At 65.8% G+C, this 51,962-nt stretch carries 50 protein-coding genes (1 of these 50 only partly in view); 22 read left to right on the top strand and 28 right to left on the bottom strand.

Annotated elements, in window-relative coordinates; all coding sequences use genetic code 11:
- Positions 1 to 98 precede the first annotated feature (98 nt).
- From ACFWCF_RS15960 to ACFWCF_RS15945, 4 genes are all read right to left on the bottom strand, one after another.
- Complete coding sequence (locus ACFWCF_RS15960; RefSeq protein ID WP_378492431.1) at positions 99 to 1,931, bottom strand: phosphoenolpyruvate carboxykinase (GTP); 1,833 nt, start codon at positions 1,929 to 1,931, stop codon at positions 99 to 101.
- Positions 1,932 to 2,209: 278 nt separating this feature from the next.
- A complete protein-coding gene (locus ACFWCF_RS15955; protein ID WP_378492430.1) occupies positions 2,210 to 2,557 on the bottom strand; it encodes a DUF6802 family protein in 348 nt (115 codons plus the stop codon).
- Between the two features lie 50 nt (positions 2,558 to 2,607).
- The gene (locus tag ACFWCF_RS15950; RefSeq protein ID WP_378563046.1) at positions 2,608 to 3,984 is read right to left on the bottom strand and encodes a hypothetical protein; all 1,377 of its coding nucleotides are present in this window, start codon (positions 3,982 to 3,984) and stop codon (positions 2,608 to 2,610) included.
- Positions 3,981 to 4,589 carry a hypothetical protein gene (locus ACFWCF_RS15945; RefSeq protein ID WP_378563043.1) on the bottom strand — a complete coding sequence of 203 codons (609 nt, stop codon included), beginning with the start codon at positions 4,587 to 4,589 and terminating at the stop codon, positions 3,981 to 3,983. Before ACFWCF_RS15945 ends, ACFWCF_RS15950 begins: the two co-directional genes overlap by 4 nt.
- A 108-nt stretch (positions 4,590 to 4,697) precedes the next feature.
- Between ACFWCF_RS15945 and trmB the strand changes: the two genes are divergently transcribed.
- From trmB to ACFWCF_RS15930, 3 genes are read left to right on the top strand one after another with little or no spacing between them, the layout of a single operon-like run.
- The gene (trmB, locus tag ACFWCF_RS15940; RefSeq protein WP_378492434.1) at positions 4,698 to 5,480 is read left to right on the top strand and encodes a tRNA (guanosine(46)-N7)-methyltransferase TrmB; all 783 of its coding nucleotides are present in this window, start codon (positions 4,698 to 4,700) and stop codon (positions 5,478 to 5,480) included.
- Entirely contained in the window at positions 5,477 to 6,169 is a 693-nt protein-coding gene (locus ACFWCF_RS15935) for an NYN domain-containing protein (protein ID WP_378492427.1), read from the top strand. The genes trmB and ACFWCF_RS15935 overlap by 4 nt, the downstream gene beginning before the upstream one ends.
- Before the next feature lie 9 nt (positions 6,170 to 6,178).
- Positions 6,179 to 9,427 carry an MMPL family transporter gene (locus ACFWCF_RS15930; RefSeq protein WP_378563040.1) on the top strand — a complete coding sequence of 1,083 codons (3,249 nt, stop codon included), beginning with the start codon at positions 6,179 to 6,181 and terminating at the stop codon, positions 9,425 to 9,427.
- Positions 9,428 to 9,460: 33 nt separating this feature from the next.
- Here the strand turns inward: ACFWCF_RS15930 and ACFWCF_RS15925 are convergent, their stop codons facing one another.
- From ACFWCF_RS15925 to macS, 3 genes are all read right to left on the bottom strand, one after another.
- Positions 9,461 to 10,114 (bottom strand): DUF1707 domain-containing protein, encoded by a 654-nt coding sequence (locus ACFWCF_RS15925; RefSeq protein ID WP_378492425.1) that lies wholly within the window; start codon positions 10,112 to 10,114, stop codon positions 9,461 to 9,463.
- A 67-nt stretch (positions 10,115 to 10,181) separates the two neighbouring features.
- Entirely contained in the window at positions 10,182 to 10,823 is a 642-nt protein-coding gene (locus tag ACFWCF_RS15920) for a LuxR C-terminal-related transcriptional regulator (RefSeq protein WP_378492424.1), read from the bottom strand.
- Positions 10,816 to 11,982, bottom strand: a complete 1,167-nt coding sequence (gene macS / locus ACFWCF_RS15915; RefSeq protein ID WP_378563037.1) for a MacS family sensor histidine kinase — start codon at positions 11,980 to 11,982, stop codon at positions 10,816 to 10,818. Before macS ends, ACFWCF_RS15920 begins: the two co-directional genes overlap by 8 nt.
- A 172-nt stretch (positions 11,983 to 12,154) precedes the next feature.
- Between macS and ACFWCF_RS15910 the strand changes: the two genes are divergently transcribed.
- The 5 genes from ACFWCF_RS15910 (at position 12,155) to ACFWCF_RS15890 (ending at position 17,408) form a co-directional block, all read left to right on the top strand.
- Entirely contained in the window at positions 12,155 to 13,630 is a 1,476-nt protein-coding gene (locus ACFWCF_RS15910; protein ID WP_378563090.1) for an adenylate/guanylate cyclase domain-containing protein, read from the top strand.
- 59 nt (positions 13,631 to 13,689) lie between these two features.
- Positions 13,690 to 14,769, top strand: a complete 1,080-nt coding sequence (locus ACFWCF_RS15905) for a YbhN family protein (RefSeq protein ID WP_378563034.1) — start codon at positions 13,690 to 13,692, stop codon at positions 14,767 to 14,769.
- Positions 14,770 to 14,875: 106 nt separating this feature from the next.
- The gene (locus ACFWCF_RS15900) at positions 14,876 to 15,430 is read left to right on the top strand and encodes a YceI family protein (protein ID WP_378492421.1); all 555 of its coding nucleotides are present in this window, start codon (positions 14,876 to 14,878) and stop codon (positions 15,428 to 15,430) included.
- Between the two features lie 43 nt (positions 15,431 to 15,473).
- Positions 15,474 to 15,854, top strand: coding sequence for a DUF3054 domain-containing protein (locus ACFWCF_RS15895; protein WP_378563031.1), 381 nt, complete (start codon positions 15,474 to 15,476; stop codon positions 15,852 to 15,854).
- 87 nt (positions 15,855 to 15,941) lie between these two features.
- Positions 15,942 to 17,408 (top strand): peptide MFS transporter, encoded by a 1,467-nt coding sequence (locus tag ACFWCF_RS15890; protein WP_378563028.1) that lies wholly within the window; start codon positions 15,942 to 15,944, stop codon positions 17,406 to 17,408.
- Here the strand turns inward: ACFWCF_RS15890 and ACFWCF_RS15885 are convergent.
- The 3 genes from ACFWCF_RS15885 to ACFWCF_RS15875 form a co-directional block, all read right to left on the bottom strand.
- Positions 17,389 to 18,147: a sulfite exporter TauE/SafE family protein gene (locus tag ACFWCF_RS15885; protein WP_378563025.1), complete on the bottom strand. Its 759-nt coding sequence runs from the start codon at positions 18,145 to 18,147 to the stop codon at positions 17,389 to 17,391. The two genes, ACFWCF_RS15890 and ACFWCF_RS15885, sit on opposite strands and share 20 nt — an antisense overlap.
- Positions 18,148 to 18,208: 61 nt before the next feature.
- Positions 18,209 to 19,882, bottom strand: coding sequence for an NTF2-like N-terminal transpeptidase domain-containing protein (locus ACFWCF_RS15880; RefSeq protein ID WP_378563022.1), 1,674 nt, complete (start codon positions 19,880 to 19,882; stop codon positions 18,209 to 18,211).
- Positions 19,883 to 19,966: 84 nt separating this feature from the next.
- Entirely contained in the window at positions 19,967 to 21,778 is a 1,812-nt protein-coding gene (locus tag ACFWCF_RS15875; protein WP_378563019.1) for a penicillin-binding transpeptidase domain-containing protein, read from the bottom strand.
- A 250-nt stretch (positions 21,779 to 22,028) separates the two neighbouring features.
- Between ACFWCF_RS15875 and ACFWCF_RS15870 the strand changes: the two genes are divergently transcribed.
- Positions 22,029 to 23,648, top strand: a complete 1,620-nt coding sequence (locus ACFWCF_RS15870; RefSeq protein ID WP_378563017.1) for an ATP-binding cassette domain-containing protein — start codon at positions 22,029 to 22,031, stop codon at positions 23,646 to 23,648.
- On the opposite strand, the gene ACFWCF_RS15865 is transcribed toward ACFWCF_RS15870, so the two are convergent.
- Complete coding sequence (locus ACFWCF_RS15865) at positions 23,637 to 24,320, bottom strand: TetR/AcrR family transcriptional regulator (protein WP_378563014.1); 684 nt, start codon at positions 24,318 to 24,320, stop codon at positions 23,637 to 23,639. The genes ACFWCF_RS15870 and ACFWCF_RS15865 overlap by 12 nt on opposite strands.
- A 200-nt stretch (positions 24,321 to 24,520) precedes the next feature.
- Positions 24,521 to 25,747, bottom strand: coding sequence for an acyl-CoA dehydrogenase family protein (locus tag ACFWCF_RS15860; protein ID WP_378563012.1), 1,227 nt, complete (start codon positions 25,745 to 25,747; stop codon positions 24,521 to 24,523).
- Between the two features lie 168 nt (positions 25,748 to 25,915).
- On the opposite strand from ACFWCF_RS15860, the gene ACFWCF_RS15855 reads away from it, so the two are divergent.
- Positions 25,916 to 26,920 carry an energy-coupling factor ABC transporter permease gene (locus tag ACFWCF_RS15855; protein ID WP_378563009.1) on the top strand — a complete coding sequence of 335 codons (1,005 nt, stop codon included), beginning with the start codon at positions 25,916 to 25,918 and terminating at the stop codon, positions 26,918 to 26,920.
- Here the strand turns inward: ACFWCF_RS15855 and ACFWCF_RS15850 are convergent.
- Positions 26,874 to 27,473, bottom strand: a complete 600-nt coding sequence (locus ACFWCF_RS15850) for a TetR/AcrR family transcriptional regulator (protein ID WP_378563007.1) — start codon at positions 27,471 to 27,473, stop codon at positions 26,874 to 26,876. The genes ACFWCF_RS15855 and ACFWCF_RS15850 overlap by 47 nt on opposite strands.
- Between ACFWCF_RS15850 and ACFWCF_RS15845 the strand changes: the two genes are divergently transcribed.
- From ACFWCF_RS15845 to ACFWCF_RS15820, 6 genes are all read left to right on the top strand, one after another.
- A complete protein-coding gene (locus ACFWCF_RS15845) occupies positions 27,415 to 27,621 on the top strand; it encodes a putative leader peptide (protein WP_378563005.1) in 207 nt (68 codons plus the stop codon). The genes ACFWCF_RS15850 and ACFWCF_RS15845 overlap by 59 nt on opposite strands.
- Positions 27,622 to 27,719: 98 nt before the next feature.
- Positions 27,720 to 28,235, top strand: a complete 516-nt coding sequence (locus ACFWCF_RS15840; protein WP_378563003.1) for a DUF4242 domain-containing protein — start codon at positions 27,720 to 27,722, stop codon at positions 28,233 to 28,235.
- A gap of 8 nt (positions 28,236 to 28,243) precedes the next feature.
- Positions 28,244 to 29,290 (top strand): acyl-CoA dehydrogenase, encoded by a 1,047-nt coding sequence (locus ACFWCF_RS15835; protein ID WP_378492408.1) that lies wholly within the window; start codon positions 28,244 to 28,246, stop codon positions 29,288 to 29,290.
- On the top strand, positions 29,266 to 30,006 hold the full coding sequence (locus ACFWCF_RS15830) for an ABC transporter ATP-binding protein (RefSeq protein WP_378563000.1): 741 nt from the start codon (positions 29,266 to 29,268) through the stop codon (positions 30,004 to 30,006). The genes ACFWCF_RS15835 and ACFWCF_RS15830 overlap by 25 nt, the downstream gene beginning before the upstream one ends.
- 10 nt (positions 30,007 to 30,016) lie before the next feature.
- Positions 30,017 to 31,183: an ABC transporter substrate-binding protein gene (locus ACFWCF_RS15825; protein WP_378562998.1), complete on the top strand. Its 1,167-nt coding sequence runs from the start codon at positions 30,017 to 30,019 to the stop codon at positions 31,181 to 31,183.
- A complete protein-coding gene (locus tag ACFWCF_RS15820) occupies positions 31,180 to 31,986 on the top strand; it encodes an ABC transporter permease (RefSeq protein ID WP_378562996.1) in 807 nt (268 codons plus the stop codon). The genes ACFWCF_RS15825 and ACFWCF_RS15820 overlap by 4 nt, the downstream gene beginning before the upstream one ends.
- 4 nt (positions 31,987 to 31,990) lie before the next feature.
- Here the strand turns inward: ACFWCF_RS15820 and ACFWCF_RS15815 are convergent, their stop codons facing one another.
- The 4 genes from ACFWCF_RS15815 to ACFWCF_RS15800 are packed head-to-tail and all read right to left on the bottom strand — an operon-like array spanning position 31,991 to position 35,810.
- On the bottom strand, positions 31,991 to 32,440 hold the full coding sequence (locus ACFWCF_RS15815; protein WP_378562993.1) for a nitroreductase family deazaflavin-dependent oxidoreductase: 450 nt from the start codon (positions 32,438 to 32,440) through the stop codon (positions 31,991 to 31,993).
- 22 nt (positions 32,441 to 32,462) lie between these two features.
- A complete protein-coding gene (locus tag ACFWCF_RS15810; RefSeq protein WP_378562991.1) occupies positions 32,463 to 33,338 on the bottom strand; it encodes an alpha/beta fold hydrolase in 876 nt (291 codons plus the stop codon).
- Positions 33,328 to 33,972: a TetR/AcrR family transcriptional regulator gene (locus ACFWCF_RS15805; protein ID WP_378563088.1), complete on the bottom strand. Its 645-nt coding sequence runs from the start codon at positions 33,970 to 33,972 to the stop codon at positions 33,328 to 33,330. Before ACFWCF_RS15805 ends, ACFWCF_RS15810 begins: the two co-directional genes overlap by 11 nt.
- Positions 33,973 to 33,974: 2 nt before the next feature.
- Positions 33,975 to 35,810: an amidohydrolase family protein gene (locus ACFWCF_RS15800; protein ID WP_378562989.1), complete on the bottom strand. Its 1,836-nt coding sequence runs from the start codon at positions 35,808 to 35,810 to the stop codon at positions 33,975 to 33,977.
- A gap of 101 nt (positions 35,811 to 35,911) precedes the next feature.
- Here ACFWCF_RS15800 and ACFWCF_RS15795 point away from each other — a divergent pair, with 101 nt between their 5' ends.
- Positions 35,912 to 37,396, top strand: coding sequence for a DUF222 domain-containing protein (locus ACFWCF_RS15795; protein WP_378562986.1), 1,485 nt, complete (start codon positions 35,912 to 35,914; stop codon positions 37,394 to 37,396).
- Positions 37,397 to 37,420: 24 nt separating this feature from the next.
- Here ACFWCF_RS15795 and ACFWCF_RS15790 read toward each other — a convergent pair whose 3' ends face one another.
- The gene (locus tag ACFWCF_RS15790; protein ID WP_378488364.1) at positions 37,421 to 37,999 is read right to left on the bottom strand and encodes a TetR/AcrR family transcriptional regulator; all 579 of its coding nucleotides are present in this window, start codon (positions 37,997 to 37,999) and stop codon (positions 37,421 to 37,423) included.
- 71 nt (positions 38,000 to 38,070) lie between these two features.
- On the opposite strand from ACFWCF_RS15790, the gene ACFWCF_RS15785 reads away from it, so the two are divergent.
- From ACFWCF_RS15785 to ACFWCF_RS15775, 3 genes are read left to right on the top strand one after another with little or no spacing between them, the layout of a single operon-like run.
- On the top strand, positions 38,071 to 38,634 hold the full coding sequence (locus ACFWCF_RS15785) for a dihydrofolate reductase family protein (protein ID WP_378562983.1): 564 nt from the start codon (positions 38,071 to 38,073) through the stop codon (positions 38,632 to 38,634).
- Positions 38,635 to 38,659: 25 nt separating this feature from the next.
- On the top strand, positions 38,660 to 39,742 hold the full coding sequence (locus ACFWCF_RS15780) for an alanine racemase (protein ID WP_378562980.1): 1,083 nt from the start codon (positions 38,660 to 38,662) through the stop codon (positions 39,740 to 39,742).
- Entirely contained in the window at positions 39,730 to 40,905 is a 1,176-nt protein-coding gene (locus ACFWCF_RS15775) for a PQQ-dependent sugar dehydrogenase (RefSeq protein WP_378562978.1), read from the top strand. The genes ACFWCF_RS15780 and ACFWCF_RS15775 overlap by 13 nt, the downstream gene beginning before the upstream one ends.
- Positions 40,906 to 40,909: 4 nt before the next feature.
- Here the strand turns inward: ACFWCF_RS15775 and ACFWCF_RS15770 are convergent, their stop codons facing one another.
- The 3 genes from ACFWCF_RS15770 to ACFWCF_RS15760 are packed head-to-tail and all read right to left on the bottom strand — an operon-like array spanning position 40,910 to position 43,347.
- Positions 40,910 to 41,362, bottom strand: coding sequence for a MaoC family dehydratase (locus ACFWCF_RS15770; protein WP_378562975.1), 453 nt, complete (start codon positions 41,360 to 41,362; stop codon positions 40,910 to 40,912).
- A gap of 28 nt (positions 41,363 to 41,390) precedes the next feature.
- Positions 41,391 to 42,137 (bottom strand): GntR family transcriptional regulator, encoded by a 747-nt coding sequence (locus ACFWCF_RS15765; protein ID WP_378562973.1) that lies wholly within the window; start codon positions 42,135 to 42,137, stop codon positions 41,391 to 41,393.
- Between the two features lie 58 nt (positions 42,138 to 42,195).
- Entirely contained in the window at positions 42,196 to 43,347 is a 1,152-nt protein-coding gene (locus ACFWCF_RS15760) for an acyl-CoA dehydrogenase family protein (RefSeq protein ID WP_378562970.1), read from the bottom strand.
- A 231-nt stretch (positions 43,348 to 43,578) separates the two neighbouring features.
- On the opposite strand from ACFWCF_RS15760, the gene ACFWCF_RS15755 reads away from it, so the two are divergent.
- Both ACFWCF_RS15755 and ACFWCF_RS15750 read left to right on the top strand, forming a co-directional pair.
- The gene (locus ACFWCF_RS15755; RefSeq protein WP_378562967.1) at positions 43,579 to 44,430 is read left to right on the top strand and encodes an HpcH/HpaI aldolase/citrate lyase family protein; all 852 of its coding nucleotides are present in this window, start codon (positions 43,579 to 43,581) and stop codon (positions 44,428 to 44,430) included.
- A gap of 2 nt (positions 44,431 to 44,432) precedes the next feature.
- The gene (locus ACFWCF_RS15750) at positions 44,433 to 45,434 is read left to right on the top strand and encodes a MaoC family dehydratase (RefSeq protein ID WP_378562964.1); all 1,002 of its coding nucleotides are present in this window, start codon (positions 44,433 to 44,435) and stop codon (positions 45,432 to 45,434) included.
- A gap of 2 nt (positions 45,435 to 45,436) precedes the next feature.
- Here the strand turns inward: ACFWCF_RS15750 and ACFWCF_RS15745 are convergent, their stop codons facing one another.
- The 7 genes from ACFWCF_RS15745 to ACFWCF_RS15715 all read right to left on the bottom strand — a co-directional run.
- Positions 45,437 to 46,228 carry an SDR family NAD(P)-dependent oxidoreductase gene (locus ACFWCF_RS15745; RefSeq protein ID WP_378562961.1) on the bottom strand — a complete coding sequence of 264 codons (792 nt, stop codon included), beginning with the start codon at positions 46,226 to 46,228 and terminating at the stop codon, positions 45,437 to 45,439.
- 91 nt (positions 46,229 to 46,319) lie between these two features.
- Positions 46,320 to 47,081 carry an SDR family NAD(P)-dependent oxidoreductase gene (locus ACFWCF_RS15740; protein ID WP_378562958.1) on the bottom strand — a complete coding sequence of 254 codons (762 nt, stop codon included), beginning with the start codon at positions 47,079 to 47,081 and terminating at the stop codon, positions 46,320 to 46,322.
- 11 nt (positions 47,082 to 47,092) lie between these two features.
- Entirely contained in the window at positions 47,093 to 47,932 is an 840-nt protein-coding gene (locus tag ACFWCF_RS15735) for a mycofactocin-coupled SDR family oxidoreductase (protein WP_378488375.1), read from the bottom strand.
- Between the two features lie 44 nt (positions 47,933 to 47,976).
- The gene (locus ACFWCF_RS15730) at positions 47,977 to 48,867 is read right to left on the bottom strand and encodes a DUF6282 family protein (protein ID WP_378562955.1); all 891 of its coding nucleotides are present in this window, start codon (positions 48,865 to 48,867) and stop codon (positions 47,977 to 47,979) included.
- 78 nt (positions 48,868 to 48,945) lie between these two features.
- A complete protein-coding gene (locus ACFWCF_RS15725; RefSeq protein ID WP_378562952.1) occupies positions 48,946 to 50,235 on the bottom strand; it encodes a C4-dicarboxylate ABC transporter substrate-binding protein in 1,290 nt (429 codons plus the stop codon).
- A gap of 132 nt (positions 50,236 to 50,367) precedes the next feature.
- Positions 50,368 to 51,153 (bottom strand): SDR family NAD(P)-dependent oxidoreductase, encoded by a 786-nt coding sequence (locus ACFWCF_RS15720; protein ID WP_378562949.1) that lies wholly within the window; start codon positions 51,151 to 51,153, stop codon positions 50,368 to 50,370.
- A 12-nt stretch (positions 51,154 to 51,165) separates the two neighbouring features.
- Positions 51,166 to 51,962 carry the 3' portion of an acyl-CoA dehydrogenase family protein gene (locus tag ACFWCF_RS15715; RefSeq protein WP_378562946.1) on the bottom strand. The gene runs 307 nt beyond the window's last position, so 797 of the gene's 1,104 nt are visible here — the last part of the coding sequence; the start codon falls outside the window, past its right edge; it ends in the stop codon at positions 51,166 to 51,168.

The following is a 51,962-nucleotide window of genomic DNA, read 5'->3' as shown; positions in this document are numbered from 1 at the left end:
CGCTCGTGGACGCTGTCACCGCCACCTCCGCGCCCTCGCACACGGTCGCCGCGGTGGTGCTCCCAGGCGGCCGGCGGGGGTGCAGGGGTGAAACAGACTCAGCCGAGTCGCTGCTTCAGAGCCTCGAACTCGTCGCGGATGCCCGAAGGCACCTTCTCTCCGAGGAACTCGAACCACTCGGCGATGCCGTCGATCTCGGCCTTCCACTCGTCGACGTCGACCTTCAGAGCCTCGTCGACATCAGCGGCGTCGACATCGAGGCCTTCGAGCGACAGATCGGCTGCGGTCGGCACGTAACCGATGGCCGTGGACTGCGCGTCGGCCTTGTGCTCGATGCGGTCGACAATCCACTTCAGCACGCGAGAGTTCTCGCCGAAACCGGGCCACAGGAAGCGTCCGTCGTCGCCGCGACGGAACCAGTTCACGTAGAAGATCTTCGGGAGCTTGGTTTCGTCGGCGTTCTTGCCGAGGTTGATCCAGTGGTTCAGGTAGTCGCCGGCGTTGTAGCCGAGGAACGGCAGCATCGCCATCGGGTCGCGGCGGACGCTACCGACCTTGCCCTCTGCGGCAGCAGTCTGCTCGGACGACAGGGTCGCGCCGAGGAAGGTGCCGTGCTGCCAGTCGAAGGACTCGCTGACCAGCGGAACCGTCGTCTTGCGGCGGCCACCGAACAGGATCGCCGAGATCGGCACACCCTGCGGGTCGTCCCACTCGGGGGCGAGGATCGGGCACTGCGACATCGGCGTGCAGTAGCGCGAGTTCGGGTGCGCGGCCTTCGTGTCGGACTCGGGGGTCCAGTCGTTGCCGAGCCAGTCGGTCAGGTGAGCAGGCTTGTCGCCGCCGATGCCCTCCCACCAGACGTCGCCGTCGTCGGTCTTCGCGACGTTGGTGTAGATGGTGTTTCCGGCCTCGATGGTGTGCATCGCGTTCGGGTTGGAATCGGCGCTGGTGCCGGGCGCGACACCGAAGAAACCGAACTCCGGGTTGACGGCGTAGAGGCGGCCGTCCTCACCGAAACGCATCCAGGCGATGTCGTCGCCGAGGGTCTCGGCGCGCCAGCCCGGGATGGTCGGCTGGATCATCGCGAGGTTGGTCTTGCCGCACGCCGACGGGAATGCCGCCGCGATGTAGTACGGCTTGTTCTCGGGCGAGATCAGCTTGAGGATCAGCATGTGCTCGGCGAGCCAGCCCTCGTCGTGGGCCATCGCCGATGCGATACGCAGCGAGTAGCACTTCTTGCCGAGCAGTGCGTTGCCGCCGTAGCCGGAGCCGTAGCTCCAGATCTCGCGGGTCTCGGGGAAGTGGGTGATGTACTTCGTGTCGTTGCACGGCCACGCCACATCCTGCTGGCCGGCATCGAGCGGTGCACCCACCGAGTGCAGCGCCTTGACGAACGGGCGGTCGGTGCCCATCTTCTCGAGCGCAGCGGCACCCATGCGGGTCATGATGCGCATGGAGACGACGACGTACTCCGAGTCGGTGAGCTCGACACCCAGCTTCGGATCGTCGGCACCCAGGGGACCCATGCAGAACGGCACCACGAAGAGGGTGCGGCCGCGCATACTGCCGCGGTACAACTCGGTCATCGTGGCACGCATCTCGTCGGGCGCCATCCAATTGTTGGTGGGGCCCGCGTCGATCTCGTTCTCGCTGCAGATGTATGTGCGGGACTCGACACGTGCGACGTCCGACGGGTCGGAGTTCGCGAGGAACGAATTCGGCTTCTTCTCGTCGTTCAGACGGGTGAAGGTGCCGGCGTCGACGAGCTGAGCGGTCAGCCGATCCCATTCCTCATCGGATCCGTCGGCCCACACGACGCGATCGGGCTGGGTGAGCTCGGCAACCTCCTGGACCCACGCAAGCAGCTCGGCATGCTGGGTCGGAAGCTTGTCGTCGGTACCGTTCAAACCGGGAATGGTTGCTGAGGTCATCAAACTCTCCTGGGGTGTGCCCGGAACCGGATCCCTCCCCCGACCTGCATCTGTAGTGCAGTGACAGCGGCGAACCCGGGCTCTCCCCTCTCGGCAGGGGTACCACCCGCTTCGTCCGTGGCCGAACGGAGGACGCGGGCGCCGGATGTCCTATTCATAGAGGTTAACGCTGGACGTCCGGCCGGGAACACTCGGGGCCGGTCGGAAATGTCACAGAAACGATTCAGAGGCGTGCAGAATACATCCCTCTTTCATGCTCGTACAGGCGATAGGCCTCACTAGTTCTCGGATTTGTGATTCTCGTCTATACCGATCGTACCTTCGTCGATCCGGTCCCACCTCGGTGTTCCGTCGGGCTCGCGATGGAACTCCCAGACGCCGAACTCTCCGTCGTCGGCGACGGCGGTGAGCCGATCGGTGACACCGTCGAGATCGGTGTCGGTGGCCACGACCAGCGCACCGTGCCCGTTGTCGAATGCGACGGTGTCCCTGATCCCGTCTCCGTCGAGGTCACTGGTGGCATCCACGGTGTCCGCCCATGCCGCGGTGCTTGCTGGGTCGAACACGTCGAAGCCACCGAGGTGCTGGTCGCCGGGCCCGTCGGCCCCGAGGAATGCGTCCGCCATATCTGCTCCTGCGATCCGGTGTGCGTCGTTCTTACTTCGAGGCAGTTCCCTCACCCGATTGGACGCACCGGATCCCCGGCCGGTTCCACGTGCCTCAAAATCGCAAGGTCCCGTTCGCACGCGGCGATGCGCGCACGCTGCTCCCCGGTGCGTCGACGGATCCGATCATCGATCGTGGCGACCCGCTCGCGCAGTTCGGTGGCGCGTGCGCGCTCCCGCACGGCAGCGTCGTGGCCGAGATTCGCTTCGGCATCGAACGCCATCGTGCGGATCCACGCCTCGAGGTCCGCGCGCAGCGCGGTCAATTCGTCGACGACCCACCGCCGCATCAGCTCACGGTGCGCCAACTGCCTGCGCAGACGAAGGAGCCACCATGCGGCCGCCGCCCCGCACACGATCGTCACCAGCACGGACACCGCCACCGGAATCGTTCCGAGCATGGTGGCCGCCATACGCCCGAGGCCCGCACCGACAGATGCTCCCAACACGAGCGCGAGGCGATCATCGAGGCGACGGCCCGGCATCTGAGGGACGGGTGCCGGTTCCACGATCGGCGCCTGCGTCACAATTCCGAGTCTGTGCTCGACGGCGACAGCCACCTCCTCGCGCAGGCGCTGCGCGTGCGCGGCCAGCAGAATCTCCACGTCACCCGGATCGGCGGAGCCGTCATCGAGCATGCCGCGTAACTCCACCGATGCCTCTCTCGCACGCACAGCGAGCTCCTGCATCGATTCCACCCGGGCGCGATGAAAGTCGCGGCGATGCTCGGAACCGACCGGTCGCGCCGCGAGGCGTGCCCGCTCGGCACGGAGATCGGCGGTGCCGTCCGAGGCGGAGAGCTCAGCGATCTGCGCGACGATCATGCTGCGAGTCCGGGCGACGACCGCCGTGCGCGTCGCCCGGCCCTGCGCGGATGTGGCCACCGCGGCGAGAATCGCCTCGTGCACGCCGACGATTCCCGACTCGAGTGCGAGAACCGGCCCGGCATCGCCACCGATCTCCCGCGCCCGAGCCGCAGCGACCGCCGATACCGGGATCACCACGACGCGTGCGAGCCACGATGCGTGCCGGTGGAGCAGTTCGATGTCACGGTCGCGGATGGACCGCCATCCCGGGTAGCGGTCGATGCCGGTAATCGCAAACACCACGTCGGCTGCCTCACGCGCGGCCGCGTCGAGTTCGGTCAGTTCGGTGCGGCCGAGGACCGACGAGGCGTCGAGCACCATCAGCACCACCGGAGCGTCCCCCTCCGGGACGTATTCGACGCCGCCGAGTTCGGAGAGCTCGGCGGCGAGTGTGGTGCGGCCCGACCCCGCCACCCCCGCGACCCGCACCACCGCCACACCGGAGTTCGGGATCGACGATCGGTGCAGTCGCGCCCAGCCGCGCGGGTTCCAGCGGCGTAGAACATCGTCGGCGTCGCTCATCCGATCGAAACTCCAGCATCCTCGAGTGCCGCTTCGATCACGTCCCGTGCCTGCGGCGACGCCGCGATCCCCGCGACCGTGCACACGAAATCCTCGAGACGCAGGAGATGCGCACCGTCGACGCGGCCGGCGATCGTCGCACCCAAGTACGGATCGTCCTGCACGAACACGGGCGCCGTCAGGCCGGAGACCGGCGTGTCCCCCGCGACCACCACGACGACGCGACGGGGATCGAGTGTGTCGAGAGTCCGCCGGTCGGCGGGATGCATCGACGTCGGACCGAGCCGGGTGGGCAGCACGTAGACGACGATGTCGGCGTCGAGGACGGGATCGGGCACACCCGGAACATCGACGAGAGCGGACTCCCACGCACCGGATTCCCACGCAGCGGACTCCCACGCACCGGGCAGCACTGACAGCGCGCGCTGCACGTTTCCGCGTCCGACACCCGCACGTCCCGCGACTTGGATCCGCAAGGGCGCGGTGTACCCGGCGAGTGCGCCGTGCAGCATGCGCCCCGCGTCCGGGTCCAGTCGATCCACCTCGTCTGCGAGCCGGCGCCACAACCCCGTATCCGAATACGGCGCACTCGAATCCCCCACCATGCCCCCGATCGTTGCGACAAAGTGTGACAGAGACCACCTCCTGAGGCGTCCCGGCCGCGTTATCCGGGCTGTCATCCTGAGAAAACCCTGTGGTCACACCGGTCACTCCTGCCACGCACTCTGCCGATACGTGACAATGGTCGGGTGAACCACGCCGATCAGGACACGACCGACATGCTCGACGAGCAGCAGTCCAGGGGGAACCGCCTGTATCCGCGGGTGACGAGTTTCCGCTCCCGCCGCGGAGCACTCACCGACCCTCAGCAGGACACATGGGACCGCCGCTGGCCCGAACTCGGTCGCGATGTCGGCGACGACCTGCTCGATACCGACGCGTGGTTCGGCCGCTCGGCTCCCCTGGTCCTGGAGATCGGCTCCGGCACCGGCACCGCTGCCGTCGCGATGGCGCAGGCCGAGCCCGGCATCGATCTGATCGCCGTCGAGGTCTACCGCCCCGGCATCGCGCAGACCCTGCAGCGGATCGAGCGCACCGAAGGCACCGATGCGCCCGTCTCCAATCTGCGGATCCTGCGCGGCGATGCCGTCGAGGTCCTCGAGCACATGGTCGCGCCGGAGTCCCTGACCGGTGTCCGGGTCTTCTTCCCTGACCCGTGGCCGAAGGCGCGGCACCACAAGCGCCGGCTGCTGCAGCCCAAGACCTTCGCCCTCATCGCGAGTCGGCTGAAGCCGGGCGGCGTGTTGCACGTGGCGACCGACCACGCCGAGTACGCGGAGTGGATCCTGGAGGCCGGTAACGCCGAGCCCCAGCTCACAGATGTGACGTGGGAGTCCCCCATCAGCCACGAGCGTCCGGTCACGAAGTTCGAGGACAAGGCTCACCAGGTGGGTAGCGACATCGCCGAGATGATCTGGGGGAAGATCGGAGCATGAGCGTCCATGAAGAAGTGCCCGGTGTGACCGACACCGCCGTGATCGACAGCACCGAACGACCCGGGCGCGTGCTGCTCGTCTGGGATGCACCGAACCTCGACATGGGCCTCGGCGCGATCCTCGGCGGTCGCCCCACTGCTGCATACCGGCCGCGGTTCGATGCGCTGGGCCGCTGGCTCCTGAGCCGCACGGCCGACCTGTCGCGTCACCGCACGTCGCCCCTCGAAGCCGAGGCGACGGTCTTCACGAACATCGCGCCGGGCAGCGCCGACGTCGTGCGCCCCTGGGTGGAAGCTCTGCGTAACGTGGGCTTCGCGGTCTTCGCCAAACCCAAGATCGACGAGGACAGCGACGTCGATTCCGATATGCTCGAGCACATCGAGCTGCGGCGCAGCGAAGGTCTCGCCGGTGTGATGGTGGCATCCGCCGACGGGCAGGCGTTCCGAGAACCTCTCGAGGAACTCGCCGCAGCCGGCGTCGCAGTGCAGGTGCTCGGTTTCCGTGAACACGCCAGTTGGGCGGTGACCTCGGACATCCTCGACTTCGTCGATCTCGAGGACATCCCCGGTGTGTTCCGTGAGCCGCTGCCGCGGGTCAGCCTGGAATCGCTGCCAGACGAGGGTGCGTGGCTGCAGCCTTTCCGACCGCTTTCAGCCCTTCTTGCGGGGCGCAAGAGCGTCGCCGAATAGGAGATTTACGTGTTCGACCGTTGGGGAGAGCTCGTCGTCCGTGCGCGTTTCACCGTCATTGCGGTGATGGTCGCGGCGTTGCTCGGGCTCGCAGGGTACGGCCTGAGCCTGAACGACCATCTCAGCCAGAGCGGCTGGGACGACCCCGGCTCACAATCCGTCACGGCCGCGAAGCTGGCCGACGGAACCTTCGGTCGAGACACCAACGGCGATGTGTTGGCACTCATCACTGCGCCCGAGGGCAAGACTGTCGACGACCCCGAGTTCACAGCGGCCGTCACGGCCGGCCTGAACTCGTGGGTCGCCGACAATCCGGACCAGGTCCTCAAGCTCAACGGTGCGTACTGGCGCACGGACAGCGCCCCTGCGCTGCCTGCACTGGCAGACGATTCCAAACAGCACGGTGTGGCATCGCTCGCGATCGCCGGCGACAACGACACCGAGATCGCGAACAACTTCCGCGACGTCAAGGATGCGCTGCAGATCGACGGCGTCGACGTCCAGCTCGCCGGGCTGCAGCCGGTCACCGGCTCGCTCAACGACACGATGGCCAACGACATCAAGCGCATGGAGATCCTCGCGATCCCCGCGGTCGGCATCCTGTTGTTCTTCGTGTTCGGTGGTGTCATCGCTGCGGCACTGCCGCTGATCACCGGTGGCCTGACAGTTGTCGCGGCCAACGGCATCGTCCGCCTGATCACCAACTTCACCGAAGTCAACACGTTCGTCGCACCGGTCGTGTCGCTGATCGGGCTCGGTCTCGCGATCGACTACGGCCTGTTCATGGTGTCGCGGTTCCGAGAGGAACTCGCCGAAGGCTACGAGACGGCCGCCGCGGTGCGCCGCACCGTCGTCACGTCCGGACGCACCGTCGTGTTCTCGGCGACGATGGTGATCACCAGCCTCGGCGGTCTGCTGCTGTTCCCGCAGGGCTTCCTCAAGTCGGTGGCCTACGGTGCGATCGCAACCGTGTCGCTGGCCGCGCTGACGTCGGTGACGGTGCTACCCGCGATCCTCGCGATCCTCGGTCGGCGCATCGACAAGTTCGGCATGAAGAAGTTCGGGCAGATCCAGTCGAACGAACAGGTCGAGAACAGCTTCATCGGTCGTCTGACCCGCTGGGTGATGCTGAACCCGATGAAGGTGACCATCCCGACGGTCATCGGCCTGCTCCTGCTCATCATGCCGCTGACCGGTATCAAGTTCGGCGGCATCAACGAGACGTACCTTCCGCCGGGCCACGAGACCCGCGCCGCGCAGGCGCAGTTCGACGAACTGTTCCCCGGGCAACGCACCGAACCGGTCAAGCTCGTCATCCGAGGCGCCGAGGGCGGCGACCTCAACCAGATCATCCAGACCGGCAGCGCCGCGCCTGGGCTCGTCGAGAAATTCACCATCGAAGGCCCCGCGAAGGACGGCGTCCGCGTCCTCAAGGCCGGTCTCGTCGATCGCAATGCGACCGCCGACACCATCGACTACCTGCATTCGGCGTCCTGGCCCGACGGCGTCGAGGTGTACGTGGGCGGCACTCCCGCGATCGAGCAGGACTCGATCGCGGCACTGCTCGAGACATTGCCCCTGATGATCGTGTTCGTCGTGGTGCTCACGACCATTCTGATGTTCCTTGCGTTCGGGTCGCTGGTGCTGCCGATCAAGGCCGCATTGATGAGCGCACTCGGGCTCGGCTCGACCCTCGGCATCCTCACCTGGATCTTCATCGACGGCCATGGTGCGAGCCTGCTGAACTTCACCCCCGGCCCCATCATGTCGCCGGTGCTCGTGCTCATCATCGCGATCATCTACGGCCTGTCGACCGACTACGAGGTATTCCTCCTCTCACGCATGGTCGAGGCCAGATCGCAAGGAGCGAGCACCACCGAATCAATCCGCATCGGTACCTCCCACACCGGTCGCATCATCACCGCCGCGGCGCTGATCCTCATCGTCGTCACCGGGGCGTTCGCATTCTCCGAACTCGTGATGATGAAGTACATCTCGTACGGCATGATCGCCGCGCTGATCATCGACGCGACCGTGATCCGCATGTTCCTCGTCCCGGCCGTGATGAAACTGCTCGGCGACGACTGCTGGTGGGCACCCGAATGGATGAAACGGATCCAGGAGAAGGTGGGTCTCGCCGAGCCCATCCTGCCCGACGAGCTGATGCCCGACGACGTGCCCGAGCTCATCACCGTCGGCATGTTCGGACCCTCGACGATCACGGCGACGGGATCGCACCGGTTCCCGAAGGGCATGTTCGGCGATGCCGAGGGCGCGAACGACATGATGACGCAGCCGATGCCCACGATCGCCGCCCCGCGCCCCGCCTCCGAACAACGACGGACACGCGACCTTCCGCCTCCGCAGCGTCGCTCGCATGGGCGTCCACCCGCAGCCCGCGAGCCGGGTCAGCCGGGTGTCGCGCAGGCACCGCGCGGCGACGCGCTTCCGCCTCGCCGCGGTGACCAGGTTTCCGCACCGATGCGTCGTGGACGGCCACCCGTTCCGCCCCAACAGGCTCCGGGTCAGCAGGGTGCCGGTCAGCAGGGTCCGGGTCAGCCTCCGCTGCCTACTCGCGCGATGCCTGCGTCCGGTAATCCGGCTGGTCCCCTCCCCCGCCGCGGGGCGGCAGGCCCTCAGCAGCCGGTTTCTCCGCGACAGCAGGGCCCCGCACAGCCCCCGCGCGAACAGCCGCAGACCGCGGCGATGCCGCCGCTGCCGCGCCGACAGCGTGGATCGGTGCCTCCGCCGCTGCCGCGCACGGACGTGCGACCTCAGACACCCGGCAACACCGGAGAGAACGTCCAGGAAGGCACGGGGCGTCCTGCCCCGGCCCCCGCCCAGGGGCAGTCGCCTGGGCCGCAGGCGCAGGCCGCTCAACCCGGGGCGCATGCCCCTCACACACCGGGCCGTGATCCGCAGGCCATCGAGAGCTGGCTTTCACAGATGCGGCGGGCGCCGTCGCCCTCCGGCCGGAATCCCGACGGACCCCGGCAACCCGAAGCCAGGACTCCGAACGACCCGGCAGCGAACAACGCAGCGCAGAACAACCCTGCACAGAACAACCCTCCACAGAACAACCCTGCGCAGAACGACCCTGGGAACCGTCCTGAACCGCCCCGGCCCGACGACCGCCGTCGGCCCCCTCCGAGCCGGGATTCCCGCGGTCCCGACACGCAGGGCAGGCGACGCCTCAACGACGACGACGATCAAACCATCAGCGTCAGCGAACTGATCGCCCGGCAGCGTCGTCCATAGAAGCGTCGCCAGGAGAAGGTGCCGCCCCGGGAATCAGATTCCCCGCAGGAACTTGCGCAGTCGCGCACCCATCGGGGGCGCGACTGTCAGGCTTCCCGCGCGAATCTTGCCGACCACAACCAAGTGCAGCGGGCCGTACGGGGCGCCCGTGCCCACCTTCGATTCCGCCGACGAGGCGATGGCCTCCAGTCCGTTGATGTCGGCGGTCGCCTCCATCGGAACCACGATGCCGATCGAGCTGAGATAGTCGCTGACCTCGATCCGCACGACCTGCGTCTGCATGACGGCCTCGGTGAAGTCGAGCGATACCGACGACGCCACGGTATCGAGCTGCAACACCGGCGGTACCTCCCATCGACCCTTGCGCGCGATCGTCGACATCCGCCCCTTGAGAACGGACCCGGCTCCCGACTGATAGATCGAGGGGGTGGTAGCGGTAGCAACCTGAGGCTCGTAGGCCGGCGCAGGCTGCGGCGGGAACTGCTGTCGGAACTCCGGGCGCATCTGGATGCCGGGTAGATCGACCAGCACCTGGTTCAGGTCTCCGCGGGTTTTCGCGGCGAGCACGGTGTCCATCCGTTCGGTGAATTCACCGAGCGACAACATGCCCTGGCCGACTGCGCGCTGCAGCAGCTCACCCACGTGTTCACGTTCTGCGTCCGACACTCTCAGATCCTTCGGGTCCATGCCGTCCACTTTAGAGTCGCCTGCGCACCGCGCAGTGCCCAGAACCACTCAGGACGGCCCCGAAAAGTCAGCCCAAGCCCTGTTCGATCGCGTATCTGGTCAACTCCACCCGATTGGCGAGCTGAAGTTTGCGCAGCGTCGCCTGCACATGGTTCTCGACCGTGCGGTGACTCAGCACCAGGCGTGACGCGATCTGCTTTGCCGACATTCCTTTCGCGACGAGTCGCAGGACCTCGGTTTCGCGGTCGGTGAGGGTCGGCGTCGCCGAGGCGCGCAGATTCGACACCGACAGTTTCCGGTACTCCCCGAGTACGAGCCCCGCGAGACCTGGCGTGAACACGGCGTGCCCCGCTGCGGTCTTGACGACAGCGTCGACGAGTTCAGCGGCCGACGCGCTCTTGACGAGATATCCGGACGCCCCTGCCTTCACTGCGCCGAGAACATCGGCGCGTTCGGACGATGCAGACAGCACGAGCACCCGCGACCGCGGCGACACCTCGAGCACCGCTCGGGTCGCATCCGTCCCACTGCCGTCCGTCAACGACATGTCCATCAGCACCACGGTGGGTTCGACGACGGCTCGCGCACGGGCCGTCCTCACGCTGTCGGCCTCCGCTGCCACGCGGAAGCCGGCTTCTTCGAGGTCGCGGGACACAGCGCTGCGCCAGATGGGATGGTCGTCGACCACCATCACGGTGATCTCAGCCATGCGGTTCCTCCTTGGGGACGCGGATCTCCCACTCGGTGCCTTCGCCCGGCGCGGTCTCGAGTTCCGCGACGCCGCCGAGCCATCGTGCCCGACCTACGATCGATTTCGATACTCCGAGGCGTCCCTGCGCAGATGCTGCGGCCAAGCGTCCGGCTTCGATCCCGATGCCATCGTCACGGACGGAGAGCACGATCTCGTCGCCGAGATCCTCGAGCAGCACGAATGCCCTGGCGTCAGGTCCGGCATGGTGCTCGACGTTATCGAGGGCGGTGGTCGCGAGCGCGACCAGCTCTCCCGCGCGCGTCCTGTCCATCACGACGGGATCCGCGGGCGCGGCGACGGTGACATCACCGTCGACCCGCATGCGCAGCATGGCGGTCAGGTCGACGTGTTGCCCACCTCGATCGACTTCGGTGTCCTGTTCGGAGATCAGGCGACGCAGCGCCTCTTCCTGTTCGCCGGCCAGCCGTGCGAGCTCGACCCGATCGACACCGAGTCCCGAGTCCTCGTCTGCGCGGCGCTGTACGAGCGCGAGCACCTGAAGGACACCGTCGTGGACCTGCCGGGCGAGCCGGTCACGTTCCTCCGTGGCCGCAGCGATCCGCACTGCGTCCTCGAGCTGACGGTGCGCCGTCCGGGCCGTCCTCATCGCGAATCCCATCGCGACGCCGCATGCGACGAGAACGGGCGCGGTCGCGTCGGACCAGAGGTCGAGGTTGACCTGGTCGCGCACCACCGCGCTGACCGCGGCCATCACGAGAGCGGAGGCGATTCCGGCGAGCGGACCGGCGAAGAGCGCGGCAGAGATGACCGCGTTGGCGACCCACAGTGTGGTGGGCATCGTCTGGTGGTGGCTGTACCAGTCGTGATCGGAGATCAGGCGGGTCGATGCCATGAGTGCGATCGCAGTGATCTGGTCGACGGCAACGACCACCGGACGTTCCCGAGATCCGCGTGAGAGGAGCAGCGCCGAGGTCAGCGACCACACCACGAGCACACCGATGAGGAACCAGCTCAATGCTTCATCGGTGTAGTTCTGGACGGTCGAGAAGTGCGAACTGACCGCGTAAACGACGGTGACCAGGCGAAAGACCTGCGCGGCGCGCCACAGCGGAGCGTCCGGATCTGCCGTTCCCGAAGGCACGGGTATGGATTTCACCGTCTCCGCCCTCCTCGCCGTCGTGGTCGTTTTTCGGTGAATCCAACCACTCGGTGACCCCCGAGTGCGACCACAAGGTGATGTGACCGTGCGCACAGTGGTTTGATTTGAAGTCGTGCTGAGGTCATATCGTGCAGTCGCGTCGACGTTGCGTAGTCGCTGGCCGCTCTATATGGCTTCGATGGGCGCCTCGAACCTGTTCGGCGCCATGCTGGTGTTCGCCTTCGTGCGGTACGGGTTGCCCGTCGACGAGAACGAGCACATCATCGCGGACAGGGTCCGAAACTTCAGTATTTTCGCCGTCTACCTCGCGTTCGCGGGTGTGGTGAGCCTGAGCGCGGCGGCGTTGATGTTGCGGTCGGTGGTGCGGTGGCAATTGCGGGGCGGCCCGCCGACGCGGTCCGAGCAGATGGCCGCGCTGCACGCCCCGCTGCGTCAGGCGATCGTGCACCTGGTTCTGTGGCTACTCGGTGGCGTGCTGTTCGTGTTCCTCACCGCGGAGGAGATGCCGTCGCTCGCGGTGACGGTGGCGATCACCGTCGCGATGGCCGCGACGAGCACGTTCGGTTTCACCTACATGCTCGGCGAACGCATCCTCCGGCCGGTGGCCGCACGCGCGCTGAGCGAGGGACGATTCGATCGGACAATGGCGCCCGGCGTCGGCACCCGCCTGGCGATGACCTGGGGTTTGGGCACCCTGATGCCGGTCGCCGGGATCGTGCTGCTGTGCGTCACCCAGCTGTCCACGGACAACGAGTTCGGTCCCGATGCGCTCGCGTGGTCGGTGCTGGCGTTGGCCGTGATGTCGATCGGGCTCGCACTCGTCCTGTCGCTGCTGACCTCGTCGCAGATCTCCGACCCCATCAAACAGCTGCGCTGGGCCATCGAAAGGGTTCAACGCGGTGCGTCAGGGGTTCAGGTCGAGGTGTTCGACGGCAGTGAGGTCGGCAGGCTGCAGGTGGGCTTCAACCGGATGATGTCCGAGTCCGACGAGCGTCGACGGTTGCGTGAGCTGTTCGGTCAGCACGTCGGCGAGGACGTCGCGCGCCGGGCCCTGCAGTACGGGACCGATCTCGGCGGCGAGACGCGCTACGTGGCCGTGTTGTTCGTCGACATGGTGGGCTCGACGGCCACGGCCGCCGAGCGCCCCCCGAGCGAGGTCGTGGAGTTGCTCAACGAGTTCTTCCGGGTGGTCGTCGACGTCGTGGACAGGCACCACGGTTTCGTGAACAAGTTCATGGGCGATGCCGCCCTGGTGATCTTCGGTGCACCGCTGGACCGTCCCGATGCCCCCACTGCCGCGTTGGCCGCGGCGCGCGAGCTGCGGTTCGCGCTCAACGAGATCACCGGTCTCGACATCGGCATCGGTGTCTCTGCCGGCCTCGCGGTGGCCGGCAACATCGGCGCAGCGGAGCGCTTCGAATACACCGTGATCGGCGACCCGGTCAACGAGGCATCGCGGCTGACCGAACTCGCGAAACTGCGTCCCAGCCGGGTGCTCGCGTCGTCGAGCGCCCTGTACTTCGCGGACGACGAAGAACGTAGTCACTGGGAGCTGGGTGACGAGGTCCAGCTGCGTGGACGGGGGCGCATGACGCATCTCGCGTGGCCCGCCCGGTCTCCCGAGCCGGGAGTGACCGACGGATAACCATGCGGACCGACGGGTAACCATACGAGTGTGCCGACAGCGTTCGATACGCTGGCCCGGTGGCGCAGCCGCATGAGGACAGATCTGGCCCCGACGCTACACCGCGACGGGGCCGATTTCGGTGGATCAAATGGGTGTCCGCGGTCGCGTTGATCGCCCTCCTCGTTGTCGAGGCGATCTACCTGTGGCCCACGATGAGCGAATCCTGGCGGGCCCTCACAGAAATGCGCTGGGGCTGGGCCGCGGCCGCTGTGCTCGCGCAACTCCTGTCGCTGAGCGCGTTCGCAGGTCTGCTCCGCAAAGTGCTGCGGGCGGGTGGAGTTCAGGTGAGTCTGCCGCGGTCCACCTCGGTGGTCTACGGCAGTACCGCGATGGCGGTGACGCTCCCGGCAGGTCTCGTGTTCTCGACGGCCTTCACCTACCGACAGACGCGACGCTGGGGAGCGACGCCGGCGGTCGCGTCCTGGCAGCTCGCGGTGTCGGGGGTCGTCTCCACCGCCACTCTCGCAGCTCTGGGGGTCGTCGGCGCATTCGCCGTCGGTTCATCGATCAGCCCGGCCACCTTGTTGTTGTCCATCGCAGTGGCCGGCGGACTGCTCCTCGGCCTGCGGTATGTCGCGCAGAGCCCTTCGTCGGTCAAGACCTTCGTCACGTGGAATCTCGAGCGGTTCAACAGGCTGATCAGAAGGTCGGCCGACGCCGGGGTCGACGCGTTCGAGCGTGCTCTGTCACAGCTCGAGGCTGTTCGGCTCCGGCGACGCGACATGCTGGCCGCGTCCGCATGGTCGAGCTCGAATCGCGTGTTCGACATGATCTGCCTCGGGTTCGCGTGCTGGGCGGTCGGCGGCACTCCCTCGTTGGCCGGCCTACTCATCGCCTACGCCGCCGCGAAGGCGGTCGGCAGTGTGCCGCTGGCGCCCGCCGGTCTCGGATTCGTCGACGGCACGCTGATCGCAACGTTGACCGCAGCAGGCCTGAGTGCGTCGCAGGCTCTCGCCGCGGTGTTCGTGTACCGGTCGGTGAGCGTCGTGTTCGTGGCGGTGATCGGGTGGATCACCGTTGCGATGCTGTATCGGGGCGCGAGCGCCGGCGCGGAGATCGACCCCGTTGCCGAACGGACCGTTCTTCAGCCCGATTGAATCCGTTCGGAAGAAAGTAGTTGCGAACTCAACTAACTTGTGTCATCCTTGATCTGTCAGCAGTTGAAGATTCAACAAATCATCGAACTCACCCAAGGAGCGCCTCATGACCGCCAGCACCACCATCCTCCCCGGCCTGACCGCAGGCACCTGGGCGATCGACCCCGTCCACTCCAGCGTCGGCTTCTCGGTCCGCCACCTCATGGTCAGCAAGGTCCGCGGCACCTTCGAGAACTTCTCCGGCACCATCGTCGTTGCCGAGGACGGCACCGCCACCGCCAACGCCGAGATCCAGGTCGACTCGATCAACACCAAGAACGCCGACCGAGACGCACACATCAAGTCCGCCGACTTCTTCGACGCCGAGCAGTTCCCCGTCGCGACGTTCGCCACCACGGGCGTGCGTGCCGACAACGGCGACTTCGTCCTCGCAGGCGACTTCACGCTGCACGGCATCACCCGCCCGATCGAGCTGAAGCTCGAGTTCAACGGCGTCAACCCGGGTATGGGCCAGGGCGCTGTCGCCGGCTTCGAGGCCACCACCGTGATCAACCGCAAGGACTTCGGCATCACCATCGAGATGCCTCTCGAAGGCGGCGGAGCAGTCGTCGGCGACAAGATCACCCTGAACATCGAGATCGAGGCCGTCGCGCAGGCCTGACACCTCGAGCCGGGCCCACGAGCACCGGGGATACCCTGGACGGGTGAGAAAGTACGCACCCGCGCTGGTCCTCGACGTCATCCTGGTCGTCGTCTTCGCTGCAGTCGGACGATCCAGCCATGACGAAGCACTCGACCTCGTGGGCCTGGCCGGAACGGCATGGCCGTTCCTCGGCGGACTGACCATCGGGTGGTTCCTCACCGCATGGCTCTACCGCGACAAGTTCGACGCCTACGCCGCAGTCCCCACGGGGCTGATCCTCTGGGCGAGCGCGCTCGTCGGAGGGATGCTCTTGCGCGCCCTGAGCGGTCAGGGCACCGCGACGGCCTTCATCATCATCGCGACGCTCTTCCTCGGTGCCGTGCTCATCGGATGGCGTGTCATCGCTCAGGCGGTCATCCGTCGCCGGGTCGATGCCGGATGATCATCACCACCGTGTGATCATCACAACCATGTGATCGATGGCGCAATCAGCCCCATCATGCCCCGCGTCGGTGCGACAGTGATTTTCATGAGCGACACCGCGCCCCCGACCGAGTCGAAAACCGACCGCCGGTTCTTCGGACAACCGCTCCCACTCGCCAACCTCTTCGGTGTCGAGATGTGGGAGCGGTTCTCGTTCTACGGCATGCAGGGCATCCTGATCTACTACCTGTACTACTCGGCCTCGGACGGCGGGTTGGGCCTGAGCCAGCTGGCCGCCACCTCGATCGTGGGCGCATACGGCGGCACCGTATACCTGTCGACGATCGTCGGAGCCTGGATCGCCGACCGTATCCTCGGCGCCGAACGCACACTGTTCTACAGCGCCGTGCTCATCATGATCGGCCACATCGCGCTGGCGATACTTCCCGCGTTCATCGGGGTCGGGGTGGGCCTGATCTGTGTCGCCTTCGGCAGTGGCGGGCTCAAAGCCACCGCGACGTCGATGGTCGGCGACCTGTACGACGAGGACGACGAGCGCCGCGACGCCGGATTCTCGATCTTCTACATGGGCATCAATCTCGGTGCCCTCGTCGGACCGTTGCTCACCGGCTTCATGCAGACCCGCTACGGCTTCCACTGGGGATTCGGCCTGGCCGCGGTCGGCATGTTCCTCGGTCTCGCCCAGTACACGATCTACCGCAAACAGTTCGGCAACATCGGCGCGGCCCCGCCGAATCCGCTCCCCGCCGACCTCCGTCTCCGGGTCGCGGGCGGCGCAGCGCTCGCGATCGTCGTCATCGCCGTCCTCGCGACGACCGGCGTCATCACCTCGGGCAACATGTCGGACATCGTGGTCGCCCTGACGATCTTCGCGGCACTCGCCTATTTCGCACTCATCCTGACAAGCAAGAAGATCACACCGATCGAACGTAGCCGGGTCTGGTCGTTCATCCCGATGTTCCTCGCGAGCGCCATGTTCTGGTCGCTCTTCCAGCAGCAGTTCACGATGGTCGCGGTGTATGCGGACACACGCCTGAACCGCGACCTGTTCGGCTGGGAGTTCCCGCCGTCGTGGGTCCAGTCGATCAACCCCGTCTTCATCATCCTGTTCGCCGGCGTGTTCGCCGCCGCCTGGACGAAGCTCGGGCCGCGGCAACCCTCGTCGCCCATCAAGTTCGCATGCGGCACCATCATCATGGGCATCGCGTTCCTGTGTTTCATCCCGATGGCCGGTGGCGGCGCCAACAGTGCCCCACTGCTCGGTCTCGTCGGAATCCTGCTGCTGTTCACGCTTGCCGAGCTGTTCCTGTCGCCGGTCGGCCTGTCGCTGTCCACCAAACTCGCGCCCAAGAACTTCCACACCCAGATGGTCGCCCTGTTCTACCTCTCGGTTGCGCTGGGCAGCGCGATGGCAGGCACGCTGGCCGGGTACTACGACGAGAACAACGAGGTGCCGTACTACCTGTGGATCGGCGGCGCCTCGATCGCCGTGGGCCTGATCCTGATCGCGTTCACTCCGCGGATACGCAAGCTCATGCAGGGAGTGCACTAGCACCGGCCAGCGCCAGCCACCCGGCAAGACCGAAACCCGCCACGGCCACTGCGACCCGCAGCAGGTTCGGCGGGATCCGCTTCACCAGCGGCGGACCACACCATCCTCCGGCGAACGCGCCCACCGCCATGGCCGCCGCGGCAACCCAGTGGACCGGTCCGAAGAACACGAAGCCGATCGCCGCGACCAGATTGGCGACGCCGAGCAGATAGCTCTTGAGGATGCTGGCGCGCCAGATCGACTCGGACGTACAGATCAGAGTCAGAGCAAGAAAGATGACACCCGCACCCGCCCCGAAATAGCCGCCGTACACCGCGACCACGAACAGCGCTGCCGCGAACACCCGGGGAAGATCACGCCCACCGGCCAGCTCACGGATCTTCGGCTGCAGCAGCAGGGCGAGGGACGCGAACGCGACGAGAAAAGGAACCGTGGCCTCGAACGATCCGGCCGGCGCGACCAGGAGCACCCCAGCGCCGGTCAAACCCCCGAGCGCCGCATATGCCGTCCACCGCCACACCCGCGGCCCCGTGTCGACCACTTCGCGAGCAGAGTTACTGAGCGCACCCACGCCGACGCCGACCATGGCGACGGTGTTGGTGACATTCGCAGCGACCGGCGACAACCCCACCGCGAGCAACGCCGGATACGACACGAGCGATGCGAGACCGGTGACGAACCCGACGACACCGGCGAAGAACCCGGCGACGACGAGCAGCAGTACCTCGACAATCGTCACGATGCTCGAACGTACCTGTGCCGGATCAGGGTCGCTGGTCAGGGCAGGTGCGCCGGCCCGATCATGTGGGTGGCTTCGCCAATTCGATGAGGAATCGGTCGGCCATCTTCACGGCCCGGTCGCCGCCGTCTGCGTCGGCGACGAACACTGCGAACGCCACGTCGCCGGTGTAGCCGAAGAACCACCGGTCGTCCCCGGCAGCGGCCGCGATCCCCGCGAGGCCCGGGTGCCCCTTGAGGAAGGACGCCGGACCGTTCTGCACATTGTCGATCATCAGTCCACGCAGAGCGTCGGTCACATTCGCAGGCAAGGGCTCGGGCGTATCGGTGACGGTCGCGGGCTGCCCCTGCACCAGCGTGGGCGCGGTTGCCTCACCTCGCGCGATCGAGGCGGCGAGCAGTGCCGCGCCGAGCGGGCTGACGAGTGAATCGTCGTCGCCGTCGCCGGTGAACTGCACAACTCCCGACCGGCCGTGACCGATCTGTGCGGTCTCGAAATCGAAGCCCGGAACCGAGTACTCCACACCGAGGCCGAGTCGACGCGCGGTGTCGGCGAGATCGTTCGTGTCCACCGAGCCGGGGGCGACACCGCGGTCGAGTCCGGCCGCCAAGCGCACGGGATCGAGGACGGAGCCCGCCGAGTAGAGGCCCCGGGTGGCCACGGGCCCCAGTTCCATGGCCTGATTGTTGACGTCTGCGGCAAGGATGCCGCCGGTCGACGGTTGGATCGCGACGAGCGCCGCGGGGGTACCCGCCGTGACGACGGCTTCCTTCGCTGCGAGCTGTACGTGCGAGTCGACCGTGGCGGTCAGATCCGGAGGCGGTGGCCCTTGGGCACCGGCGACCTGGATCGGGCCTTGTTCGGGGTCTTCGAGCGTCACGGCCCATCCGGCGGTGCGGTCGCGTTCGAGCTGCCACGCCGAGCGGAGCGAATCGAGCAGCGGCGTCGAGACCCGTCGATCGGAGCTGATCAGCGTGGGTGTCTTGATGACCTCGACACCGGGGACGGCGACGATGTCATCTTCGAGGAACTGGTAGTCCTGGTCGCGGAGTTTGACCGCGGTGATCCTGGCTCCTGGATCGGAGGCGAGCCGTTCCTGCATGAGTTCGGAGGTGATGACGGGCGCCACCGGAGCGAGGACCTCGGCGAGCCGTGTCGTGCTGGCGACCTGGTCGGGCATGAACTCGGGGTTGAGAACGACCGCATTGATGGTCTGCTCCTCCATCAGAGGTTTGCCCGTGCGGTCGAAGATCTTGGGCGGGGCGGCATCCGTGCGCACGTGGTGGACGGTGCGGCCTGCAAGGTCGGGCGCGACCACGTTGGGGCTCCACGACACCCGCCAGCCCACGGCCAGCTTCCGGACGGAGCCGTCGACCTGGTAGCGCCAGTCCTTGTTCTCTCCGAAGCTCCAGTCTGCAGTGAGTGTGAAGTACCCGGAATCCTCGTTGAGTTCGACGAATTGGGTGACGTCGTAGTCGACGCTGCCGTCGGACAGTCCGTCGAACATCTGCGCCAACACGGGCTCGGCGGCGTTCGGGTACGAGGTGAGTTCGGAGGCGACGTCCGGTTCACGGTCGTTGAGTGCCTCGACGAAATCGTCGACCAGGATTGCGGCGTCGCTGCGCGGGTCGTTGAATACGAACGTGCTCAAACCCGCTGCCGCGGCCACGGCCACGGCGGCACCGAGGGCGACAGTGCGAACGCCGCGCCGGCGCTGCCACTCTCGAAATCCCATACTTTCCAACCTTCACTCCAGCAACATCGGCCACAAGCACGAGTTGTCTACGATGCCGTCACGATTGCGCTACATCCGAGAAGGTCACCCCCTCAGCCATTGTCCGGCCGTCTCCACAGCCGGAGCCGAACCGTCCGCCCCTGCGATGAATATTGCGAACGCCAGATTATCTTGCGCGCCGATGAACCAGCCGTGTGCCCCGCCCGCGGTACCTGCTGCCCCACTGCTGCCACCGTACTCTGCGGTTCCGGTCTTCCCGATGAGTTGGGAAAAGTCGCTCAGCATGCTCGCTGTACCGTCGGTTACAGTCTCCCGCATCATTGTTCGTAATGCTGCAGTCGTGTCGTCCGGTGCCGGGGCGACCTCCTGGTCGGAGGTCGCCGGTTGCCCTTCGACGATCATCGGCAACGGCGTCGCGCCACCCGCGATCGACGCGGCAACGAGCGCCATCCCGAACGGCGACGCCGTCACCTGCCCCTGCCCGATCGCACCCTCGACACGTGCCGCCACCGACTCCATCGGCGGGACGTTGCCGGTCACTGTCACGAGTCCGGGCGTGAGGTAATCGATGCCGAGTCCGAACTGCAATGCGGCGTCGGTCAGCTCCGTCGGCGGCATGTCCACGGCGAGCCCCGCCATGGTGGTGTTGCACGAGGACGCGAATGCTGTGTGCAGCGGTACCTCGCCCAGTTCGAAGCTCTCGTCGTTGGGGATGGTCCGGTCGCCGATCGTCGCGACCCCGGGGCACGGGAGCACCGTGTCGGGCCCGGCGAGTCCTGCCTGCAGTGCGGCCGACGTCGTCACCGTCTTGAACGTCGACCCCGGCGGATACAGCCCGGTGAGCGCGACCGCGCCCTCCCGATCGGCCGCAGCGTTCTGCGCGACGGTACGCACCGCGCCGGTGTCGGCGTCGATCCCGACGATCACCGCCGGCTCCTCGCGCGATGCGAGCGCAGCTTCCGCACGGGTCTGCAGATCCGCATCGATGGTGGTGTGCAGGTCGGGGGCCTCGGTGGCGTCCACGCCTGCGATCGATCGTACGGTTCCGTCGGCGGCCACCGACTGCACCGCCCAGCCCGCGGTCGCGGCCTGGTTGTCGTGCCACATCTCGTCGAGGCCGGACCACACGGGTGAGGAGAGACCACGATCGGCGGTGAGCAGCCGCGGCTGCGGCGCGAGCGTCACGCCGGGCAGTGCCGCAAGCTGCTCCTCGATGGGCGCCAGGTCCGTCTCGCGCAGGACCACCGCGGTCACCGGCGCACCCGCCGCCTCCGCGAGGTCGGCGGCGAGGGAATCCGCGGTGATCGTCGGCGCCGCGGTGGCGAGAAGCGGCGCCACGGCAGCGGGGTCTGCGGACGAATCGAGGTTGACGAGCGTCACGATCTGCTCAGTCATCAGCGGCTGCCCCGCACTGTCGAAGATGGTGGGCGGTGTGCCCGTCGTCGGGGTGTAGCGCAGCGACGTGCCCGCACTCAGCTCCGGCGCGAGCACGGCCGGGTCCCATCGGACCCGCCACCCGTCGTCGTCATCCGACTCCTCTGCGGCATCTTCGATCGCGGAGCCCGTCGTGCGATACGACCAGTCCTTCCCCTCCCCGAAGTTCCACGACACGTCCAGGTCGAACGTGTCGCCGTCGCCGACCCCCGCGAGCGTCACGGTGGGATCGTCGTTCCTCAGACCCTCGAACAGTCCCGAAATCATCTCCTGCGCGGCGGTCGGATCTGTGGTGAGCGCGGCAGCTGACACTGCGTCGCCTGCGTCCAGGGCCGCTGCGAACTCCTCGGCGACCGTGTCGGGCTGATCCGGGCCCGTCGCGCAACCCACAGCGCCGAGTGCGACGGCGAGCGCCGTCATGAACGTGCCTGTCCGTCGACCGATATGCATGGTCACGATCATGCCGGAGATCGAAGAACGGTGCGGCTGCCCGAGGACACGGACCGGTGAACGGTGCGACAACCGACAGAGCATCGATCAACCAGATCATCGATCAACCGACAGGACACTTATTCGCTTGCACGACCCGCAGCACTGCGCTTACCGTAGAACACGACTTTGTTCCCGGCGTTCGGAGAAGGCATTGCTCCTGTAGAGGTTCTCGACCCACCGCACGATGCGTGCGGGCCGTCTCTTACCTCCAGGAGTCCGTATGTCTGTACCCATTTCTGCATCCAGCAGTGTCACGCTGTCCGCTCTCACGTACGAGCATCCCGACGGCACCCGCGTCTTCGACGGCCTCGACGCGACGTTCACCGTCGGTCGCACCGGGCTCGTCGGACGCAACGGAAGCGGTAAAAGCACACTGCTACGACTCATCTCAGGCGAGTTGTCGCCGGCGCGCGGGTCGGTGACGGCATCCGGCAGCGTCGCGTACCTGCCGCAGGACATCACCCTCGATCCCACCGTGTCGGTCGCCACCGTCCTCGGAATCGACACCGCACGAACAGCGTTGCGGCGAATCGAATCCGGAGACGGCACGGCCGACGACTTCGACGCCGTCGGCGACCGCTGGGACGTCGAGGAGCGTGCACTCGCGACCGTGCATCGGCTCGGACTCGATCGAATCCTGCACGACGAAAACGATTTCGATCGCACCGTGGGGACACTCTCGGGCGGGGAGACCGTTCTGCTCGGTCTCACCGCGCGCCTGCTCGCCGAACCCGCGGTGCTGTTGCTCGACGAACCGACCAACAACCTCGACCCGGCCGGCCGCGGACATCTGCAGGATGCCCTCGACCGCTTCCCTGGCACCGTGATCGTCGCCGGCCACGACCGCGAACTGCTCGAGAGGATGGAGTCGATCGCCGAACTGCGCGACGGCAGTCTCCGGATGTTCGGGGTCGGTTTCAGCGACTACGAGCAGATCGTCGAAGCCGAGCAGGAGGCGGCACAGGCTGCAGTGCGGGACGCGCGCAGCGACGTGCGCAGGCAGGCCCGCGAACTCGCTGCCGCGCAGATCACACTCGATCGGCGAGCGCGCTACGGCAAGAAGATGTTCGAGAACAAGCGTGAGCCGAAGATCATCATGGGCATGCGTAAACGACAGGCGCAGGAGTCCGCAGGCCGGTATCGCCGCGAACACGAGGGCAACCTCGAATCCGCCCGCGCCCAGCTCGACCGAGCGCAGGATGCCGTGCGAAACGACCGCGAGATTCGTGTGGACCTGCCCGGCACTGCGGTCCATGCCGGTCGCCGGGTCGCCGACGGGCCACTCGAGATCGTCGGGCCCGAACGCATCGCGGTGCGCGGACCCAACGGGTCGGGCAAGACGACGCTGCTGGGCCGGATCGCGGTGGCCGGACCGCTGGTGCCGTACGCGCTACTCCCCCAGCGCCTCGACATCTTCGACGACACGAAATCGGTGGTGGCGAACGCTGAAATGCGCGCGCCGCATCTCCCTCCTCAGGAGGTGCGGGCACGACTGGCGCGCTTCCTGTTTCGAGGATCCGACGCCGACGTGCCCGTCGGAGTTCTCTCGGGAGGCGAACGTCTCCGCGCGGCGCTGGCCATCCTCCTCGCTGCCGATCCTGCTCCGCAGTTGCTGATCCTCGACGAACCGACCAACAACCTGGATCTGCCGAGCCTCGCACACCTGACCCAGGCGTTGCAGGCGTTCGAAGGTGCCCTCGTGGTGGTCTCGCACGACGAGCGGTTCCTCGACGAGATCGGGGTGACACGGTCGGTTGTGCAGTCGATGCCGCAGAGGGACGCCGGCGCTCCGGACGCGTGCGCGAGACCGGGCTCGTGCACGGCCGGATCAGACAGGTAGAGGCTGCGCTGCCGACGACATGATCGACCCCACCAGAGCGCTGATCATCCGCTTCATCACTTCGATTGCATCCGGCACCGACAGCCCCACGACGTCGCGCAGCGAGACCCAAGTAGGCCACGTCGACGCGATGGCGATCGCCTGCACGACCTGAACACGTGCCGTGTCGTCGGATCGGGTGAACTCTCGTGCGAAGAGCATTCGCACTTCGATTTCCGCTCGCTCGAGATAGCGATGACGGTTGCGTCGCAGTTCCTCCGAGAACGGCGCCCGAATCTCCGACGACCGCGAGAAGGGTGCGATGTACTCGAGCGCCTCGGCACGCTGACGGCAGTACCGGTCGATGCGCTCCGCGAGCGGCAGATTCGGATCCACCGGTTCGTGCGCATCATCCTGACGACGCATCAATTCGGCCCCCGTTGCCGAGAAGAGCGTCTCGAGGTCGCCGAAGTGGCCCCATAGTGAACGCAGTGATACTCGTGCTCGTTCGGCAATCTGCGCGCCGGTCGGCTTGAGTTCACCATCGCGGATCAACGCGATATGTGCGTCGATGACTGCTTGGCGCGTGCGTTCGGCGCGCGCCGACCGGCCGTCGATGCTGATCGGCGCGGTAGGCCTGTCGTCGAACCGGATTCTCGGTCGGTCTGGCGGCCCGTTCTCTCCCCCGTGCATCGTGATCCTCCCCGATACTTGTGCACATCAATTTATGGTTATCCCCAGTCACAGGTAAAATGCCTCCTGCGTCTCGGTCACATGCCAAGATATGCGAAGACGCCGGGCAATTACCACTACCCGGTTTCTTTCGGCGCGGTTCTCGCATTACCGAGCGGACCGGCGAACTGCGGGAATTCACCCCAAAACAGTCATTTCGGTCAGTCGGCCAGCAGCCCCTTCGCAATATGGGTCACCTGAATCTCGTTGCTCCCCGCATAGATCATCAGCGACTTCGCGTCGCGCGCAAGTTGCTCGACACGATATTCGGCCATGTAACCGTTACCGCCGAAGAGCTGCACCGCTTCCATCGCAACCTCGGTGGCAGCGCGTGACGAATACAGTTTCATCGCCGACGCCTCCGACAGGCTCACCGGCTTGCCCGCTTGTGCCCGCTCGATCGCGCTGAACACCATGTTCCGCACGTTGACCCGCGCGATCTCCATCTCGGCGAGCTTGAGCTGGATGAGCTGGAACTGCGCGATCGCGGTACCCCACAACTTGCGCGACTTCGCATACTCGGTGCACAACGACAGGCACTGCTCGATGATGCCTAGCGACAGATAGGCGATGCCGATGCGCTCGGCCGCGAACGATTCCTTCGCACTGCTCTTACCGTCGCTCTTCCCGCCGTCCTCGGTCTCCCCGAGCAGACGATCACGGGTGATGCGCACATTGTCGAAGAACAACTCGCCGGTGGGCGAGGAATTCATACCCATCTTCTTGAACGGCAAGCCCTGGGTGAGGCCCTCCATGCCCTTGTCCAGCACGAACGCGAGAACTTTGCGATCGCGTCGATCGATCGTCGTGTCACCGTCGTCGAGCTTGGCGTAGACGATGATGACGTCGGCGTACGGACCATTGGTGATAAAGGTCTTCTGTCCGTTGAGGATGTAGTCGTCGCCGTCGCGGCGCACGGTGGTCTTCATGCCGCCGAACGCATCGGACCCGGAATCCGGCTCGGTGATGGCCCAGGCGCCGACCTTGTCGAAGGTCACCAGTTCGGGCAGCCAGCGCTTCTTCTGAGCGAGCGTGCCGCGACCACGGATCGTGCCTGCGGTGAGCCCCAGGCTCACACCCATCGATGCGACGAGGCCCAGGCTCACGCCCGCGATTTCGATGTTGAGCAGTGCCGCCATGCCCGGCGACCCGCCCATCCCCCCTGAGCCACCGGACGCGCTCTCGCCCTTCTCCTCTTTGTCGAGGGCCCGCTCGAGGGACTCGCGTGCCATCTCGTCGATACCGAATGCGGCGAACATCTTGCGGATGATGTCGAACGGCGGGAGCTCACCGGACTCGAGCTCATCGACGTGGGGGCGGATTTCCTTCTCGATGAATCCGCGCAGCGCGTCGCGGAACATGAGGTCTGTGTCGGACCACTCGTACATGAAAGAAAATATAGAACATGTTCCTGTTTGTGTATACGTTCGACACGGAACCGACCCGGTGAAAGCCGCTCGAGAATCTGCCTACCGGCGCTAGCCTTGCGCCCACGAACGTGAGATGGGGGCACTGTGACCGTGGACATCTTGACCGTGGACATACTCGCCATGCACATGAGCGACGGACTTATCACCCCGCGTGCATCGGCACTGTTCTACGTGGTGGCCGCGATAGGTGTCGCGCTCGCCGCATGGCTCGCACGGACCGAGCTGACCGAAAAATCCGCCGCGACCGCGGCACTCGTGACGGCACTCGTCTTCGCAATGCAGATGATCGACGTACCGGTCCTGCCCGGAGTGAGCGGCCATGTCCTCGGCGGCGCAGTGGCAGCACTGCTCCTCGGCCCCTTCGCTGCCGCCCTGTGCCTGACGTTCGTGCTCACCGTCCAGGCGTTCCTGTTCGCCGACGGTGGCCTCACCACACTCGGGGCGAACACCACAGTCATGGCGCTCGTGGGAGTCGCAGGCGGATACGGGACCGCCGTCGCTCTTCGCGCATACCTTGCCTCTCGCGACACTGCCCACCGCGACACTGCCCACCGCGACACGTGGTCGCCCACCGCCGGCACCTTCACCGTCGCATTCACCGCGGGTTGCGCTTCGGTGTTCGCGGCGGTCACCGGATTCGTGGTCGTGTACGCGCTCTCCGGCGCAGCTCACATGCCGCTGTCGACGCTCGCGTACCTGTACGGCGTCCACGCTCCGGTTGCACTCCTCGAAGGTCTCGTCACCGGGGCGGTCGTGGTCGCCGCAACGGGCGCGGCGCACACCCGGCTCGTGACCGCGCTCGGTGTCGCCGCATTCGGCGTCGCGGGCGTCTTGTCCACCCTCGCCGTGTCGACCTTCACCGCCGAGACCCCCGACGCGCTCGAAGCCGCAACGTTGCGAGGGTGCGACATCACGCAGACTTCACCGACCGGGGACTGCATGGCCCGCGGCGTTCGAGAGCATCGCCTCGCGGGCAGTGCCCTGGCCGACTACAGGGTCGGAGGCCAGGAGGGTTCGACCGGAGCCGCTGGCGCGATCGGAGTACTCGCGACTATTGCAGTCGCAGGCACGGGGTTCCGTGCGCTCACACGTCGGCGCGAGTCCGTCGTGCACTTCGAGCTGCCTCGATGAGTGCCTGCGCGAGGTCGCGACCACGGCGGATCGGCTCGGTCGAGTGTTCGAACTTCGAACCGGCGAGCGCCCCGTCGTAGATCAACCGCACGCGCTCGGCCGTGAGGTCGGTGTCTGCGGCACCGGCCCGGTCGAGTAGTTCCACGACGGTGTCGAGGAGCCACGCGCGATGCGCAAGAACCGGCTCGATCCGCTCTTCCGGAAATTCCGTGGCGGCATTCGCATACTGGCATCCCCGGAAGTTCTTGCCGGGTGCCGAGGCGAATGCGAGATCGAAGAAGGTCAGGATCCGCTGCACCGGGTCGTCGATATCCGAGACCGCCTCGTTCCACCGGGCGCGATCGCGGTGGTCGAGGCGATCGAGATAAGCGTGGACGAGGCCGTCCTTCGAACCGTAGGACGAGTACAGGCTCGCGCGGGCGACGCCCGACTCGGCGAGGATCCTGTCGACACCCACCGCACGGATACCGAACTCGGCGAACAGCGCGCTGGCCGTGTCCAGGAGTCGTTCCGCGGGCGGTCGCTTGGCGGGGGTTTCGACTGTGGTGCGCACGCAGAAAAGACTAACGGATCGGCGCGATAGACAGATCGTTCTATCCAGATGTATCGTGGCTTCTGTGACACGCTGTCTTCTGACCCGTCGCCTGCACGTGGATCTCGTGCGGGTGGCCGGTGCTGCGTGTTGTCGTTTCCCGCGCTGACCGGCCCATATCTCGCCTCGCCCGTCGCCTCCTGACGTACGCCTGCGCTCACCCCTGCCGTCAGCATGCCCACCCAGCTCTACCCGGAAGGTGATCCCATGTCGCTGTATCTCTACGAACTCGTACCCACCGAAGGCCAGGCCGAGGCCGCCATCAAGGCATTCGACGACGCAGTCGTCGCCGGCGGCGGCGAACTGATCGAGTCGCAGGTAACAGCAGGCGGCACGCGCATCTTCGCGGTCGCCGAGTTCACCGCGTGCCGCGCAGCACAGCTCGAGGCAACCACCCTCGACGTCGCAGAAATTGTGGGCCCCAACGAGGTTCGTCTCGTCGGCGCCGAGCTCGACCAGATCAAGGCCGCGCGCCCCGTTGCCGGCTACCTCGTCGAGTGGGACATCCCCGATGCCATCGACATGGAGACCTACCTCGCGCGCAAGAAGGCCAACTCGCCGAAGTACGCGAACGTCCCCGAGGTCAGCTTCCTTCGTACCTACGTCCGCGAGGACATGGACAAGTGCCTGTGCTTCTACAACGCTCCCGACGAGGACGCCGTTGTTCGCGCTCGCGAAGCCGTCAGCACCCCGATCAACCGCATCCACTCCCTCGAAGGATAAGTAACCCGATGACCGCGGCCACCCAGAAACCGAACGAGCAGCTCGACACGATCGCCGAATTCGTACGCGACCGTGCCGCCGCTCTCGATCGCGGCGAGACCGACATCCGCACCGACCTCGCGCGCATCGGCGAGCTCGGCCTGCTCGAGAACGGCCTGGGCGGAAAGTGTCTCGACCACATGGTCGCGGTCATCGACGGGATCGCCGCCGAATCCCTCACCGTCGGGTTCTCGCTGTGGGCTCAGCGGATGACACTCGAGTACCTCGATCGCGCGCCGGAACACCTGCGCGCGAAGTACTGTGACGAGCTCGCATCGGGCCGACTCGTGGGCGTCACTGCCATGGCTGCTGCGCTCAAGTACCTCGCAGGGCTCGGCGAACTTCCCCTGCTCGCGGAGCGTACCGACGATGGACTCACCATCTCCGGTCCGATCCACTGGGCTTCCAACGTCTTTCCGGAATCACTGATCGTGTTTCCCGCCCGTACCACCGACGGCGGCCACGTGATCGCCGCGGTACACGCCGATGCAGCAGGCATCCGCATCAACTCATCACCCGAACTGCTCGCGCTGGGCGCCACCTCGTCGACGTCACTGACATTCGAGAACGTCCGAATCCCGGCGTCCGACATCATCTCCGAAGATCTCGCCGAGTTCTGCGGCGCCATCCGCCCCACCTTCCTGCTGCTGCAGACCTCGTTCTGTCTCGGCATCGCCCGCGCATCACTGTCGGAAGCATCGTCACGCCTCCACGGTCTCGGTGAGCAATTCGTCGACGAATACGAGCTTCTCGCACAACAAGGCGAATCACTTCGAGAGCGCCTGTACCGATTCGCCACCGACCCGTCCGCGGTGTCCGGAGCCGATCTGGTCCGTCTGCGCCTCGACGGCTCGGTCGTCGCAGTGGCCGCGACACGTCTCGAAGCGACGCTGCGCGGCGGCGCCGGATACGCGTCCGCGAGCGCAACGAACAGACGCTTCCGTGAGGCAGCGTTCCTCCCCATCCAATCTCCCTCGGAAGGACAGTTGCGATGGGAACTCTCGAAGTTCGAGTAGCGGGCGCCTACAAAAGTTTCGCCGGTCGGCGCGAACCTGTCCTCCGAGGACTCGACCTCGACGTCCCCACCGGCGAGTTCCTCGTGCTACTCGGCAGCAGCGGAAGCGGAAAGTCGACACTCCTGCGAATCATTGCGGGTCTCGATCACCTCGATCGTGGAGAGATCGACTGGCCCAGCACCGACGGCGACACCCGCCCGAACACGGGTATGGTGTTCCAGCAGCCGTACCTCATGCCGTGGCTGACCGTTCGCGAGAACATCGCGCTCGGTGGACGTTTCAAGAATCACCGCGAGCAGTTCGACATCGCATACGCCGACGAACTACTCACCCGGTTCGGATTGTCCGGCCTCGCCGGCTACTACCCCGATCAGTTGTCGGGTGGGCAGGCGCAGCGCATTGCCGTGATCCGCGCGGTCGCGGTGCGTCCACGCCTGCTGCTGCTCGACGAACCGTTCAGCGCCCTCGACCCTGCGACACGCGCCGATCTGCAGTCGTGGCTCAGCGATCTCGCCCGAGACCTCGCCTTCACGACGGTGCTGGTCACACACGACATCGACGAAGCACTTCGCCTGGCCGACCGGATCGCATTGTTCGGCCGAGGAGGCACGGTGCAGCAGCAGTGGCGCATCGCCGACGTCAACCAGGAGGAACGGGCACCGCTGCGCACCGAAATCCTCGAACACTACCGCGATTCGTCGCTGACTCCGTCATGAACAGGAAATCGTGAACGGAAACCTGACGCGGCGAACCCTGATGCAGGGTGCGCTCGGACTCGCAGCTGCCGGTGGCGTACTCGGCGCAGCCGATCTGGTGCGCACCGCGGCAACCGACCGCACCAACACCACCGGGCAACTCCGCATCGGCTACCTGCCGATCACCGACGCCGCGCCGCTGCTCGTCGCGCACGGCGCCGGCCTGTATCCGAACGGCATCGTCGACAGTGCGAAACCGGTGCTGTTCCGCAGCTGGGCGTCGCTCGCGGAGGCATTCGTCAGCAGGCAGGTGGATGTCGTGCATCTGCTGATGCCGCTCGCCGTCCAATTGCGGTACAGCCTGGCAGGTTCCGCGCGCGTTCTCGGATGGAACCACACCAACGGGTCCGCGTTGACCGTCGCACCGCACATCACCGACCTCGGACAGCTCGCGGGCGAGACCATCGCGATCCCGTTCTGGTGGTCGATCCACAACATCGTGGTTCAGCAGTTGCTGCGTGAGCACGGACTGACACCGGTGGTCCGACAGGCTCCGTCGAAATCCGCGCGCACCGTCGGCCTCGTCGTCATGGGTCCGTCCGACATGATCCCGGCATTGGCGAACGGCTCGATCGCGGGATTCACCGTCGCGGACCCGTTCAACGCGGCCGCCGAACTCCGCAAGGTGGGCCGGATCCACCGCTTCCTGGGCGATCTGTGGCGCGACCATGCGTGCTGTGCGTTTCTCGTCCACGAGGACGTCATCGAACAGAATCCCGCGGCAGTGCAGTCCCTCACCGATTCGGTGGTGTCCGCCCAGTTGCAGATCGGGTCGGATCGTCCGGCCGCCGCAGCAATGCTCTCCGAGCGGTATCTGCCGCAGCCACTTCCCGCGATCACGACGGCCCTGACCTATCCGGGACGCGAAGCCGGAACCCGGCATCCGCAGTGGGCACCACAGCGGATCGGCTACCAGCCCTTCCCGTTTCCCAGCTTCACCGCGGCGCTCGTCGAGTCGATGCACGGCACGGTCGTCGACGGCAACACCGATTTCCTGTCGCGGATCGACCCGTCGACCGTGCACCACGACCTCGTCGACGACCGGTTCGTCCGCACGTCGCTGACCCGAATTTCCGGCACCGACGCATTCGGGCTACCCGCAGATCTCACCCGCATCGAGGAGGTCGACCCCACGTGAGCACCCCGACCCGGTCCGCCCGGAGTGTTCCGCTCCTGCCGCAGACCATCGCGATCGTCATCGCCGTGGCACTGTGGTGGCTGGTCACCACCATCGTCGCCGGACCCGATTCGCTCGTGCGCGAATTCGCACCACAGTATGTGGGGCCCGCGATCGTGGATCTGTTCGCCCGCGGAGTACTGCTACCCGACATGCTCGCAAGCCTGTGGCGGCTTCTCGTCGGCCTGCTGATCGCCGCAACATTCGGCATTCCGCTCGGACTGCTGATCGGACTCAACCCGGTCGTCGAGAAGGCGACCATGCCGGTCATGCAGTTCCTGCGGATGATCTCGCCACTGTCGTGGGCTCCGATCGCGTTGGCGCTGTTCGGAATCGGGCACCAGCCGGTGTTCTTCCTCATCGCTGCCGCTGCAATCTGGCCGATCGTCATCAACACCGCCGCCGGTGTGCACGCCATCGACCCCGGACACCTCATGGTGGCCCGGTCCTTCGGCGCGACACGTATCGAACTGCTCACGACGGTGGTGCTGCCCTCGATCCGCTCCCAGGTGCAGACCGGCCTGCGAGTGGGGCTCGGAATCGCGTGGGTCGTGCTCGTCCCCGCCGAAATGCTGGGTGTGCGTTCGGGGCTCGGCTATCAGATCCTCAACGCACGCGATCAGCTCGCCTACGACCAGGTGATGGCCGTGATCGTCGTGATCGGCTTCCTCGGGTTCTGGCTCGACTGGGCTGCGCGGCACCTGCTTCGCGAGCGTCGGACACCGATTCGTATGGAGGACGCCGACGCTCACCAACCGGTGTGAGGACCTACTTCGGCATCAGGACGAACACCGGAATCTCGCGTTCGATCCGTTCGGCGTACAGATCGTAGTTCGGCCAGGTCGTCACCAGCACACGCCACATCTCATCCCGTTCGGCACCTTCGGCGACCCGCACCGACACTGCGCTGCCGGTTCCTCGGTAACGCACCGACGCCTCGTTCGCCGCGCTCAGGTTGTGCACCCACGCGGGCGGTGCGGGATTGCCCCAATTGGATCCCGCGACCAGCCAGCCACCGTCGTGTGGCACGCACAGCAGCGGGGTCGTGCGCAGCACGCCGGTCTTCCGTCCGGCGACAGTCAGCATCAACTCCGGTAGTCCCGTCGCCGTCAGGAGCGTGAATCGTCCGCGCGTCAGTTTCTGTATCGCACGATCCACACCGACGATGACGCGGGCGTAGCGCGGCAACCACGGCTGAGCACCCAGGTGGACGGCCACCCGGCGAAGCGGATTCACAGGGTCAGCGACCCCAGCCGGCGAGTACGGTGCGGATCGCAGTGACCAGGGCCAGCGGCTGATCGAACATCGGGTGGTGCCCGGCGGCCGGCAGTTCCACCATCGCCGCATCGGGTCCGAGCTGCTCGCGAATCTGCGACAGGAGCGGTTCGCGGATGATGCCGTGTTCGCATCGGTAATACGTGAGGGGGCAGCCCTGATGCAACACCTCGAGGCTGCGGCGAGCCTCCCTGCCCATGCGTAGGTTGTCGAACTTCCAGGACCAGCCACCATCGACCTCTTTGAGCGACGTACGGGCGATGTGGTCGAACACGTACGGTTCCGCCTGCTCCTGGGGCGGTACGAGCCGGAATCGCGCTACTGCGGCATCGACGGACGGGTACACCTTCGGCGGACCGCTGTTCGCGACCGTCTTGGCACGCATCTCGAGCTCTTCCGGCGTTATGTCCCGGATCGGTGAGTCGAGAATGACGACACCGGCCAGCCGATCGCCGTGCAGTGCGGACGTCACGAACGAGACGATTCCGCCCATGCTGTGACCGACCAGCACGGGCGGGCCCGAAATGCCGCCGTGCTCGGCCGCACCGAGGACCTCATCCGCCCAATATTCGAGGCTGTACTGCTCACGGTGGTCACTGTCGCCGTGTCCGCTCATGTCGAGCGCGACCACGCGGCGACCGGCCGCCAGCTGCGGTCCGATGTGGTCCCACCAGTGCGAATGCGCCATACCACCGTGGACGAGGACTACACCGGGTGTGCCCGCTTCACCCCACGCACGGTAGGAGATCGTCGCACCCGACACCGTGTACTTGCCGGTCTCGACGGGCGCAGCAAGCGCGTCGACGAACCACTGCGGAGCAGAACCGTTCTCATTGCTCATTACTCGAACTTATGCGAAGTGTGACTCCCACCAACAATTGGGCCAGAAATTCGACCCGAGGGTCCTCCTGTTCGGGTTGCTCATGCACGGTCGCGACGAGTGCTTCACCGTCGAACAGATGGACGAGCGAGAACAGAATCATGTCGAACTCGGCGGGTTCGAAACGCTCTGCGATGGGCAGCGAGCGCGCGAACTCGGCGATCGCGGCGTGGTAGCGCGCAGCCATGGGTGCGAGGTGTTCACGCAGCCGGATGTCGGTTCGAGCGGCACCGAGCAGTTCGTACCACGCCGCGTTGATAGGTGCCCTCGTGGCCTTTCGGAGCAAGATCAGACACGCACGCACGGTCTCGATGCCTACCGGGTCGGCGCCGGTGTCTCCGAGCAACCCGAGCCCGGTCCGGAAGTTCACGAGCTGCTGGCTCCTGACCTCATCGGCAGCCGCAACGATCACATCCAGCCGTGTGGGGAAATGCCGGAACACTCCGCCCGACGACACCCCGGACCGCGAACAGATCTCACCGATCGTGGTGGAGGCATAGCCCAGTTCGGCCAGGGAGGTGATGGTTGCGTCGAGAATCCGTCCGATGGTTTCCTCGCGTCGCTGCTTCTGGGTGCGACGAGTGGGGGCCGGGATCGTCACGACGGGTGGGCCACCGGCATTGCTCGCGCCGGCGCCGGGCCTCGCTCCTCGACACCCGCGCGCAGGAACCGTCCGGTCCCGACGCTGGTCCCGTAGCCGGACACGAAGCTGCCCTCCCGGAACACCACCTTCCCTGCCACGGCGGTCGCGCTGACAGCCTCGTCGTTGCGGTTGACCATCCGGCTCAGACCACCGAATTCGGCCATCGTCGCTTCGTGATACGCGTCCACATCGTCGTTGAGTCCGTTCGGGTCGATCACCACGAAGTCGGCGCGGTCACCTACTCTCAGGTGCCCCGCGTCGATCCCGTAGAAATCGCCGAGTTCACCTGTGAGCTTGTGGACCACTTCTCCGAGGGGCATCACGGGGGTGCCCCGCTTCTCGTTGTCGTGGATGCGGCGCAGCAGACAGATTCCGAAGTTGTAGAAGGCCATGTTGCGCAGGTGCGCACCCGCGTCCGAGAATCCGACGGTGACACCCGGGGTCCGGATCAACCGGTTCGCGACCTTCTCGCGGTCGTTGGCGATCACGGTGTGCCACCGGAACTTCCGTCCGTGTTCGACGACCAGGTCGAGGAAGGTGTCGACGGGGTGGAGTTTCCTGCTGCGGGCGACGTCACCGATGGAACAGCCTACGAGCGACTCGTCGGGACATTCGGTGATCCGGGTGTCGTCGAAATCGCGGTGCCACACGCGCGGTGAGAACTTCTTCTCGAAGTCCTGGCGGAACCACCGCCGGTAGGCCTCGTCCTTCAACAGATCATTGCGGCCGAGTTCTTCTTTCAGATGTAGCGCAGCACGACCCGAGCCGAACTCTTCGAACACCACGAGATCGATGCCGTCGGAGTGCACTTCGAATGTGGTGGGCAGGTGCTGCCAGCGGAACATGCCCTTTCCGAGCCGATTGGCGACATAAGCGATCGGGCCGAAGATCCGGTTGACCCACCGCTCGGCCTTGGTATCGGCGGCGGCCAGCACCGACGCCTTCATCGGACGCCGTCCGAGGCCGGTACTCGCGAGAGCGAAGAAGGCAACGTCGTATTTGGTGTTGAGGTTCGGGACTGCCTGGAGTACGCGTCCACGGCGGCGCAGAATACGATGCAGGCGGCGGAATTCCGACCACGATGCATGAGTCGACGGCAGCGTGCGGGAACGGTAGCGATCGCCGTCCATCTTGTCCCACGGGTTCGTCATGGTGGAGACGCCGAGGAACCCGGCGTCGAGTGCCTCGTTCACCTTGTCGTCGATCGCCGTGAGCTCGGAGCGGGTCGGTCCTCCTGCGGCCTCGGTGGATCGCCCGAGCCCCATCACCGACGCACGCACATCCGAATGGCCTATGAACGCAGTCACATTGGGCCCCAGGGGCATGCGGTCGAGGGCCTCGACATACTCACGCGGCGAAGTCCACGTTTTCGTGGATTCCAGTGCGCGCAGCACATGATCGCGGGGCAGCGCCTCTACGCGACTGAACAGGTCTGCACCGTCGAGTGCGTTGACATAGACGGTCGACAGCGAGCAGTTACCCATGAGCACGGTGGTGACCCCGTGTCGCACGGACTCCGGCAATCCCGGCCCGACAAGCACTTCCGCGTCGTAATGGGTGTGGGTATCGACGAAGCCCGGCATCACCCACTTGCCGTGCGCGTCGATGACGTCGGTGCCGGGGCCGACGGGCAACTCGTCGGTGGTTGCGGTCGCGACAACACCGTCGCGAATACCGAGATTTCGCACGGTACCGGGAGAGCCTGTTCCGTCGAACCAGAGTCCGCCGCGCACGACGACGTCGTATACATCGCCGCCGCCTTCATGATTGTGATCCACACCACTGGTCATCCCGAGAGCGTAGGCCCAAATAGAGGATGAACACTCTCGAAGTATATTCCGTTACTGAATCGTTACTCGAACATTCATTCGAGTGCAATATGCTGGGGAACATGAGTTCGAATGGGGATGGGTTCGAGCAGGCCAGCGACACCGTCGCGGCACTCCGTGTCCTCACCACCCTGGACCTCACGACGCTGGATCTCACCACCCTGCCCGACGCCGACATCGCACGCCTCCTTCAGACGGCAGAAACGGCACGCCGCAAACTCGACGGTCTCGGCAATCGGCTCATCGGCGAAATGCAGGACCGCGGCATCCACAACACCGTGAAACTCTCCACACCACAGAAGTACCTCGTCGAACTCCTTCGCCTCTCCCGCGCCGACGCCCACCGCCGTATCAAGAACGCCCGCCTCCTCGCACCACGAACCACCCCCACCGGCACCGTGCTCGATCCGGTCCTACCCGTCACTGCACACGCGATCACCGACGGCGCCGCAGGCACCGACCACGCCGACGCCATCCGCAAGGTCATCGACAGAGTCCCCGGCCGATACCGCCACAGCGCCCTCGAACAAATCGACCAGATCCTCGGCACCCTCGCCCGCACCTCGACCCCGGACGACATCACCACCGCCGGCATCGATCTCCTCGCCCGTCTCGACCCCGACGGCGCGCTCCCCGACGACCGCGACCGTGCGGCCCGCCGCTCCCTACGCCTGCCACCTCAGGACGCCGGGCTCATGTCCTCCCTGCGCGGAGACCTGCACCCCACCACCCGCGCAAAACTCGACGCCATCGCCGCGAAATGGGCCCGCCCGGGCATGAACAACTTCGACGATCCCGACTCTCCTCACGGCAGCATCGAGCGCCCCGACCTCGACCCCGCCGCCCTCGAGCAAGCCGCCCGACGCGACCTACGCACCGCCGACCAGCGCCTCCACGACGCCCTCGACGCGATCTGCACCCACGCCCTCGCCACCGGCACACTCGGGCACCACCGCGGACTACCCGTCACCGTCATCGTCACCATGAGCATCGATCAACTCGAGACCGGCCTCGGTTTGGCCACCACCGCCACCGGCGGTGTCATCCCCGTCCCCGACGCCCTCGCCATGACCGAAAACGTCCATCCTGTGCTTGCCCTCTTCGATCACGCCGGTGCTCCCCTGCACCTCGGCCGCGGCAAACGCCTCGCCAGCGCGGAGCAGCGCCTGTTGCTCACCGCATGGCAACGCGGCTGTACACGCCCCGGGTGCGACATGCCCGCCTCGCACTGCGCCGTGCACCACCTCACCGAATGGCGGCACGGCGGCGCCACCGATATCGACAACCTCGCCCTGGTGTGCGACGCCGACCACACCCGCATCACCGGCACCGAAACCGGATGGCGCACCCGTGTCGATCCACACGGAGGCAGACCGTTGTGGACGGCACCGCACTTACTCGACCCGGCCCGCACTCCGCGGCGCAATCACCGGCATCATCCCCACGAGATGATCGTGATGGCGATGCTCACGACTCGGCCGGTGCACATCCCGAGAACCGATTGCCGACCGTGGCGAAGACGGAAACCGCGGCAACCCCGCGAATAATGTTACGAAGCAGCCTGTTTCACATCAGGAATCAGACGGTATCGCGCGGTCCACGGCCGTCCGCACCAGGTCTGCCGCGCGCTTCTCATCGAAGATTCCGGGGAGCGTGAGTCGGTCGAGGATGAGCCAGTTCAACGTGAGATACAGCAGGACCACCGCATCCTCACCGCCGGGCAATCCCGATTCTCGATAGTTGCTGATATTGAAATCCAGATCGGCACGCACCCGATCGGTGAGCAGGGCCTGAAGTTCGGGCCGACGGGTCGCCTCGAGCCGGAGTTCGAGGATCGCGAGATAGCCCGTGCGGAAGCCGGAGACACGCTCGACCACCTCGGTCATCAATTCGGTCATGGACTCGCGGGTCTGCGCGCCATGAGACTCCGCCATCACTTCTTCGCTGGGAATCAGACGCTCGTAGTAGCGGTGCCCCACTTGCACGAGTAGGTCGTCTCGATTGGAGAAATAGTTGGACGCGGTACCCGCGGGCACCGCAGCCTCCTTGTCCACCGCCCGAAATGTCAATCCTCTCGCCCCTTCTCGGGCCAGGACCTCGATCGATGCATCCAGGAGGGCCTGTCGCCGCTCAGGATTCGTACGAACCACTTGACACCACTCCATTTGTAGTACTACGTTCAAACCACTTCATACATAGTACTACGAAAGGTCCGGTACCTATGCGAAAGCTCGTCTACTACGCGGCGGTCTCTCTCGACGGCTACATCGCAGGCCCAGATGGAGAATTCGACTTCTATCCGATGAGCGACGACATGTCGTGGATCCGTGAGCGCTACCCGGAATCGATCCCGACCGAGTTGCGCGCCCAGATCGATATGCCGGCCGACACCCCCAACCAGGCGTGGGACACCGTGCTGATGGGCCGCAACACTTACCAGGCCGGCGGCATGACCAGTCCGTACGCCCACATGAAGCAGTACGTTTTCTCGCGCACACTCGAACCGGTCGACAATCCGCAGGTGGAGGTCGTCGACACCGATCCGGTCGACCTGGTCCGCACGCTCCAGAAGCAGGACGGCCTCGACATCTGGCTCTGCGGAGGTGGAAATCTCGCAGGTCAGCTCGTCGACGAAATCGACCGACTGATATTCAAGAGCTACCCGGTGATCGCGGGTGGCGGCATCCCGGCGCTGGCCGGGAACTTCAGGCCGACACAGTTCCGCGTCACCGAGCGTCGAGAATTCGACAGCGGCATGCAGCTCACCTGGTTCGATCGCGCGTAACCCCCCTGCCGTCTACGGTCTGGGAATGATCGCTTTTCCCTCTGTCGACGCCACGCCCGCACTCCTCGTCGACCGCGTCGTTCTCGACAGCAACATCGCGCGCATGGCAGCATCGGCGCGCGAGCGCGGTCTCGAAATACGCCCGCACGCCAAAACCCACAAGTGCATCGAGATCGCCCATCTCCAGCTTGCCGCCGGCGCGCGGGGACTGAGCGTCGCGACGGTGTCCGAGGCCGAAGCGTTCGCACAGGCCGGGTTCGACGACATCTTCATCGCCTATCCGCTCTGGGTCGACGCCGCACGCGGCGCGCGACTGCTGGCTCTGTCCGAGACTGTACGACTCACCGTCGGTATCGACTCCGTAGCAGGCGCTCGGGCACTCGCCGAACACTGCGACGCCTCGATCGGCGTGCTGGTCGAGATCGACAGCGGTCACCACCGGACCGGCGTCGCAACCGAACAGGCCGGTGCGGTCGCGGTCCGGGCACGCGCCGCGGGGCTGAATGTGCTCGGCGTGTTCACGTTTCCCGGCCACTCGTACGGGCCCGGTCTGCCCCACGTCGCCGCTGCCGAGGAGGCCGAAGCGCTCACCGTCGCGGCAGCGACACTGCGTGACGCCGGGATCGATCCGGTGGTGATCAGCGGCGGTTCGTCGCCTACCGCATTGATCGAGACGCCCACCGTGTCAACCGAACTACGCCCCGGGGTGTACGTGTTCGGCGACGCTCAGCAGCTCGAGATCGACGCGATCACCGAAGCCGATCTCGCACTCACCGCGCTCGCGACCGTCGTGTCGACTCGCGGAGAGGTGATCGTGCTCGACTCCGGCAGCAAGACGGTCGGCGCCGACAAGGCATCGTGGGCCACCGGATACGGTCGTATTCTCGGTGAGCCCGATGCACGGATCACCGCACTGTCGGAGCATCACGCCACAGTGCACTGGCCGGACGCTGCCACTCGGCCCGACCTCGGACAGCGGGTTCGGGTGATTCCGAATCACGTGTGCAACGCGGTCAATCTCGCGGACGAGTTGATTGTGATCGATGGACGCCACGCCGACGAGGTGGTGGACCGATGGCGGGTCGCTGCGCGAGGATGCACTACGTGACATCCGTATGGCCGGTCCGTGTCGCCGCAGTTGTCCTGGCAGTTCCGCTCGTTGCGTGCTCGTCGCCGGGGCAGGCTCCTGCTGCGCCCACCTCCCCCATGCCTGGATCGCCCGCGCCCCAGGTCACCGACACCGTCGCCACGGGTCTCGACACACCGTGGGGTCTCGCGTTCCTCCCGGACGGCGCAGCGCTCGTCACCGAACGCGACTCGGGACGCCTGCTGTCGATCGGCACGGATCGTCAGGTACGCGAGGTCGCCACGATCGACGATGTGGTCGCGCGGGGCGAATCCGGACTTCTCGGTGTCGCGGTGTCGCCCACATTCGACACGGACCGTTTCGTGTTCTTGTACGTCACGACGTCCTCCGACAATCGCATCGTGCGCGCCGCGTACGACGGCGCGACGCTGTCGGACCACCAGGTGATCGTCGAAGGTATCCCTGCCGCGCGGGTCCACGACGGTGGCCGACTGCAATTCGGGCCCGATGGCATGTTGTATGCCGCGACCGGGGAAGCCGGCACTCCGCCTCTCGCACAGGATCCGTCGTCGCTCGGCGGAAAGATCCTGCGTATGACGATGGACGGTGAATCTGCGCCGGGTAATCCCGACCCGAATTCTCCGGTGTATTCGCTCGGTCACCGGAATGTGCAGGGTCTCGCGTTCGATGACGAGGGCAGGTTGTGGGCGTCCGAATTCGGACAGAACCATGTGGACGAACTCAACGAGATCGTGGCGGACGGCAACTACGGCTGGCCAGAGGTGGAGGGCACCCGCGCTACCGGGAGTGCCGGCGGCACCGGGAGTGCCGAGGGTAGCGGAAGTGCCGAGGGTAGCGCCCGCGACGACCAGTTCATCGACCCGGTCGTGACATGGCCGGTCTCGCAGGCGTCACCGTCCGGAATCGCCTACGAAGACGGCAACCTGTGGATGGCGTCGCTTCGAGGAGAACGACTGTGGCGCATCGGCATCGAAGAGCTCGACACCACCGAGTTCTTCACGGGCGAATACGGAAGACTGCGGACCGTCGTCGCCGCTCCGGACGGCTCATTGTGGTTGACCACTTCGAACCGCGACGGTCGCGGGGAACCCGCGGGCGACGACGACCGCATCCTCCGTATCGAAACTCCCAGCACCGAAACTCCCAGCACCGAGAATCCCTGACGGGTCAGGGAACGAGAACGACGATCGTCTCCGCGACGAGCGCCGGCTTGCTGCCACCCTCGATCTCGATGGTGTAGCCCACCACGAGGTTGGCGCCCTTCGCGGTGCGCTCGAACGACTTGAACTCGGCCGACGCACGGACCTTCGATCCCACCGGAACCGGCGTGGGGAAACGCACCTTGTTCGCGCCGTAGTTGACCTTCAGCTTCACACCCTCGAGGGAGAAGATCTGCGCTCCGAGCACCGGAAGCAGCGACAGGGTGAGGTATCCGTGGGCGATCGTCGTGCCGAACGGACCGCTTGCAGCACGCTCGGGATCGACGTGGATCCACTGGTGGTCGCCGGTCGCCTCGGCGAACAGGTTCACCCGTTCCTGGGTGATCTCGAGCCAGTCGCTCTGCCCGATGGTCTCGCCGACTGCCTTTTCGACTTCGTCGATTCCGTTGAAGACCCGCATATTCGACTCCCGTGGTTGGTATGTGGCGTCAGTGTCCGGAACGCCGGAGGGTGACGCGATAGGTGTAGTGCTCGGGCAGAAAGTAACTCACCGACAGCTCGGTGGGTACCCCGGTCTCATTCGAGTACAGCCGGTCTACCCGCAACAACGGGTGCCCGACGGCACAATTCAGAACTTCCGCGACCTGCTCGGATGCAGGAGCAACGGTGATCGACTGCGCAGCCTCGACGATCGGACTGTCGAGATACGGCTCGAGCAACCCGATGACGGTGTTGCGGCTGGATGCACCGAGCTGCAGCGCAGGCTCATCCAGTACATCTGCCGCAACCTCATCCGGAAGATGAATCGTGGTGTGCACGAACGGTATCCCGTCGTGCACACGTTGCAGCACCACCGTGTACAACAGATCGGTGTCCAAACGCAGCCGACTGGCCGCATCGATATCGACACCGCGCCGCAGCGGCGAGACGATCTCCATGACCGTATCCGCCGACAACGCCAGCAGATCCTCGATCGAACCGAGCTGACGACGGTAACGCCGACCCGACTCGTTCGCGAACGTACCCCGGCCGGGCACCCGGTAGACGATCCCGTCGGCCACCAGATCCTGGAACGCCCGACGCACCGTCTGACGACTCACCCCGTGCTGCTCCGCCAGTTCCGCCTCGGTCGGCAGACGCACACCGTCGTTGTACCGACCGGCTTCGACGGCGTCGCGCAACTGACGCGCCAGTTGCGCGTACGCCGGTTCCGTTTCACGTGTTCTGCTGTCCATGACGGAGAAGATCCTAGTGGGCTGGGGGTGCAGTGCTCAGGTCCGGTGGTGGCGAGGGTCAGAGTCCGCCGCGGGCCACGAGCTGGCTCGCGATGACATTGCGCTGGATTTCGTTGGTGCCCTCGCCGACGATCATCAACGGCGCATCCCGGAAGTAGCGCTCGACGTCGTACTCGGTCGAGTATCCGTACCCACCGTGGATCCGCACCGCATTGAGCGCGATCTCCATCGCAACCTCCGAGCAATACAGTTTCGCCATGCCCGCTTCCATATCGCACCGCTCACCACTGTCGTACTTCTCCGCCGCATGCCGGGTCAGCTGCCGCGCCGCCATCAACTTCGTGGCCATGTCCGCCAAATAGTTCCCGATCGACTGGTGCTTCCAGATCGGCTTCCCGAAGCTTTCCCGCTGCTGCGCATACGCCAGCGAATCCTCGAGCGCCGCCGTCGCCACACCGAGCGCCCGCGAGGCGACCTGTAGCCGTCCCGTCTCGAGGCCCTTCATCATGTGCCCGAAGCCCTTGCCCGGCTCGCCGCCGAGGATCGCATCCGCGGAGATCCGGTAGCCACCGAAGCTCAACTCGCACGACTCGACACCCTTGTAGCCGAGCTTGGGCAGATCCCGCGAGACCGTCAGACCCGGACCGTGCTCGACGAGCACCACGGAAATGCCCTTGTGACGCGGGGTGGCGGTGGGGTCGGTCTTGCACAGCAACGCGATCAGCCCCGAGCGGCGAGCGTTGGTGATCCACGTCTTGGAACCGCTGATCACCAGGTCGTCACCGTCACGCTTGGCGGTGGTGGTCATCGCCTGCAGATCCGAGCCGCCGCCCGGCTCCGTCAACGCCATCGTCGCGCGGATCTCGCCGGTCGCGAGCTTGGGCAGGTACTTGGCCTTCTGTTCCTCGGTGCCGAACAGCACCAGCAGCTTCGCGACCACCGTGTGTCCGCCCATCGCACCCGACAGCGACATCCAGCCGCGGGCGAGTTCCTCGGTGACCTGCACGTAGCAGGGCATCGACACCGGCGATCCGCCGTACTCCTCGGGCACCGCGAGCCCGTAGATGCCGATCTGCTTCATCTGCTCGATCCACTTCTCGGGGTACTCGTTCGCGTGCTCGACCTCCTGCACCGACGGCTTGACCTCGCGGTCGATGAAGTCACGGACGGTCTTGACCAGGAATGTCTCTTCGTCGTTCAGGTAGCTCACGAAAGTCCTTAGGCTCGTCGCGGGTCCCCGGTCGCAGGGACGCACACTTTGTACGGCCATTTTGCGGACCGGCCTCCCGCCTTGTCAATCGCAGACTCCGCCATTTCGCCGCCCGGAACCAGTGATATCAGTGATCTGTGCCGCTGCCGATACCTATAGAAGTAGCGCATCACGCCACAATGGCCGTACATTTGACGACGTTCCCCACCGTCGAACTCCACGAGGTTCCCCGTGACTTCCGAGCAACACCTTCGCCGGCGAGCGGTGCTCGTCGCCCCCGGCTCCGATGAACGCAAGGCCGGTAAGGCACTCGCCTCCACCGCCGACGAGGTCGTTCTCGATCTCGAAGATGCGGTCACCCCCGACCGGAAATCTGCCGCGCGCGATCTCATCGCTCCCCTCGTCCGTGAGCACGGCGGCAACCGCAGCGTGTCCGTGCGCATCAACGGACGCGGCACCGAGTGGTTCGAGGACGATCTGCGCGCGTGTGCCGAGCTCGGCACCGCACTCGCGTCGATCGTGTTCCCGAAGGTCGAGAGCGCCGACGACCTCGCCGAGGCCGACCGCATCCTCGGTGCGCACTCCGGTGTCGAGATCCAGGCCCTCATCGAGACCCCGGCCGGTGTCCAGAACATCGACGAGATCGTCGCGGGTCCCCGGCTCGCGGGCGTCATCATCGGCTACGCCGACCTCGGCGCCGCACTGGGACGCGCACGTACCGCGCTGCCCGAGCATTGGGTGTACGTGCAGGACCGCGTCCTGCACGCGGCGCGCACGGCAGGCGTACAGGCCATCGACGGCCCGTTCCTCGGCATCGCCGACGACGATGCGTTCCGCCACTCCGCACAGTGGGTGTCCGACCTCGGTTTCGACGGAAAGTGGGTCATCCACCCCGCCCAGATCGACTCCGCTGCCGCAGCATTCACGCCCAGCACTCAGCAGGTCGAAGCGGCCCGCAAGGTTCTCGCCGCCCTCGAGGAAGCCGAAGCACGCGGCGCAGGTGCTGCCCAGCTCGACGGCCAGATGCTCGACGAGGCCGTCGCCGTCGCTGCCCGCCGCACCCTCACCAAGATCGGAGCCTGAACATGTCCAGCACCCCCGCATACGTCGGTGGACCGTACTTCGACGAACTGACCGTCGGCCAGGTCTTCGACACCGCGCCCGCCGTCACCCTCACCGACGGTCTCGCCGCCGCGCACCAGTCGATCCTCGGCGACCGTCTGCGCCTGCCCCTCGACAAGCACCTCGCCACCCGTGTCACGGGAGGGCCGGTCGCGCACGCCGGTTTCGTCACCGACATCGCCATCGGCCAGTCGACCCTGGTCACGCACCACGTCAAGGCCAATCTGTTCTACCGCGGCCTCCGTTTTCGCCGGTTCCCGCACATCGGCGACACTCTCTACACCACCACCGAGGTCGTCGGTCTCAAGGAGAACTCGGCCAAAGCCGGCCGCAAACCCACCGGTCTCGCGGCGCTGCGCATGAACACCGTCGACCAGGACGGCAACACCGTTCTCGACTTCTACCGGTGCGCGATGCTGCCGCTGAGCGAGAATCCCGACCGGAATCGCGTGGTGCACACCGATGACCTGTCGGCAATCGGACCTCAGGACGAACCGCAGTGGGCCGCCCCCGAGGGGTGGAACCTCGACGAGTACCGCGCTACCGTACCGGGCGCGCATTTCGACGCCTCGCTTGCCGGATCGGTCCTGCAGTCCAGCGGCGACGTGGTGTCGAGCGCACCCGAACTCGCCCGGCTCAGCCTGAATATTGCAGCGACCCACCATGATGAGCGGGTCGGCGCTGCGGGTCGGCTGGTGTACGGCGGGCACACGATCGGCCTGGCGTTGTCACAGGCGTCGCGTGCCCTGCCGAATCTGGTGACGGTGCTCGGCTGGAAGTCGTGTGATCACACCGGACCGGTACACGAGGGCGACACCCTCACCAGCGACCTGCACGTCGAATCCGCGGACGCCCTCGCCGACGGCGGTGGTGTGCTGAACCTGCGGTCGCTCGTCTACGCACACCGCGGCGACGCCGAACCCGCGCCGGTACTCGACTGGCGATTCACGGTACTGATGGCCTGAGATCAGAACGCGCTGCGACCACCGTCGACGGTGTAGATACCGCCTGTCACCCAATCGGCTTCGTCGCTGGCCAGGAACAGCGCGATCGAGGCGAGGTCGTCGGGGGTTCCGAGGCGGCGAAGCGGGAACCTGTTCGCGACCTCGGCATCGATCGCGGTCTGGTCGGCATCGGCGTCGGCCGCACCGCGGTCGACGCGCGACTGATAGACCAGCGGCGTGGGGATGGTGCCGGGGCAGATCGCGTTCACCCGCACATTGTCGGGCCCGTAGGTGACCGCCATCTGCTTGGTCATTGCGATGACACCGCCCTTGGCTGCGGTGTAAGGGAAGATACCGGGCAAACCGATCAGGCCACCCATACTGGCCTGATTGATGATCGACCCGGTACGTCGCTCGATCATGTGTGGCAGCGCGTACTTCGACGTCAGCCACACACCCTTGAGGTTCACCCCGATCACCTTGTCCCACTCGGCTTCCGTCGTATCCGCGGCGTTTCCGGCACCGTTGACACCGGCGTTTGCGAATACGACATCGAGCGTGTCGAACTCCGCGAGGGTCTCGGCGATCATTCTCTGAGAGTCCGCATCGGAGGTGACATTTGCGCTCACCGCCAACGCATGGCCACCCGCCGAGCGGATTTCGTCGGCCACCTCGTCGGCCGCGGTGAGGTCGAGATCGACCACTGCGACGGCCGCGCCTTCCGCTGCGAAGCGGAGTGCGGTGGCCCGTCCGAGACCGGATCCTGCACCGGTGATGAGTGCGGTCTTGCCGGCGAGGCGTCCGGTCGAAGCCATGAGTGAGCCTTTCATTCATTCTCGAGTGATGCTGCGCCGAACAAGTTCGACGAAACAGAATGTCACACAAGCACCGTTGCAGGGAGCCCGACTACTGCGCGGTGAGTCCGCCGTCCGCGGCGACGGTCGAGCCCGTCATGTACGACGACTCGTCCGAAATGAGGAAACCGATGACGGACGCCATCTCGTCGACGTCCGCTCGGCGACCCAGAGGTGTCTGCGCCAACGCGGTGCTCGTGACACCCCCGGCTTCTCGCGCACGGCGTGCGAGGGGTGTGTCGACGACCCCGGGGCACAACGCGTTGGCTCGCACACCGCGATCTGCGTAGCCGACGGCGATCGACCGGGTCAGCCCCAGCACACCAGACTTCGATGCGTCGTAACTACATGTGTTGGTGTTCGCGGAGATGAGCGATGCCACCGAACCGATGGTCACGACCGATGAGCGGCGCTCCTTCAACATGTGGTGCAGTGCAGCCCTGGCCGACAGGAACGAGCCGGTCAGATTGATGCCGATCACCTCGTGCCAGTCCTCGACCGACATCTCGTGCACCAGAGCCGACTTCGCGATTCCCGCACACGTGACGAGTCCGTCGAGACCGCCGAGATGCGCCGCCGCGTCGTCGATTGCCTGCCCCACCGAGTCGGGGTCGGATACGTCTGCGCTGACAGCAACGGCTGTGGCTCCCTCACCGCGGAGCTCGGCCGCGAGCGCTTCTGCGGCCGGGCCGTCGAGGTCCAGCACCGCGACGGCAGCTCCCTCCTTCGCGAGCCTGCGAACAGCGGCAGCACCGATACCGCCGGCGCCGCCGGTGACGAGAACCTTGCGTCCTGCGTTGCGACCTTCAGTCATGTCCCAACCTCTCAGCTGATGCGGAGCCCGCAGTCGACAGGGATCGAGATCCCTGTGACGTACCGGGCTTCTTCGGACGCCAGCCACAGCACGGCGTTGGTGATGTCCTCGGGCTCGACCCAGGCGATATCCATGATGTTGCGGCCGCGCGCACGCTCACGTAGATCGTCGATGGTCGGATTCTCGAGGTCCGGGCAGAACACTCGCAGCGTCGATTCACTGAAGAGCATGTCGGTGCCGACGTTGCCGGGGTGCACCGCATTCACACGGATCCCTTGACCACCGAATTCGGCTGCGAGAGTCTGCATCAGGCCGACCACACCGTGCTTGGACGCGTTGTAGTGTCCGACGTTGCGCGAGCCGTTGTAGGTCACGACAGAACTGGTCAGCACGATCGAACCGCCGCCGGTGCGCAGCATCTGCGGGATCACGGCCTTCGTGGTCTTCCACACGCCGGTGAGGTTGACGTCGATCATGTCCTGCCATTCGTCCTCCGTCAGTTCGACGGTGGGACGGCAGCCGCAGACACCCGCATTGGCGCTGACGATGTCGATGCGACCGAACTGCTCGACGCAGTCTGCCGCCGCTGCGTCCAGACCCTTCTGGTCGCGCACATCGACCTTACGGGTGATGATCCGGCGACCGGTCTTCTCCACGAGGCGGGCGGTTTCGGCGAGGTCTTCTTCCGTCGCCATCCCGTAGGTCAGCGACGCAATGTCCTCGCATGCGTCTGTGGCATAGATGTCTGCGCCCTCGTTCGCGAGCCGCAGCGCATGCGATCGGCCCTGCCCGCGGGCAGCTCCGGTGATGAAGGCGACCTTCCCGGCCACCCGTCCCTGAATGTCGGTCATTCGACGTTCCTTCTGGCTCGTAGTTGTACTTGCTTCATGGCCGGTTAGTGCATACCCAGCAACAGCGCCGGGTTGTCGCAGGTCATCACTTTCAGGTCGGCTTCGTCGATGCCCTCGTCCCACAATGCGTTCACGTAGGAGTGCAGACCGGCCGCGGGATGAGGAATCTTGGTCGTCCACCCGTAGTCGGTGGCCAGCACCACCTTTGCCGGGTCGAGCCGCTTCAGTGCCGACACCACATTCGCGAACGTCGATGGTTCACCCATACAGGTGTGGGCCGCGAACTCGATGCTGGCGCCGAGGTCTGCCAGCTCGATCACCTCTTGTTCGGTCAGACGCGGGCCCGTGGTCGCGTGCATCGCATGGGTGACGAGAACACGACCCTTCGATGCGTATTCCTTCGCCACGGCGAAATGCTCCGCGGTCGACACGTGTCCGGTCGCGAGTACCGCGTCGTATTCGGTGATCAGGTCGAGAATCGTACGTACTTCGGGGACGATCGCACCGTCCGCATCGATGACGCGAATGCCCTCTTCCTTCTCGCCGAAGAACGCCTTCACCTTCGTCGGTGCGTCCTGCTCCGACGACAGCGTAGGCAACCAGACGACCTTTGCTCCCGCGCGCAATGCGCATTCGACCGCATGCGGGTTCAGGCCTCCGACCGGATGGTCGAGACAGATACCGCCGATCGACTGCACCTCGGGGACAGCCACATTGGCCAGGTGTGCAGCGACCGTCGACGGAAACTCGTGCGCCTTCAGGACGATCGCCCGCATGCCGTGATCTGCGGCCTCACGCGCCGCCTCGATCGGGTCCACGCTGTGCGGCGACTTGGCCGCCATTTCCACGAGCGGTTCCGGACCGAAATGGCAATGCATGTCGATGGCACCGTCGAGGGCGATCGCGGCAGTACCCGAGTGACGTCCGGTCATCATGTTCCCCTCAGTAGAAACGTTCCGGAGGGGGCGCAGGGGGCATCCCCTCCGGAACGTGGTCGGTGCCGTCGGCGTGTGTCAGGACGGACGGAAAGGAAGGAAGATCTCTTCGTAGACGCGCTGGACGTACGGCTCGATATCGATCTTGTCGGGCGTGTACCAGGTGGCGAATCCGTTGTAGTCGGTCTCGTTGGTGTAGCCGAGTTCTGCGATGGTCTCGCTCCACTTGTCGGCACTTTGACGCACCGAAGTGACGAATCCGGCACCGTCGCTCAGTCCGCTGTTACCTGCGATCGCCTCGACGATCTTGTTGTTCGCGTCCTGCACCGCGTCGCGCGCGTCGTCTGCGAACGGTTCGATGGTTCCGCCGTACTGCTGGATCTCCTGGACGGATTCGACGGTCACGGGCCAGATCTTGCCCTCGATGCTGCCGGTCATGAAGGCGTCGAGCCGGTCCCACATCAGCTGCTGCGCGACCAGGGGAAGCGACTCCCACACATCGAGGTTCATTGCCATGTTGCCGCTGGGCACCGCGAGGCCTGCAGCGGGATCGATCACGGTCTGGGGCGCCACCTCGAGGATGCCGCCGATCTTCGCGGCCGCGGGGCTGAGCATCGAGCAGTCGATGACACCGCGCTGCAGTGCCTCGTACGCCTCCGTGTACGCGACCGAGGTCGGAGTCGAGCCGAGTGCGGAAACCTGCTGGTTACCGGCGGTACTGCCGACCGAGATACTGCGCCCCTGGTAGTCGGGAAGCGCGGTGCGCTTGTCGGAGCAGAACAGCGCGTTCATGCCGGCGTTGTAGGCGGGAAGCATCAGCTTCATGCCCTTGTCCTCGAACTCGGCGACGATTTCGGGGGTGTTCAGCGCAACATCCGCGGGCCATGCATTCGACTGGAGAACACCGGTGACGACACTCTGGTCCGACAGCACACTGGCGTCGAGCAGAGCCGACGTCGCCGGGAACTCCTGCGGCTCGTACACGGCGAGAACCTGCCCGATATCGAGTCGACCGTCGACGATGGCGTTGTCGATTTCGGTGGACTTCGCAATCGCGTCGGAGTAAGCGATGTCGAAGGTGATCTTGCCGTCCGACCATTCTTCGACAGCGGACGTGTAGGCATCGATGAATGCACCGCCGGTCGAGCCCTGGGTGCTGGGTGACTGCGTGTACAGGACAATGGGGTCGACGTCGGCGAAGGCCTCGTGGTATTCCTCCATCGTCGCGCCGAAGGCGACGCCCTCGCCGCCTCCGTCGGCGCCATTGCCACCCGACGAGGTTTCGGCGCAACCAGCGAGCAGTAGCGCGCCTGCCGTCATGAGGATGCCGGCGCGGGGAATCATGCGCGCCCGGGAGAATGTGATCACTTCGGGTACTCCTTGTCAGGCTCGTCCGCGAGCTCCGGTGATACCGACACCTTTTCGGATACTCCACTCGGAGTGATCACCCTCACGGCTTTGCTGCTAATCATGCGACTGAATTAAGGTGATGTCAAGACCCTATTCAGCCGTGACGCCACCGTCGACGAGGATCGCCTGCCCCGTCACGTACGACGCATCGGACGACGCGAGAAACGCTACGACAGAAGCGATTTCCTCAGCCTCGCCGTAGCGCCCAAGCGGGACGCTCAGGGGCTTCGAGGGATTCTTCACGGTGCCGGTCGTCGGCACGATGGCTGCGGTGTTGGCACTGAGGTTGGTGCGAACAGCCCCCGGGCAGACACTGTTGACCCGGATACCCTTCGGCGCGTACTCGACGGCGAGTGTCTGCGTCAGCATCTTCACCCCGCCCTTCGACGCGCGGTACGGCGCGAGGCCGCCCTGCGTCGCGATGAACGACGACGTCGACCCGCAAGTGACCACCGCACCACCGCCCCGACGGAGAAGTGAGGGCAGGGCACTGCGAATGGTGAAGAACGTACCGGACAGGTTGATGTCGAGCACCGCGTGCCAATCCTCCCGAGTCACTTCGTGACTGTCGAGACGCGCACCACTGACGCCGGCCGCGGTGAACACCACGCTGATCTCGCCGAGCTGCGACACCACGTCGGCCACGATCTCATCCATGGCCTTGTCGTCACGGACATCCGCCGCGAACGCGACAGCCGTACCGCCCGCCTCGCGAATTCTCGAAACTGTGGCTTCCGCGCTGTCGACGTTGACATCGACCACTGCGATCGCGGCACCTTCCTGCGCCAGCCGGATCGCCGAGGCGCCGCCGATCCCGGAGCCACCACCTGTCACCAGCGCGACATCACCTTCGAGGCGACGCATCGTTGCGGTCATCTCCAACTCCTGTCAGATACCGACCAGATCGGCCAGCATGTCGTTGTGGTGCACCTTGTTTCCGAACAACGGCTCGATCGCCTTGGCTCGGCGGAAGTACAGGTGCGGATCTGCTTCCCATGTGAATCCGATGCCGCCGTGAACCTGGATGTTCTGCGACGCACACAGCGTGAGGCACTCGGAGCCCTGGGCCTTCGCCATCAGCGCGGAGAGCCGGAGGTCCTTCGACTCGTCGGCGGCGGACATCGACGCGAACATGACCGTCGCCTCGGCGGAGTCGATCGCGATCGCCATGTCGGCACACTTGTGCTTGATCGCCTGGAACGACCCGATGGGCCGGTTGAACTGCACCCGCTGTTTGGCGTAGTCGACTGCCATGTCGAGCACGGCCTTCGAAGTTCCGATGGCCTCGTTGGCCAGCAGGATCCGAACGAGGTCGACGACGCGCACGATCGCGGCCTGGTCGGAGCCCAGCAACTGTGCGGCGGCACCGGACAGTTCGACGGACGCCAAAGGACGTGTCAGGTCGAGACTCTCGCGCGACTCGATCGTCACACCCGCCGCAGTCGCGTCCACCACGTACAGCGCGACCTGCTCACCGGAGGGTGTCACCGCAGGCACGACCAGCAGGTCGGCGAGGTGCCCGAACGCCACATAGTCGACCCGCCCGGTGAGGGTGTGCGTGTCGCCTTCGACCGACGCTCGGACGGTCGCGCCGTCCACGTCGAGGTCGCGATTGCCCGACAACGCCAACGTGCCGATCGTCTCGCCCGACGCCAGCCCGGGAACCAACTCTGCCTGCTGCGACG

The organism is Rhodococcus sp. NPDC060090, assembly GCF_042729855.1.
Taxonomy (GTDB): domain Bacteria; phylum Actinomycetota; class Actinomycetes; order Mycobacteriales; family Mycobacteriaceae; genus Rhodococcus.
The sequence above is the reverse complement of the archived record's forward strand: the minus strand, read 5'-3'. Positions and strand labels throughout refer to the sequence as shown.

What these genes read in the sequence shown, in the direction of transcription:
- ACFWCF_RS15730 (WP_378562955.1), bottom strand. Translation starts at nt 48,867, where the DNA reads ATGATGACCGGACGTCACTCGGGTACTGCCGCGATCGCCCTCGACGGT.
- ACFWCF_RS15735 (WP_378488375.1), bottom strand. Translation starts at nt 47,932, where the DNA reads ATGACCGACATTCAGGGACGGGTGGCCGGGAAGGTCGCCTTCATCACC.
- ACFWCF_RS15780 (WP_378562980.1), top strand. Translation starts at nt 38,660, where the DNA reads ATGATCGCTTTTCCCTCTGTCGACGCCACGCCCGCACTCCTCGTCGAC.
- ACFWCF_RS15835 (WP_378492408.1), top strand. Translation starts at nt 28,244, where the DNA reads ATGACCGCGGCCACCCAGAAACCGAACGAGCAGCTCGACACGATCGCC.
- ACFWCF_RS15765 (WP_378562973.1), bottom strand. Translation starts at nt 42,137, where the DNA reads ATGGACAGCAGAACACGTGAAACGGAACCGGCGTACGCGCAACTGGCG.
- ACFWCF_RS15955 (WP_378492430.1), bottom strand. Translation starts at nt 2,557, where the DNA reads ATGGCGGACGCATTCCTCGGGGCCGACGGGCCCGGCGACCAGCACCTC.
- ACFWCF_RS15770 (WP_378562975.1), bottom strand. Translation starts at nt 41,362, where the DNA reads ATGCGGGTCTTCAACGGAATCGACGAAGTCGAAAAGGCAGTCGGCGAG.
- ACFWCF_RS15855 (WP_378563009.1), top strand. Translation starts at nt 25,916, where the DNA reads ATGAGCGACGGACTTATCACCCCGCGTGCATCGGCACTGTTCTACGTG.
- ACFWCF_RS15935 (WP_378492427.1), top strand. Translation starts at nt 5,477, where the DNA reads ATGAGCGTCCATGAAGAAGTGCCCGGTGTGACCGACACCGCCGTGATC.
- ACFWCF_RS15870 (WP_378563017.1), top strand. Translation starts at nt 22,029, where the DNA reads ATGTCTGTACCCATTTCTGCATCCAGCAGTGTCACGCTGTCCGCTCTC.
- ACFWCF_RS15865 (WP_378563014.1), bottom strand. Translation starts at nt 24,320, where the DNA reads ATGCACGGGGGAGAGAACGGGCCGCCAGACCGACCGAGAATCCGGTTC.
- ACFWCF_RS15830 (WP_378563000.1), top strand. Translation starts at nt 29,266, where the DNA reads ATGGGAACTCTCGAAGTTCGAGTAGCGGGCGCCTACAAAAGTTTCGCC.
- ACFWCF_RS15900 (WP_378492421.1), top strand. Translation starts at nt 14,876, where the DNA reads ATGACCGCCAGCACCACCATCCTCCCCGGCCTGACCGCAGGCACCTGG.
- ACFWCF_RS15720 (WP_378562949.1), bottom strand. Translation starts at nt 51,153, where the DNA reads ATGACCGCAACGATGCGTCGCCTCGAAGGTGATGTCGCGCTGGTGACA.
- ACFWCF_RS15920 (WP_378492424.1), bottom strand. Translation starts at nt 10,823, where the DNA reads ATGGCTGAGATCACCGTGATGGTGGTCGACGACCATCCCATCTGGCGC.
- ACFWCF_RS15880 (WP_378563022.1), bottom strand. Translation starts at nt 19,882, where the DNA reads ATGGGATTTCGAGAGTGGCAGCGCCGGCGCGGCGTTCGCACTGTCGCC.
- ACFWCF_RS15925 (WP_378492425.1), bottom strand. Translation starts at nt 10,114, where the DNA reads ATGGACCCGAAGGATCTGAGAGTGTCGGACGCAGAACGTGAACACGTG.
- ACFWCF_RS15875 (WP_378563019.1), bottom strand. Translation starts at nt 21,778, where the DNA reads ATGATCGTGACCATGCATATCGGTCGACGGACAGGCACGTTCATGACG.
- ACFWCF_RS15860 (WP_378563012.1), bottom strand. Translation starts at nt 25,747, where the DNA reads ATGTACGAGTGGTCCGACACAGACCTCATGTTCCGCGACGCGCTGCGC.
- ACFWCF_RS15810 (WP_378562991.1), bottom strand. Translation starts at nt 33,338, where the DNA reads ATGAGCAATGAGAACGGTTCTGCTCCGCAGTGGTTCGTCGACGCGCTT.
- ACFWCF_RS15890 (WP_378563028.1), top strand. Translation starts at nt 15,942, where the DNA reads ATGAGCGACACCGCGCCCCCGACCGAGTCGAAAACCGACCGCCGGTTC.
- ACFWCF_RS15785 (WP_378562983.1), top strand. Translation starts at nt 38,071, where the DNA reads ATGCGAAAGCTCGTCTACTACGCGGCGGTCTCTCTCGACGGCTACATC.
- ACFWCF_RS15775 (WP_378562978.1), top strand. Translation starts at nt 39,730, where the DNA reads ATGCACTACGTGACATCCGTATGGCCGGTCCGTGTCGCCGCAGTTGTC.
- ACFWCF_RS15740 (WP_378562958.1), bottom strand. Translation starts at nt 47,081, where the DNA reads ATGACTGAAGGTCGCAACGCAGGACGCAAGGTTCTCGTCACCGGCGGC.
- ACFWCF_RS15960 (WP_378492431.1), bottom strand. Translation starts at nt 1,931, where the DNA reads ATGACCTCAGCAACCATTCCCGGTTTGAACGGTACCGACGACAAGCTT.
- ACFWCF_RS15950 (WP_378563046.1), bottom strand. Translation starts at nt 3,984, where the DNA reads ATGAGCGACGCCGACGATGTTCTACGCCGCTGGAACCCGCGCGGCTGG.
- ACFWCF_RS15750 (WP_378562964.1), top strand. Translation starts at nt 44,433, where the DNA reads ATGTCCAGCACCCCCGCATACGTCGGTGGACCGTACTTCGACGAACTG.
- ACFWCF_RS15745 (WP_378562961.1), bottom strand. Translation starts at nt 46,228, where the DNA reads ATGGCTTCGACCGGACGCCTCGCCGGCAAGACCGCACTCATCACCGGT.
- ACFWCF_RS15945 (WP_378563043.1), bottom strand. Translation starts at nt 4,589, where the DNA reads ATGGTGGGGGATTCGAGTGCGCCGTATTCGGATACGGGGTTGTGGCGC.
- ACFWCF_RS15795 (WP_378562986.1), top strand. Translation starts at nt 35,912, where the DNA reads ATGAGTTCGAATGGGGATGGGTTCGAGCAGGCCAGCGACACCGTCGCG.
- ACFWCF_RS15840 (WP_378563003.1), top strand. Translation starts at nt 27,720, where the DNA reads ATGTCGCTGTATCTCTACGAACTCGTACCCACCGAAGGCCAGGCCGAG.
- ACFWCF_RS15800 (WP_378562989.1), bottom strand. Translation starts at nt 35,810, where the DNA reads ATGACCAGTGGTGTGGATCACAATCATGAAGGCGGCGGCGATGTATAC.
- ACFWCF_RS15910 (WP_378563090.1), top strand. Translation starts at nt 12,155, where the DNA reads ATGGCTTCGATGGGCGCCTCGAACCTGTTCGGCGCCATGCTGGTGTTC.